General features: G+C 39.8%; 49 protein-coding genes and 1 tRNA gene (1 of these 50 running past the window's edge). 28 read left to right on the forward strand and 22 right to left on the reverse strand.

The window, feature by feature from the left end; all coding sequences use genetic code 11:
- The first annotated feature begins 5 nt into the window (after positions 1 to 5).
- The 4 genes from Q4D72_RS05525 to Q4D72_RS05540 all read left to right on the forward strand — a co-directional run bounded on the left by Q4D72_RS05525 (position 6) and on the right by Q4D72_RS05540 (position 2,694).
- Complete coding sequence (locus Q4D72_RS05525) at positions 6 to 152, forward strand: hypothetical protein (protein WP_303076683.1); 147 nt, start codon at positions 6 to 8, stop codon at positions 150 to 152.
- Between the two features lie 374 nt (positions 153 to 526).
- Positions 527 to 1,204 carry a hypothetical protein gene (locus Q4D72_RS05530; protein WP_303076604.1) on the forward strand — a complete coding sequence of 226 codons (678 nt, stop codon included), beginning with the start codon at positions 527 to 529 and terminating at the stop codon, positions 1,202 to 1,204.
- Positions 1,205 to 1,249: 45 nt separating this feature from the next.
- A complete protein-coding gene (locus Q4D72_RS05535; RefSeq protein ID WP_303076605.1) occupies positions 1,250 to 2,524 on the forward strand; it encodes an acetyl-CoA hydrolase/transferase family protein in 1,275 nt (424 codons plus the stop codon).
- Between the two features lie 38 nt (positions 2,525 to 2,562).
- A complete protein-coding gene (locus Q4D72_RS05540) occupies positions 2,563 to 2,694 on the forward strand; it encodes a FeoB-associated Cys-rich membrane protein (RefSeq protein ID WP_303076607.1) in 132 nt (43 codons plus the stop codon).
- A 60-nt stretch (positions 2,695 to 2,754) separates the two neighbouring features.
- Here the strand turns inward: Q4D72_RS05540 and metG are convergent, their stop codons facing one another.
- Positions 2,755 to 4,830, reverse strand: a complete 2,076-nt coding sequence (gene metG, locus Q4D72_RS05545; protein ID WP_303076608.1) for a methionine--tRNA ligase — start codon at positions 4,828 to 4,830, stop codon at positions 2,755 to 2,757.
- Positions 4,831 to 4,960: 130 nt separating this feature from the next.
- Between metG and Q4D72_RS05550 the strand changes: the two genes are divergently transcribed.
- The 9 genes from Q4D72_RS05550 (at position 4,961) to Q4D72_RS05590 (ending at position 13,866) form a co-directional block, all read left to right on the forward strand.
- Entirely contained in the window at positions 4,961 to 5,371 is a 411-nt protein-coding gene (locus tag Q4D72_RS05550) for a BrxA/BrxB family bacilliredoxin (RefSeq protein WP_303076609.1), read from the forward strand.
- Between the two features lie 144 nt (positions 5,372 to 5,515).
- Entirely contained in the window at positions 5,516 to 6,265 is a 750-nt protein-coding gene (locus Q4D72_RS05555) for a 1-acyl-sn-glycerol-3-phosphate acyltransferase (protein ID WP_303076611.1), read from the forward strand.
- Between the two features lie 160 nt (positions 6,266 to 6,425).
- The gene (gene nth, locus Q4D72_RS05560; protein ID WP_303076612.1) at positions 6,426 to 7,073 is read left to right on the forward strand and encodes an endonuclease III; all 648 of its coding nucleotides are present in this window, start codon (positions 6,426 to 6,428) and stop codon (positions 7,071 to 7,073) included.
- Positions 7,074 to 7,494: 421 nt separating this feature from the next.
- Complete coding sequence (gene bioA, locus Q4D72_RS05565) at positions 7,495 to 8,775, forward strand: adenosylmethionine--8-amino-7-oxononanoate transaminase (protein ID WP_303076613.1); 1,281 nt, start codon at positions 7,495 to 7,497, stop codon at positions 8,773 to 8,775.
- Between the two features lie 112 nt (positions 8,776 to 8,887).
- Positions 8,888 to 10,102 carry a Gfo/Idh/MocA family protein gene (locus tag Q4D72_RS05570; RefSeq protein WP_303076615.1) on the forward strand — a complete coding sequence of 405 codons (1,215 nt, stop codon included), beginning with the start codon at positions 8,888 to 8,890 and terminating at the stop codon, positions 10,100 to 10,102.
- 73 nt (positions 10,103 to 10,175) lie between these two features.
- Entirely contained in the window at positions 10,176 to 11,297 is a 1,122-nt protein-coding gene (gene ribB, locus Q4D72_RS05575) for a 3,4-dihydroxy-2-butanone-4-phosphate synthase (RefSeq protein WP_303076616.1), read from the forward strand.
- 183 nt (positions 11,298 to 11,480) lie between these two features.
- Positions 11,481 to 12,425 (forward strand): transcription antitermination factor NusB, encoded by a 945-nt coding sequence (nusB, locus tag Q4D72_RS05580; RefSeq protein ID WP_303076618.1) that lies wholly within the window; start codon positions 11,481 to 11,483, stop codon positions 12,423 to 12,425.
- Positions 12,426 to 12,460: 35 nt separating this feature from the next.
- Positions 12,461 to 12,748: a preprotein translocase subunit YajC gene (yajC, locus tag Q4D72_RS05585; protein ID WP_303076620.1), complete on the forward strand. Its 288-nt coding sequence runs from the start codon at positions 12,461 to 12,463 to the stop codon at positions 12,746 to 12,748.
- Between the two features lie 80 nt (positions 12,749 to 12,828).
- Positions 12,829 to 13,866 carry an o-succinylbenzoate synthase gene (locus Q4D72_RS05590; RefSeq protein ID WP_303076621.1) on the forward strand — a complete coding sequence of 346 codons (1,038 nt, stop codon included), beginning with the start codon at positions 12,829 to 12,831 and terminating at the stop codon, positions 13,864 to 13,866.
- A 40-nt stretch (positions 13,867 to 13,906) separates the two neighbouring features.
- Here the strand turns inward: Q4D72_RS05590 and Q4D72_RS05595 are convergent, their stop codons facing one another.
- The 3 genes from Q4D72_RS05595 to pheT form a co-directional block, all read right to left on the reverse strand.
- Positions 13,907 to 16,096, reverse strand: a complete 2,190-nt coding sequence (locus tag Q4D72_RS05595; RefSeq protein ID WP_303076623.1) for a polyribonucleotide nucleotidyltransferase — start codon at positions 16,094 to 16,096, stop codon at positions 13,907 to 13,909.
- A gap of 154 nt (positions 16,097 to 16,250) precedes the next feature.
- Positions 16,251 to 16,520: a 30S ribosomal protein S15 gene (gene rpsO / locus Q4D72_RS05600; RefSeq protein ID WP_303076624.1), complete on the reverse strand. Its 270-nt coding sequence runs from the start codon at positions 16,518 to 16,520 to the stop codon at positions 16,251 to 16,253.
- Between the two features lie 96 nt (positions 16,521 to 16,616).
- Positions 16,617 to 19,049 carry a phenylalanine--tRNA ligase subunit beta gene (pheT, locus tag Q4D72_RS05605; protein WP_303076625.1) on the reverse strand — a complete coding sequence of 811 codons (2,433 nt, stop codon included), beginning with the start codon at positions 19,047 to 19,049 and terminating at the stop codon, positions 16,617 to 16,619.
- 625 nt (positions 19,050 to 19,674) lie between these two features.
- On the opposite strand from pheT, the gene Q4D72_RS05610 reads away from it, so the two are divergent.
- The 3 genes from Q4D72_RS05610 to Q4D72_RS05620 all read left to right on the forward strand — a co-directional run bounded on the left by Q4D72_RS05610 (position 19,675) and on the right by Q4D72_RS05620 (position 23,581).
- Positions 19,675 to 20,571 (forward strand): mechanosensitive ion channel family protein, encoded by an 897-nt coding sequence (locus Q4D72_RS05610; protein ID WP_303076626.1) that lies wholly within the window; start codon positions 19,675 to 19,677, stop codon positions 20,569 to 20,571.
- 519 nt (positions 20,572 to 21,090) lie between these two features.
- Positions 21,091 to 22,497: a DUF389 domain-containing protein gene (locus Q4D72_RS05615; protein ID WP_303076628.1), complete on the forward strand. Its 1,407-nt coding sequence runs from the start codon at positions 21,091 to 21,093 to the stop codon at positions 22,495 to 22,497.
- 289 nt (positions 22,498 to 22,786) lie between these two features.
- On the forward strand, positions 22,787 to 23,581 hold the full coding sequence (locus Q4D72_RS05620) for a DUF6261 family protein (RefSeq protein ID WP_303076629.1): 795 nt from the start codon (positions 22,787 to 22,789) through the stop codon (positions 23,579 to 23,581).
- Between the two features lie 50 nt (positions 23,582 to 23,631).
- On the opposite strand, the gene murI is transcribed toward Q4D72_RS05620, so the two are convergent.
- The 10 genes from murI to Q4D72_RS05670 all read right to left on the reverse strand — a co-directional run bounded on the left by murI (position 23,632) and on the right by Q4D72_RS05670 (position 35,524).
- Positions 23,632 to 24,420, reverse strand: a complete 789-nt coding sequence (gene murI / locus Q4D72_RS05625) for a glutamate racemase (RefSeq protein WP_303076631.1) — start codon at positions 24,418 to 24,420, stop codon at positions 23,632 to 23,634.
- Positions 24,421 to 24,487: 67 nt separating this feature from the next.
- Positions 24,488 to 25,021 (reverse strand): OmpH family outer membrane protein, encoded by a 534-nt coding sequence (locus tag Q4D72_RS05630; protein WP_303076632.1) that lies wholly within the window; start codon positions 25,019 to 25,021, stop codon positions 24,488 to 24,490.
- Between the two features lie 36 nt (positions 25,022 to 25,057).
- Positions 25,058 to 25,939, reverse strand: a complete 882-nt coding sequence (locus Q4D72_RS05635) for an OmpH family outer membrane protein (protein ID WP_303076633.1) — start codon at positions 25,937 to 25,939, stop codon at positions 25,058 to 25,060.
- A gap of 60 nt (positions 25,940 to 25,999) precedes the next feature.
- Positions 26,000 to 28,534, reverse strand: a complete 2,535-nt coding sequence (locus Q4D72_RS05640; RefSeq protein ID WP_303076634.1) for an outer membrane protein assembly factor — start codon at positions 28,532 to 28,534, stop codon at positions 26,000 to 26,002.
- A gap of 4 nt (positions 28,535 to 28,538) precedes the next feature.
- A complete protein-coding gene (locus tag Q4D72_RS05645) occupies positions 28,539 to 29,264 on the reverse strand; it encodes an isoprenyl transferase (protein WP_303076635.1) in 726 nt (241 codons plus the stop codon).
- Positions 29,265 to 29,274: 10 nt separating this feature from the next.
- Positions 29,275 to 29,967: a DUF6089 family protein gene (locus Q4D72_RS05650; RefSeq protein WP_303076637.1), complete on the reverse strand. Its 693-nt coding sequence runs from the start codon at positions 29,965 to 29,967 to the stop codon at positions 29,275 to 29,277.
- Between the two features lie 316 nt (positions 29,968 to 30,283).
- Complete coding sequence (gene sucC / locus Q4D72_RS05655; protein WP_303076639.1) at positions 30,284 to 31,477, reverse strand: ADP-forming succinate--CoA ligase subunit beta; 1,194 nt, start codon at positions 31,475 to 31,477, stop codon at positions 30,284 to 30,286.
- Positions 31,478 to 31,652: 175 nt separating this feature from the next.
- Positions 31,653 to 32,762 carry a DNA polymerase IV gene (gene dinB / locus Q4D72_RS05660; RefSeq protein WP_303076640.1) on the reverse strand — a complete coding sequence of 370 codons (1,110 nt, stop codon included), beginning with the start codon at positions 32,760 to 32,762 and terminating at the stop codon, positions 31,653 to 31,655.
- 77 nt (positions 32,763 to 32,839) lie between these two features.
- Complete coding sequence (locus Q4D72_RS05665) at positions 32,840 to 34,186, reverse strand: pitrilysin family protein (RefSeq protein ID WP_303076642.1); 1,347 nt, start codon at positions 34,184 to 34,186, stop codon at positions 32,840 to 32,842.
- Between the two features lie 63 nt (positions 34,187 to 34,249).
- On the reverse strand, positions 34,250 to 35,524 hold the full coding sequence (locus tag Q4D72_RS05670) for a pitrilysin family protein (protein ID WP_303076644.1): 1,275 nt from the start codon (positions 35,522 to 35,524) through the stop codon (positions 34,250 to 34,252).
- Between the two features lie 199 nt (positions 35,525 to 35,723).
- Here Q4D72_RS05670 and Q4D72_RS05675 point away from each other — a divergent pair, with 199 nt between their 5' ends.
- The 9 genes from Q4D72_RS05675 to gldA all read left to right on the forward strand — a co-directional run bounded on the left by Q4D72_RS05675 (position 35,724) and on the right by gldA (position 46,832).
- Complete coding sequence (locus Q4D72_RS05675) at positions 35,724 to 36,329, forward strand: TetR/AcrR family transcriptional regulator (protein ID WP_303076646.1); 606 nt, start codon at positions 35,724 to 35,726, stop codon at positions 36,327 to 36,329.
- A complete protein-coding gene (locus Q4D72_RS05680) occupies positions 36,326 to 37,660 on the forward strand; it encodes a TolC family protein (RefSeq protein ID WP_303076647.1) in 1,335 nt (444 codons plus the stop codon). The genes Q4D72_RS05675 and Q4D72_RS05680 overlap by 4 nt, the downstream gene beginning before the upstream one ends.
- A 127-nt stretch (positions 37,661 to 37,787) precedes the next feature.
- Positions 37,788 to 38,846 carry an efflux RND transporter periplasmic adaptor subunit gene (locus tag Q4D72_RS05685; RefSeq protein ID WP_303076648.1) on the forward strand — a complete coding sequence of 353 codons (1,059 nt, stop codon included), beginning with the start codon at positions 37,788 to 37,790 and terminating at the stop codon, positions 38,844 to 38,846.
- Between the two features lie 65 nt (positions 38,847 to 38,911).
- A complete protein-coding gene (locus Q4D72_RS05690; protein WP_303076649.1) occupies positions 38,912 to 39,883 on the forward strand; it encodes a phospholipase A in 972 nt (323 codons plus the stop codon).
- Between the two features lie 7 nt (positions 39,884 to 39,890).
- Positions 39,891 to 40,217: a multidrug efflux SMR transporter gene (locus Q4D72_RS05695; RefSeq protein WP_303076650.1), complete on the forward strand. Its 327-nt coding sequence runs from the start codon at positions 39,891 to 39,893 to the stop codon at positions 40,215 to 40,217.
- 287 nt (positions 40,218 to 40,504) lie between these two features.
- Positions 40,505 to 41,200, forward strand: coding sequence for a metal-dependent hydrolase (locus Q4D72_RS05700; protein WP_303076652.1), 696 nt, complete (start codon positions 40,505 to 40,507; stop codon positions 41,198 to 41,200).
- A 453-nt stretch (positions 41,201 to 41,653) separates the two neighbouring features.
- Positions 41,654 to 42,334, forward strand: a complete 681-nt coding sequence (locus Q4D72_RS05705) for a hypothetical protein (protein ID WP_303076654.1) — start codon at positions 41,654 to 41,656, stop codon at positions 42,332 to 42,334.
- A 191-nt stretch (positions 42,335 to 42,525) separates the two neighbouring features.
- Positions 42,526 to 45,681, forward strand: a complete 3,156-nt coding sequence (locus Q4D72_RS05710) for an efflux RND transporter permease subunit (protein WP_303076655.1) — start codon at positions 42,526 to 42,528, stop codon at positions 45,679 to 45,681.
- Between the two features lie 254 nt (positions 45,682 to 45,935).
- Positions 45,936 to 46,832, forward strand: coding sequence for a gliding motility-associated ABC transporter ATP-binding subunit GldA (gldA, locus tag Q4D72_RS05715; protein WP_303076656.1), 897 nt, complete (start codon positions 45,936 to 45,938; stop codon positions 46,830 to 46,832).
- Between the two features lie 4 nt (positions 46,833 to 46,836).
- Here gldA and Q4D72_RS05720 read toward each other — a convergent pair whose 3' ends face one another.
- Positions 46,837 to 47,355, reverse strand: a complete 519-nt coding sequence (locus tag Q4D72_RS05720; RefSeq protein WP_303076657.1) for a hypothetical protein — start codon at positions 47,353 to 47,355, stop codon at positions 46,837 to 46,839.
- A gap of 262 nt (positions 47,356 to 47,617) precedes the next feature.
- On the opposite strand from Q4D72_RS05720, the gene Q4D72_RS05725 reads away from it, so the two are divergent.
- Positions 47,618 to 47,702, forward strand: a tRNA-Ser gene (locus Q4D72_RS05725).
- A gap of 186 nt (positions 47,703 to 47,888) precedes the next feature.
- On the opposite strand, the gene Q4D72_RS05730 is transcribed toward Q4D72_RS05725, so the two are convergent.
- The 3 genes from Q4D72_RS05730 to Q4D72_RS05740 form a co-directional block, all read right to left on the reverse strand.
- Entirely contained in the window at positions 47,889 to 50,666 is a 2,778-nt protein-coding gene (locus Q4D72_RS05730; protein WP_303076658.1) for a sodium-translocating pyrophosphatase, read from the reverse strand.
- A gap of 138 nt (positions 50,667 to 50,804) precedes the next feature.
- Entirely contained in the window at positions 50,805 to 51,437 is a 633-nt protein-coding gene (locus tag Q4D72_RS05735) for a 7-carboxy-7-deazaguanine synthase QueE (RefSeq protein ID WP_303076659.1), read from the reverse strand.
- Positions 51,438 to 51,478: 41 nt separating this feature from the next.
- Positions 51,479 to 52,882 carry an SPOR domain-containing protein gene (locus Q4D72_RS05740; RefSeq protein ID WP_303076660.1) on the reverse strand — a complete coding sequence of 468 codons (1,404 nt, stop codon included), beginning with the start codon at positions 52,880 to 52,882 and terminating at the stop codon, positions 51,479 to 51,481.
- A 233-nt stretch (positions 52,883 to 53,115) separates the two neighbouring features.
- Here Q4D72_RS05740 and Q4D72_RS05745 point away from each other — a divergent pair, with 233 nt between their 5' ends.
- Positions 53,116 to 53,847: a DUF4369 domain-containing protein gene (locus tag Q4D72_RS05745; RefSeq protein WP_303076661.1), complete on the forward strand. Its 732-nt coding sequence runs from the start codon at positions 53,116 to 53,118 to the stop codon at positions 53,845 to 53,847.
- Complete coding sequence (locus tag Q4D72_RS05750) at positions 53,844 to 54,530, forward strand: NAD-dependent deacylase (protein ID WP_303076663.1); 687 nt, start codon at positions 53,844 to 53,846, stop codon at positions 54,528 to 54,530. Before Q4D72_RS05745 ends, Q4D72_RS05750 begins: the two co-directional genes overlap by 4 nt.
- Here the strand turns inward: Q4D72_RS05750 and rlmH are convergent.
- The 4 genes from rlmH to Q4D72_RS05770 all read right to left on the reverse strand — a co-directional run.
- Positions 54,521 to 54,994, reverse strand: coding sequence for a 23S rRNA (pseudouridine(1915)-N(3))-methyltransferase RlmH (gene rlmH, locus Q4D72_RS05755; RefSeq protein WP_303076665.1), 474 nt, complete (start codon positions 54,992 to 54,994; stop codon positions 54,521 to 54,523). The genes Q4D72_RS05750 and rlmH overlap by 10 nt on opposite strands.
- Positions 54,995 to 55,070: 76 nt before the next feature.
- Positions 55,071 to 56,489, reverse strand: a complete 1,419-nt coding sequence (locus Q4D72_RS05760) for a S1C family serine protease (RefSeq protein WP_303076684.1) — start codon at positions 56,487 to 56,489, stop codon at positions 55,071 to 55,073.
- A 105-nt stretch (positions 56,490 to 56,594) separates the two neighbouring features.
- Positions 56,595 to 57,311 carry an AAA family ATPase gene (locus tag Q4D72_RS05765; RefSeq protein WP_303076666.1) on the reverse strand — a complete coding sequence of 239 codons (717 nt, stop codon included), beginning with the start codon at positions 57,309 to 57,311 and terminating at the stop codon, positions 56,595 to 56,597.
- A gap of 32 nt (positions 57,312 to 57,343) precedes the next feature.
- Positions 57,344 to 57,671, reverse strand: the 3' portion of a protein-coding gene (locus Q4D72_RS05770; protein ID WP_303076668.1) for a ZIP family metal transporter. The gene runs 491 nt beyond the window's last position; the window shows 328 of its 819 coding nt (coding positions 492-819); its start codon lies off the right edge, out of view — the gene reads right to left on this strand; it ends in the stop codon at positions 57,344 to 57,346.

Raw genomic sequence — 57,671 nt, forward strand, 5'->3', positions numbered from 1 at the left:
AAAAGTTGTATAAAAATCGCTTTAAAATAGAGCGGAGTTTTGCTTGGCTCGACGGTTTTAAAGGGTTGATAATGAGATATGAAACCCTAAATACAACTTGGAATACAATGCTGTATTTAGGGATTATAATGAAGTTTATTACAAAAGTTTAAACAAATTCAACAAGTAAAATAGACTTCCTAATAAGTAAAATAAGTAATCTAAATAATAAAATACTCAAAAAAAGTGCTATAATAGACCTTTGTCAAAGTTTCGAACTTTGCCAAAGGTAAAAAACACTCAAAAAACACACTGTAATAAAACTTCATCAAAGTTTTGAACTTTGCCAAAGGTAAAAAACACTCAAAAAACATACTGTCATAAATCTTTGTCAAAGTTTTGAACTTTGACAAAGATAGCAAACACAAAAAAATCAAAAAAAAATATACAAAAAATTTTGCAAATCAAAATTATTATTGTACCTTTCGCACAAATTTCGTAATAAAAGAAAAACAATAGTCGTTTAATCATTTAAATTTATAGTGTTATGCCGTTACATCCATCCGTAAAAAAAGAAAATTACATTACACTTGCCAATTTTATCATAGCAAGTTTTGAACGTGACATTGCTGATTTCACAAAACATTTTAAAACAATGGACAGTGAGTATTTAGCAAAGTTTAAAGAAGCCATTGAGGCAGCCAAAAATATTGAATCAACCGTAAAGTTAAAGTTAGAACAAAAAGAAACAACCAAATTGCTTTACGACAAAGCCGATGAATTGCGTCTTATTTTCGTATTCCTGAAAAAATATGCCCGAAACTCAGACTTTGAAACCGAAATGCTTTCAAAAATCATTCATTTATTACGCTCCCGAAACATTGAAGGCTCCGTAACTTCCATCAGAAAATCCCTTTCCTATTATCAAGAACACAAAGAAAGAATGATGGATATGCCCGATAGTTTTTTAGATGAAATTCAGCCAAAAACTGATGAACTTGAAAAGCTGAATATCCAGCAAAATGTTGTGATGAACCAAATTAAAGAGGTTATCAATAATGAAAATACTAAATATGAAACCCTTTATGGATATATCAGCCATATTGCCAATTTAGGGAAACTTATTTATCAGGGTAGTTACAAAAAAGATGAATATAACATCTCTAAAATCATTAAGAGGATGAAAGCAAGCGATAAGAAAAAGGAAAATACCAATGAAGCATAATCCTTATTCCATTTTATATACAAACTAAAAATAAAAATAGATTTTATGGAGAAATACACAACCGCTCAAGAGGCTTTAAAGGTCATCAAGAGCAATGATTTTATATATCTGCAAGGCGGTTCGGCTGTTCCTACTCATTTAATTGAAGTTCTTACCCAACGAGCTGATGAACTCAGAAATGTAACCATCGGTCATATTCACTTAGAGGGCAATGCGCCTTATGCCGATATAAAATATAAGGACAGTTTCTTTACCAATTCGTTCTTTTTATCCGGAAATGTGCGCCACGTGATTGCATCCGGCATCGGGAGTTACACGCCTGTTTTTTTGAGCGACCTCCCTCTGTTATTCGACAGACAACATATAAAAGTAGATGTAGCTCTCATTCAGGTTTCACCGCCCGATAAAAACGGAAATTGCTCACTGGGAGTTTCAGTTGAAGCCTGCAAGGCTGCACTGCGCAATGCAACGTATGTAATTGCCCAAGTGAACAAACATATGCCCCGCATTTTTGGCGATGCAATGATTCACGTGAGCGATATTGATTTTCTTGTTCCGTATGATAAACCCCTGTTTACCTTAAACGCCGTACAAACCAATGAAACAGAAAACCAAATCGGTAAACACATTGCTTCTTTGATTGAAGACGGCAGTTGCATTCAGTTAGGAATCGGAAGTATCCCCGATGCCACACTTTCACAAATGTATCATCTGAAAAATTTAGGTGTACATACCGAACTTTTAACTGATGGCGTGCTTGAACTTATTAAAAGAGGCATCATTGACGGTTCACAAAAGAAAATTGATAAAGGAAAAATCGTAGCATCATTTATGATGGGCTCTCAATCATTTTATGATTTTGTTGATGACAATCCAATGGTAGAATTGCGTGAAGCAACTTACACCAATGAAGTGGCTGTGATTCGGCAAAACCCTAAAATGGTGTCTATCAACTCTGCCATAGAGGTTGATATTACCGGACAGGTCTGCGCCGACTCTATCGGAACGAGAATTTACTCGGGAGTAGGCGGGCAAATTGATTTTGTGCGCGGTGCATCACTCAGTGAAGGCGGCAAGTCGATTATAGCGCTGCCTTCGGTTACTAAAAGAGGCGAGAGCAAAATCGTACCCTTCTTAAAAACAGGTGCAGGTGTGGTTACAACCCGCTCACACGTGCAGTATGTCGTTACGGAATACGGAATTGCTGAATTATACGGAAAAAATATTCATCAACGCATCAAATCAATGATTAATATCGCTCACCCTGACCATCGGGAGGCTTTGGAAAGGCAGTATTTTGAAGTTTTTAATAAGAAATAAAGTGCAAATTTTAAAAAGATAACAGAAAAACCAATAAAATGGACATACAAAAGATAATTGCTTACGTGCTGGTAGTGATAGCAGTGCTTTTCTTGGTGCGTAACTTTATTCCTTCCAAAAAGAAGAAGCATTCCTGCGGAAGTAATGACAAAAATTGTAAGTGCAATTAAAAAAATTGAGCGTGATAGGCAACTGCCTACACGCTCAACTTAGTATAAAAGTAATGGAATTTACTTAACTACGGTTCCATTGCCGATTCCATCTTCATCAGGATTCACAAAAGCCAGTTTACCATCGAGCTTTTCAACCATCAGAATCATTCCTTGGCTTTCAACGCCCCGTAATTTTCGCGGAGCAAGGTTGGCAAGTACGGTAACTTTTTTCCCGATGATGGCTTCGGGCGAAAAACTCTCGGCAATGCCCGACACTACGGTACGAACGTCAATGCCCGTATCGATTTTTAACACCAAAAGTTTGTCGGCTTTCGGCATTTTTTCAGCTTCTAAAATTGTACCGACACGAATGTCCATCTTGGCGAAATCATCATACGATATTAATTCTTTTTGAGGCTCCACCGAAGTGTTTTGAGCCGATTTTTCTTGTGCGATATTATCCATTTTTGTTTTTTCTAATCGAAGGAGTTGTTTTTCAATGGCTTCATCTTCTATTTTTTCAAACAGAAGTTGTGCTTCACCCACCGTATGCCCCTGCGGAATGAGTATAGGCTGTGTTTCGATGCTGTCCCACGTTGGAACGGCTGCTAATTGGTCAAAATTTAAAATCCGTTTTAGTTTTTCAGCCGTAAAAGGCAAAAAAGGTTCCGATAAAACCGTTAAAGCGGCGGCTATTTGCAGTGCAACGTACATTTGGGTTTGTACACGCTCAGGATTTTCTTTGATAACTTTCCAAGGTTCTTCATCAGCAAGGTATTTATTGCCCAAACGAGCCAAGTTCATCACCTCTTGAAGCGCCTCACGGAAGCGATACTTCTCTATGGAAGCCGCAACACTGCCCGGAAAAGCCTTAACCGACTCTAAAACCTCAAAATCACCCGGCGTAAAAGCCCCAACAACCGGAACTTTTCCGTTATAATACTTGTGTATCAGCACCATAACCCGATTCACAAAATTACCGAAAATCGCAACGAGTTCATTGTTGTTTCGGGCTTGAAAATCTTTCCACGTAAAGTCATTATCTTTGGTTTCGGGGGCATTAGCCGTCAGCACATAACGTAAAACATCTTGCTTGTTCGGAAAATCTTGCAAATATTCGTGTAACCAAACCGCCCAATTCTTGGAAGTGGAAAGTTTATTACCTTCCAAGTTCAAAAACTCATTGGCAGGAACATTATCAGGCAAGATATAACTGCCCTCGGCTTTTAACATCGCCGGAAATATAATGCAATGAAACACAATATTGTCTTTACCTATAAAGTGTACCAATTTAGTGTCTTCATCTTTCCAGTAAGGCTGCCAATCTTTGCCTTCACGAACTGCCCATTCAATGGTTGATGAAATATATCCGATGGGAGCATCAAACCAAACGTAAAGAACCTTCCCCTCGGCACCTTCCACCGGCACGGGAATTCCCCAATCCAAATCACGCGTTACGGCACGGGGCTTCAATTGGTCGTCAAGCCACGATTTTACTTGTCCGTACACGTTTGGTTTCCAATCATTTTTGTGTCCTTCCAAAATCCATTTTTCAATAAAATCTTGATAGCGGTTCAAAGGTAAAAACCAGTGCTTAGTTTGTTTTAAAACAGGCTTCGTACCTGTAATTGCCGACTTAGGGTTTATCAAATCGGTGGCGTTTAATGAACTTCCGCACTTTTCACATTGGTCACCGTAAGCCTCCGGATTTTCACATTTGGGGCAAGTGCCTATAACAAAACGGTCAGCCAAAAATTGCTCGGCTTCCGGGTCATAAAGCTGCTCGGAAACCTCTTCAACAAAATCACCTTGCGCATAGAGTTTTTTAAAAAAATCCGAAGCCGTTTTATGATGAACCGGAAGTGAGGTTCGTGAATAATTGTCAAACGAAATACCAAAATCTTCAAACGATTTTTTTATAATTGCGTGGTATTTATCGATAATTTCTTGCGGACTAACGCCTTCTTTACGTGCTTTGATTGAAATGGCAACGCCGTGCTCGTCACTTCCGCAGATGAAAGCTACATCATTGTTTTTCAAGCGTTGATAACGCGCATAAATATCAGAAGGAACATAAACTCCTGCCAAATGCCCGATATGAACAGGACCGTTGGTGTACGGCAAAGCAGCCGTGATGGTGAATCTTTTTGACATTTTTTTTCGGTTAGAATAAAATCAAGCGCAAAAATACAGATTTTATCTAAAAACGAAGAACAGAGCAACAAGTTTTTTCGCCGTATCAATTATTTTTACTACCTTTGCGCCCTAACTAAATTAAAATACTATGTATCCACCGGAATTGGTAAAACCAATGATAGACGAACTAACAGCTGTTGGTTTTCAGGAATTAAAGAATGTTCAAGCCGTTCAAGAGGCACTAAAAAAAGAAGGCACTACGCTGGTTGTGGTAAATTCGGTTTGCGGTTGCGCCGCCCGTAATGCCCGACCCGCTGCCATTATGAGTCTGCAAAACGCCAAGAAACCCAATCATTTAACCACTGTTTTTGCAGGCGTTGATCGTGAGGCTACCGAAGAGGCGCGTCAGTTTATGTTGCCCTTCCCGCCGTCATCACCAAGCATTGCGCTGTTTAAAGACGGAGAGCTTGTGCATATGCTTGAACGTCACCATATTGAAGGAAGAAACGCAGACATCATCGCTGAAAATCTGCAACAGGCTTACGACGAATTTTGCTAATTTCCTTCACAAAAATCAATATCGGTAAGAGGATTTTCTTTAAAAATAAACGAATTACAGGGCTGTTTTAAACCCAAAACAGCCTCAAACATTCAAAAGAAAACACCAAACACTGCCGATTACGGCTTTTGACCCCGTGCGATTATGACCAAAATACTTGCTTACCCGCTCAGCATAGTTCATTACGTGGTTTTCAGCTCATTGCTATTGATTTTCCATCCGTTGCAGTGGATTTGTATTCATTATTTGGGCAAAAAAGCCCATAAAAATCTGGTCGATTTCCTGAATTTACTGCTCATCAAATCATTGTTAATCACAGCAAACCGAGTGAAGTTCACTTTTGAAGCTCCGCTACCGGACAATGCACCGCTTATTTTCGCTTCCAATCATCAGAGCATTTACGATGTGCCTCCGCTGATTTGGTTTCTGCGCAAGCACAGCATTCGATTCGTGGGAAAGAAGGAGTTGGGCAACGGCACGCCGAGCATCACCATAAACTTGCGCCACAACGGCTCAGTTTTGATTGACCGAAGCAAACCACAGAGCGCAATCCCTCAGTTGGAAGCATTTGGCAAATCGCTACAAGCAAACAAACAAGCGGGACTTATTTTCCCCGAAGGAACGCGAAGCCGAGGCGACAAACCGCGTCCGTTTAAAACCAAGGGGCTTGAAGTTATTATGAAGCAACTACCTGACGGCTATGTAGTGCCCATTACCATCAATAATTCGTGGAAAATACTCAAATATGGGGCATTTCCCATCGGGTTGGGCAACAAAATCACCTTCAAGGTGCATAAAGCCGTTAAAATTGACATCAATAACGTTCAAAATCAAATCGTAGCGGTTAAAAATACTATCGTAGCCGACATTCATAACGCAAAAGCGGAACAATAATCCGCAGTAAATAACGACACGCAACCCGTATGTATCGGATAGTTTTCGACATTATATATAAAGTAAGGTAATTACAAGCTGAATTGCCTTACTTTTTTTGTATAGCAACCCGAAGCAACACAGCATCAGACCCATTTCACTAAAAAAACACACAAAAACAATGAAAAAATCAGAAAAAGCAACCTTTGTCATCGACACATTAGAGGAAATCTACCCGAAGGTGGACGTTCCCCTTGACCATAAAGACCCGTACACTCTATTAATAGCCGTCCTCCTCTCGGCGCAAAGCACCGACGCGCGCGTGAATCAAATAACACCCTTACTTTTCGCAAAAGCAGACAATCCGTACGATATGATAAAGCTATCCGTTGAAGAGATACGTGAAATCATCAAACCGGTGGGGCTTTCGCCTGCCAAGTCAAAAGGAATTTATGAATTATCACACATTTTAATCGACAAGCATAACGGAGAAGTACCTCAAAGTTTCGAAGCCTTGGAAGAACTCCCCGCCGTAGGACATAAAACAGCCAGCGTGGTAATGTCGCAAGCCTTCGGAGTGCCTGCGTTTCCGGTAGACACACATATTCATCGGCTAATGTACCGCTGGGGGCTTTCAAACGGCAAAAGTGTTACGCAAACCGAGAAAGATGCCAAGCGTTTATTCCCCGAGGATAAGTGGAACAAGCTCCACATTCAAATAATTCTCTACGGAAGGGAATATAGCCCCGCCAGAGGGTGGAATATTGACAAAGACATCATCACAAAAACTATCGGACGAAAATCAATACTCAATTCCTTTGAGAAGTAAAAAAATTCCTTTATGAATACTTATAAAAGCATTGACAAAAAATCAATAAAATGATTAAAGCAATAGAAGGTCAGTCAGTAGAAACACAAATTCTTAACAATAATGCAATAATCTGTCAGAAGTACTAAAAAATCCGTTAGTAGTAACACAAAAGTAATAAGTAGGAATTGAAAAGATGTACGTAGCAATAGAAAAACAATTAGTAGCAGTATAATAATTGTACGTAGCAAACTAAAAAATGTATGTAGCAAACCAAAAAACAGCAGTAGCAACCTTACTCCCTTTTAAATAATAAGAAAATAATTTAGCATTGTAAAACCAGCCTTTATTATTTCAATAAAAACCTTAAAAAGAATAAGCCCAAAAGTATATAAAAGTTCAATATCCTGTTAAATAATAAGACGATAAATACCAAAATAAGATGAATCTGCAAGAAAGAGACCAAAAACACCTGTGGCACCCTTACACGCAACACCAAACAGCTGCCAAACCTATCGGAATCGTTAAAGCGAAAGATGCTTTACTATGGGGGGAGGACGGAAAAGAGTACATTGACGGCATTTCAAGCTGGTGGGTGAACTCTTTTGGACATAGTAACCCACATTTGGCACAAGCGGCGTACAAACAATTAAGCCGGCTTGAACATATTTTGTTCGGAGGCTTCACGCACGAGCCTGCGGTGCAGTTAGCAGAAGAATTACTTGCCATTTTGCCCGACAAACAGAAGATTTTCTACTCCGACAATGGCTCAACAGCCGTAGAAGTCGCCCTAAAAATGGCAATCCAGTACTTTTTTAATAAAGGGCAACGGAAGCACACCATCATCGCCTTTGAAAATGCCTTCCACGGCGATACTTTTGGAGCTATGGCTGCGTCGGGAATCTCTTTCTTTACCGAATCATTCAAAGAACAGCTCTTGGAGGTCGTTCGCATTCCCATTCCCGAGAAGGGCAAGGAACATTTATCGGAAGAGAAGCTTCTTGAAGCCATCAGCAAGCATCAGGTAGCCGCTTTCATCTTTGAGCCGTTGGTACAAGGTGCGGCGGGAATGAAAATCTATGATGAAAAAGCCCTCGACCGATTTATTTCCATCGCAAAAAGCCATCAAATTATTACCATTGCCGATGAGGTGATGACTGGATTTGGCAGAACGGGTAAAAACTTTGCCTGTGAGTATCTCAGCAATCAACCTGACATCATTTGTCTATCGAAGGCGCTCACCGGAGGCACAATTCCGCTGGCTGTAACTGCCACAACACAGGATATATTCGATGCTTTTTATGACAGTGATGTAAATAAAGCACTCTTTCACGGGCATACGTATATGGCAAACCCCACGGCGTGCGCCATCGCCCTTGAAGCAATCCGATTGCTGCAATCTGATGAAACTCGTCAGAACATAAAACGCATCGAGCAACATCATAAAGCCTTTGCACAACAACTAAACAAGCACCCGAAAGCCAAAAACATACGCACGCTGGGCATTATTTTAGCTTTTGAGGTGGAAGTAGCCGGAAATACGTCTTATTATGGCAATATTCGCAACGAATTATATAACTTTTTTATCGAAAACGGCATAATTCTGCGTCCGATTGGCAACACGATTTATGTTTTACCGCCTTATATCATCACAAACGCACAATTACAACGTATTTACGAGGTAATTCTTAAAGCAATTGACCATATAACTGATAAAAAATAGCACAAAACAAGGTAAGCAGACCAACATTCGACTTATTTTAAGCTAAAAAAGCAATATTTTATACCATAAAAGGTAGTAGTCATCAAATTGCAATACAAAAAATAACAACAAAATGGCAAAAGTATTCGATTTACGGGTTCCGCCTATTGAAAACCTCTGTATTGGGTTCATCGGCGTAGGTATTCGGGGCATTGAAGCTTTGAAGCGGTATATGCACTTGGATGTTCACATAGCGGCAGTGGCAGATTTGCACGAGCCGTACGTAGCAAAAGCCCGCGACATCACGGCAACACAAAAAATACCTCCAATTTTCTTTTCGCAAGCAGAAGATTGGAAAAAAATATGCCAAATGGACGAAATTCATTTGGTGTACATCTCCACTCCTTGGGAGTTGCACACCGAAATGGCAATTTACGCAATGCAACACGGTAAGCACGTGGCAATCGAAGTGCCTTTGGCGATGAGCGTTGCCGATTGCCGGAAAATCATTAAGACGGCAGAGCAAACCCAACGGCATTGTATGATGCTCGAAAACGCTTGCTACGACAGTTTTGAACTAATGACCATCGAAATGGCGAAGCGGGGCGATTTCGGTGAGATTGTGCACGGCGAAGGGGCATATATACACGATTTACGCCGACTAAATTTCAAGCAAAACGAGCGGGACACCCTCAGGGGCGAGTGGCGAATGAAATACAGCCAGACGCACAACGGCAACCCCTACCCTACACACGGCATCGCCCCTATTTGTCAGGCGATGAACATCTTGCGGGGCGACAACTTGGTGAAGTTGGTCTCGATGTCATCACTTTCTATCGGAATGCGGCGGTATGCAGCGGCTACCTTTGGAAAGGAATCACCACAAGCCAAGGCACAATACACAGGCGACATTAATCTGACCCTTATCCAAACAGAGTTGGGTAAAACCATTCTGTTACAGCACGATGACACCAGTCCGCGCCCCTATTCCCGCATCTTTTTGCTCAGCGGAACCGATGGTTTTATTCAGAAATATCCTACGCCGCAACTTTACTTCGATAAGCGGAACACGCCACAGTTATCGCCCGACGAAGTAACCCGATTTTTGGAGAAAAACCAGCATCCGTACATAAAAGAAACTGCTTTTTTGAGGGAAAAATTGCCGGAGCAAAAGCCGATGGACATCATTATGGACTATCGCTTGGTGTATTGCCTGAAAAACGGACTGACATTAGACCAAAACGTGTACGACGGAGCGTTGTGGTCGTCCATTGCCGAACTTTCACAGCTTTCCGTTGAAAAGGGAAGCATTCCGATAGCCATTCCGGACTTTTTAAACGGAGCGTAAGCCGTAGAAAAACAAGATTTCATTTTTTTGATATCATATTAATGGTTATATTTGCCTCGAATTACAGAATCAGATGAAAAACATACAATTAAATACCATAGAAGAAGCCATTGAAGACATCAGAAACGGGAAGGTCATCATCGTTGTTGATGATGAAGACCGCGAAAACGAAGGGGACTTCATCGCCGCGGCTGAAAAGGTAACACCCGAGATGATTAACTTTATGGTTACGCACGGTCGCGGACTGGTTTGCGCCCCGCTCACCGAAACACGTTGCGCAGAGCTTGATTTGCCTATGATGGTACAAAATAACACCGTTTTGCACGAAACGCAGTTCACCGTTTCAGTTGATTTGAAGGGAGAAGGCTGCACGACGGGCATTTCAACCCACGATCGGGCAAAAACCATCAGTGCGCTGGTAAATCCGGATACCAAACCTTTTGATTTGGGGCGTCCGGGACATATTTTTCCGCTTCGGGCGAAGGAAGGAGGCGTACTTCGGCGTACGGGACATACCGAGGCTGCCGTAGATTTAGCCCGCCTTGCCGGATTGCAGCCCGCCGGCATTCTGGTGGAAATCCTCAACGAAGATGGCACGATGGCACGGCTTCCGCAGCTGGCAGAAGTGGCAAAACGCTTTGAGTTGAAGCTCATTTCCATAGAAGATTTAGTAGCTTACCGAATGCGCAAGGATACGTTAATCACGAAGAAGGAAGATTTTAATCTACAAACACCTTATGGGGAATTTCGCCTAAGAGCATACGAGCAAACGACCAACAAACAGATACATCTAGCATTTACCAAAGGAAGTTGGCACCCCGATGAACCCGTACTGACGCGCGTACACGCATCGTTTATCAGTAATGACATTTTGGAGGTGGTAGCCAATGACAAGGACAATCCGTTGGAACGTATCTTTAAGAAAATCAATCAAGAAGGCAAGGGAGCCGTTGTGGTTATTAACAAAGAAGGCTATTCACAAAACCTTTTGAAGCGCATTACGGAAATAAAAGAGAAACAGAGCGGTCATTACGTGCCTCAGCCGTCGGCAGATACCAAAGATATTGGAATGGGAGCTCAAATTCTGCACGATTTAAACCTTAGGAAGCTGCGTTTACTGACTAATTCGCGTCAATCGCACTATGTGGGTATGTCAGGTTACGGACTTGAAATCGTAGAAGAGATTGGGTATTAAGAAGTTTTACAAAAGAAACAGGAAGCTAAGTAAAGTAAGATGATGTAATTGTGAAAAACATCAGTAGAAAGCCTTAATTATTAAACACATACAAAAAAACATTTGGTATTTCAGTTTCTTTTTTTATCTTTGTACCGCAAAAAACATAAAGCATCAAATCATATTTTTAAAAGTTCTTAAACTATGCTGACACGAAGACACATCAGGGTGAAGGTAATGCAGTCCATCTATGCAATGGAGCAAAATCAACATCAAAATTTGGACAGAGAATTAAAATTTTTACAGAAAAGTGCCAACGACACTTACAACCTCTATCTGCTAACCTTTTCACTGCTGAAAGAGCTTCATAATATGGCAATTACACAAATTGAAATTGCACAAAAAAAATATTTGGCAACAGCAAAAGACAAAGACCCATCACGAAAATTTGTTGAAAATCAGGTTTTAGTATCCATTTCAAATAATGAACTATTGCAAGATGCCATCAACAACGCCAAGATGAATCTTTGGGATTTGGACAGTGAATACGTTAAAATCATCTACAAGAAGATTATTGACAGTCCGTTGTATCAAAAATATATGAGCAATAAAACTACTGATTTTCATAAAGATAGAGATTTTATTGTAGCCATTTTTAAAGATTTCATTGCTCCTGACGATAAAATATACGAATACATTGAGGATTTTAACCTCACGTGGGTTGATGATTTTTCAATTGTAAATACGTTTATATTGAAATTGCTAAAAGGCGTTACGCCACAAAGTAACGACAAATATTTTGTGCCTAAACTCTTTAAAAATGAAGATGATAAGGATTTTGCTTTCAATTTGCTAAAAAAAGTAGTTCTTAATGATGAAAAATTACAAGCAAGCATTGACGGAAAAACCCCAAATTGGGATAAGGAACGCATCGCACTCTTGGATAACATCATCATCAAAATGGCAATTTGTGAATTTTTGAATTTCCCTACCATTCCGGTGAAAGTCACTTTAAATGAGTATCTTGAAATTGCAAAAGAATATTCAACTGACAAGAGTAGTATTTTTATCAACGGAATTTTAGACAAACTCTCGAAGGAATTTCAAGAAAAAAATGAACTAAAAAAAATAGGACGCGGACTGCTTTAACAATTTTAGATTACTAATTACCAAATAGATTATAAATGAACACAATCAATCAATTAGCACCATTTATATTAATGTTTGCGGTGCTTTATTTTTTAATGATTCGCCCGCAAATGCGACGTCAAAAACAAGAAAAAAACTTTATCCAAGAGATGAAAAAAGGAGATAACGTGGTAACAAAGAGTGGTATGCACGGTCGTATCGTGGAACTTACCGATGACAGTTGCGTAATTGAAACCCTTGCCGGAAAAATCAAGTTTGAGCGTTCGGCAATTTCAATGGAAATGTCAAAAAAAGTAAATGCTCCGAAAGAAATAAAAAAATAACTAATTATTCGTTATTTAAAAACACAAATCCGTCAAGTTCAACTATTTAACTTGCGGATTTTTTTATTTTAAAACACAAAATGAAAGCTTTTTACAAAAAATACACACTGAATTTTAAACGTCCGTCGGGAACCTCGCGAGGCATTCTCACACAAAAAGAAACCTATTTTTTATTCATTACAAACGGAAAAAAAACAGGCATTGGCGAATGTGGTTTGTTGCGGACGCTGAGTTGTGATGACCGTCCTGATTATGAGCAAAAACTGCAATGGGTGTGCGATAACATTCATTTGGGAGACGTTTTTCTGCGGGAAAACCTTGCTGACTTTCCGTCTATTGAGTTCGGTTTGGAACAGGCTTTTTTATCATTACAAACTGAAAATCAACACATTTTACTTCCTTCTGATTTTACCTCGGGCAAGGCTTCCATTCCCATCAACGGACTCATTTGGATGGGAACACCTGATTTTATGAAATCACAAATTCAGAAAAAACTTGCCCAAGGTTTTCATTGCATTAAAATGAAAATCGGGGCGATTGCTTTTGAAGAGGAATATCAAATTCTGAAACGTTTACGCCGTGAATTTTCTTCGCAAGATATTGAAATTCGGGTAGATGCCAATGGTGCGTTCTCTACCTTCGAGGCTCTTGAAAAGCTAAAACGCCTGTCAGATTTGCAACTTCATTCCATTGAACAACCTATCCGACAAGGGCAATGGAAAAAAATGGCAGAACTTTGTGAAAAAACACCTCTGCCCATCGCACTTGATGAGGAACTTATCGGAGTTGCTTCCTCTGAAAATAAAGCCAAACTTTTGCAGGAAATTCGCCCGCAATACATTATTTTAAAACCCTCTTTATTAGGAGGTTACAAAAAATCAAACGAATGGATTACCTTAGCCGAAAAACAAAACATCGGTTGGTGGATAACCAGTGCTTTGGAGAGTAACATCGGGCTGAACGCCATCGCTCAATGGACTTTTACGCTAAATAGTCCAATGCCACAAGGTTTAGGAACAGGAGCTTTGTACACTAACAACATTGCCGCTCCCCTACTCGTAAAAAACGGAAAATTAGAGTACAATCCCAACATAGAATGGGGAAAAATTAATCAATAAAAAAGAGGCTTGAAGCCTCTTTTAATTTTATAACGTTTTGTTATTTACCATCTTTTTTATCCGATTTTTGATATCGGGGTTTGTCGTTTCGCGGTCTGTCGCCTTTGGGTTTGTCTTCACGCGGAGGTCTGGGCAACAATGCTTTTCTTGACACTTTTTGTTTGCGTGTTTTCGGGTCGATACCGATATATTTCACTTCGATAATATCACCTTCTTTAACCAAATCTGATGGTTTTTCGGTTCGTTCCCAAGCCATTTCCGAAATGTGAAGCAACGAATCTTTCCCCGGAACAAACTCAACCACAACACCAAACTCCAATAACTTAGTTACTTTCACGCTGTACGTTTCGCCTTCAACCGGCTCAAAAATACACGCTTTGATGGCTTCAACGGCACGTTGCATTCCATCCGGATCTGTACCCAAAATTTCGATAATGCCCAAATCGCCTTCTTCTTCAATAACGATGGTTGTTGCCGTATCTTGCTGAATACCTTGAATATTTTTACCTCCCGAACCAATAACCGCACCGATGTAATCTTTCGGAATTTCCATCGTGATGATTTTCGGAGCGTGCGGTTTCACTTCAGCTTTCGGCTCGGCAATCGTATCGGTGATTTTTTCCAAAATATGCAAACGACCTTCACGAGCTTGCTCCAAGGCTTTTTCCAAAATCTCGTAAGTTAATCCTTTGATTTTGATGTCCATTTGGCAGGCAGTAATTCCGTCTTTGGTTCCGGTTACTTTAAAATCCATATCGCCTAAATGGTCTTCATCGCCCAAAATATCAGAAAGTACCGCATACTTTTCGCCATCAGTAATCAATCCCATTGCAATTCCGGAAACGGGTTTGGTCATCTGCACACCGGCATCCATAAGTGCCAGCGTACCGGCACATACCGTTGCCATTGATGACGAACCGTTTGATTCCAAAATTTCAGAAACCACTCGAACCGTGTAAGGACATTCCGTTGGAATCATACGTTTTAAGGCACGTTGTGCCAAATTTCCGTGACCGATTTCACGACGAGACGTGCCTCGAAGCGGACGAGCCTCACCGGTTGAAAACGGCGGGAAGTTGTAATGCAAATAGAAACGCTCCTCACCTTGTTCCGTTGGTAAATCAATTACGTTTGCCTCGCGTGAAGTTCCCAAAGTTACGGTTGTAAGTGATTGAGTTTCACCGCGTGTAAAGATTGACGAACCGTGAGCAGACGGTAAATAATCAATCTCGCACCAAATCGGACGAATTTGTGTTGTATTTCTTCCGTCTAAACGGATATTTTCATCTAAAATTAAATTTCTAACTGCCTCTTTTTGAGCTTTTCCGAAATATCTATCGATAAGCATCGCCAACTCTTCCTGCTCTTCTTCGGTGAACAACGCCAAACATTCTTCTTTTACGGCAGCAAATTTTTCGCCACGCTCTTGTTTTGCGGTATTTTCTTTGGCAATGGCGTAACATTTCGGATATGCCAAACCGTAAACTTTTTGCTCAACTTCCTCATTTTCAAGCTCCGGCTCGTAAGTACGTTTTTCGGTAATCCCGACTTTTTCCGCCAAACGAATTTGTGCATCAATCTGAACCTTAATGGCTTCGTGAGCGAATTTAATAGCTTCTGCCATATCTTTTTCCGAAACTTCGTCCATTTCGCCTTCTACCATCGCCACGAAATCTTTGGAAGCCCCAACCATTATATCCATATCGGACTGTGCAAGTTGCTCTTTATTAGGATTTATGACGAATTTTCCGTCGATTCGGGCTACGCGTACCTCTGAGATAGGTCCGTCAAACGGAATATCGGAAACAGCAATACACGCCGAAGCCGCCAAACCTGCCAAAGCGTCGGGCATTACGTTTTCGTCGTGTGACATTAACTGAATCATCACCTGAGTTTCAGCGTGATAGTCTTTCGGGAATAGCGGTCGCAACACACGATCCACCAAACGCATCGTTAAAACTTCTTGGTCGCTGGGGCGAGCTTCACGTTTGAAAAAACCACCAGGGAAACGCCCCGCAGCAGCAAATTTTTCGCGATAATCTACCGTTAATGGTAAAAAATCAGTTTCCGGATTGATTTCACGGGCTGAAACAACGGTTGCCAACAACATCGCATTCCCCATACGCACCACTACCGAGCCGTCGGCTTGTTTTGCCAACTTTCCGGTTTCGATGGAAATGGTTCGTCCGTCGCCTAAGTCAATAATTTCTTTTTTAACTTCTGGAATCATTTTTTTAAATTAAAATTAAACTTTAGACGTTGTGCTGTGGTTATAAGTCAGCCAATGGTCGGTCGGCACCGACAGGCTTATTTTTAATTCTAAAATATTAAACTTAAAAATTTTATTGCTAAGATGTAAAAAAGAGGCATAAAGCCCCTCTTTTTTATTTTCGAATGCCTAATTCTTTGATGATGGCACGATATCTTTCGATGTCGTTTTTCTTCAAATAATCAAGCAAACTTCTGCGTTTACCTACCAATTTCACCAATGAACGCTCTGTGTTGAAATCTTTACGATTCACTTTCAAGTGCTGCGTTAAGTGGTTAATTCTGTGAGTAAAAAGAGCGATTTGCCCTTCTGCTGAACCTGTGTTGGTCTCTGAACCTGCGTACTTTTTGAAAATTTCCGCTTTTACTTCTTTTGTTAAATACATTCCAATATTATTTAAATGATTATTATGTACTGATTTTGAAAGCGCAAAGGTATGCAAAAAAAATTTATTTCCAAATTTATGCGTATTTTTTATTTCTTAATCTCGCAAAACAGCACCTAATTTTTCTTCAAATTTCCGTAATAAATGCTGCATTGATTTATCTATCTGATTATCCGTCAAAGTTTTAGATTCATCTTGAAGCGTAAAACTTACCGCATAACTTTTTTTGCCTTCGGGGAGATTTTTCCCTTGATAAACATCAAACAAACCTACATTTTTCAAGATTTTCTTCTCCGTTTCAAAGGCCAATTTATAAATAGCATCAAAAGTTACTTTCTCATCAAGCAAAAGAGCCAAATCACGACGAACTTCGGGGAATTTTGAAATTTCTTTATAGGTAATTTTGTGATTTTTCACATTTTCAAGCACCGTATCCCAACAAATATCAGCGAATAAAACCTCTTGTTTAATGCCAAAATCTTTCAACACCTTACCTTTAACAACACCAAGCGTTCCTAAGAACGTATCATTCAAAAACCACTGAAACCCTTCTTGAATAAATGAAAACCCATCACTTAAAGATTTGATTGTTATATCATTAAGTCCCAAACGTTCAAAAATGACTTCTAGATATCCTTTCAGCAAAAAGAAATCGGTTTTTTGAGAAGACACATTCCAATTTTCAGCAAACTGATTTCCGGTTAAGTACACCATTAAATGCTTATTTTCAATACGTTCGCCATTTCTGAAATGATAACTTTTTCCGAACTCAAATAGCTTTAAATCAGTGCGTTTTCGATTGATATTGTATTCAATAACTTCCAAGCCTGAAAACAATAAATTTGTACGCATATGGCTCAAATCACTACTAAGCGGATTGAGAATTTGTACCGCCTCGCCTACTTCTTTTTCATAACTTGTAATAATTTTTTCAGAAACAAGACTGTTGGTCATTACCTCATAAAAACCTTGTCCAATAAGCTGATTAGCAACTACATTTTGCACATTATGGTCGTCGTATTTTGACGAGTGAAACATCGAAGCGTTGATTTTTTCAGAAAAACCGATGTTATTATAGCCATAAATACGTAAAATTTCCTCAATCACGTCTGCTTCTCTCTGAACATCAACACGATAAGACGGAATCAAAAGCCCCAAGCCTCTTTCTGTTACCGAAGTTACTTTTATGTCCAAAGAATGCAATATGTTTTTAATTGCCTCGCTGGAAATCACTTGTCCCACCACTTTGTTTACTTTGTCAAAAGTTAGGAAAACTTGAAAATCCTCCTGTTTTTTCGGATATAAATCCACAATATCGGAAGAAATCACCCCTCCGGCTATGTTTTCTATCAAAATTGCGGCATACATCAAGGCATATTTCACATCATTGATATTAATCCCTCGCTCAAAACGAAATGAAGCATCAGTACTGATTCCGTGTCGTTTAGCTGTTTTTCGAATGGCAACGGGATTAAAATAAGCACTTTCCAGAAAAATAGTTCGGGTACTTGTTGTTACGCCCGAATTTATTCCGCCAAGAACCCCCGCAATGCAAAGCGGTTTTTCAGCATCACAAATCACCAAATCTTCGGCGTCAAGGGTGCGTTCAACCCCGTCAAGCGTAGTAATTTTAGTACCTGCCTCGGCGGTTTTCACGATAATTTTCTTTTCCACAATGTGATTAATATCAAAAGCGTGAAGCGGTTGCCCGAGCCCGTGCAACACATAATTCGTAATATCAACCACGTTATTTTTAGGTGTTAAACCAATGGATTTCAGCTTATTTTGCAACCACTTTGGCGATTCGGCAATGTGAACGTTACTAATAGTTACTCCGGCATAGCGCGGCACAAGTTCTTTATTTTTAACCTCTACATCAATTTTTGACAATCGGTTATCAACGTGGAATTTTGTTACGGACGGACTTATCAACTCCAAATTCATTCCCCGTTGCATCAATCCCGCGCGCAAATCACGAGCCACACCGTAATGGCTCATTGCATCAGCACGATTAGGCGTCAAACCTATTTCGAAAATTTCATCGTTTTCCACCTCAAAAATTTCACTACACGGCGTTCCGGGTTCATATTTGGCATCTAATACCATAATGCCGTCGTGCCCCTGCCCTAAGCCTAACTCATCTTCAGCGCAAATCATTCCGTGACTTTCCTCGCCTCTGATTTTTCCTTTTTTAATTTCAAACGGATTTCCCTCTTTATCAAAGAGTTTCGTACCAATAGTAGCCACGGGAACTTTCTGCCCTTTGGCAACATTGGGAGCGCCACAAACAATTTGCAATACGTTTCCGTTGCCGACATCTACCTTGGTGATTTTGAGTCGGTCAGCGTTGGGGTGTTGTTCACATTCCAAAACGTGCCCCACCACGACGCCTTTGAGTCCGCCTTTGATACTTTCAAAACGCTCAACACCTTCAACTTCAAGTCCTAAATCGGTGAGTAATTCGGCTATTTGGTCTGACGGTAAATCAACTTTGATAAATTTTTTAATCCAATTGTATGAAATTTTCATAGTAATTCAAAATCGTTTTTTTGAAGGCACAAAATTACGACTTTCTGCCAAAAGAAAAATAGTTTTAGCACCAAAAATCAAAAAATTAATCAAAAGAAAAGTTCCTTGCACGCAAAAATCACACAACTTACTAAAAATCAAGCAAATCAATTGTATCATTTCGGGTTAATCAAATTAAATGCAATAACAATCTTAGGCGATTTCGCTTCTGTTAAAAAAATCAATAGGCTTCTTTCAAAAATTCGGATTAATTTCGGAGTAATTTCTTTGAAGAATGAATGCAAAAAACCAATTCCATTCTGTCAAAATTATAAAAAAGCACTTTATCACAATAAAACCAAATCCGTGATATACCAAATTGCATTCCTTCTTCCTTATATATAACTCAAAAAATTGTATATTTACTGAAATACAGCTATTTTTCAGTCCCGTTAATTGGTTAATCATTTGCTATCCTGCTTTTATCGAAAAATAAAGTTGTAAGAATACCTGCACGCACCTACTATTCTGCTATTAGAAATATATTTATTGATTAAAAAGCATTATTTTTATCTTTTTATATACATAAATTGCTAAAACTATTGACTTTATCATTTTTTTTTATATCTTTGTCAAAAAATTCTATATGGAAAATGAAATTATAACAGACTTTTTCACCAAAGTCAAGGATATTATGAATTTTGTAGTGTTCGACGTGCAGGGAAGCAACTTTACGCTGCTTACGCTAATCTACTTGATTGTAGCAAGTGTGGCACTTGTTTATATCTCGAAACGCTTTACACGCTTCTTAGAACATAAGTTTTTACTCAACAAAATTACCGAACACGGCACACGCTCGGCAATCGTAACTATCATACGATATCTCATCTTGCTGTTCGGGTTTTTATTTATTTTCAAATCTGCCGGATTTGACCTCGGCGCATTCAGCTGGCTTCTGGGAGCACTGGGCGTGGGTCTGGGTTTTGGTTTGCAGAATATCACAAGTAACTTTATTTCGGGCATTATCATACTTTTTGAACGCCCGATTAAGATTGGCGACCGCATTCAGGTAGGTGATATTTCAGGAGATGTCGTGGCAATATCAATGCGCTCAACTACCATTGTTACCAATGACAATATTTCGGTGATTGTACCTAATTCCCAATTCATAAACGGCAATGTCACCAACTGGTCACATAATGACCGACGCGTAAGGTTCCATTATCCCGTAGCAGTTGCCTATAAAGAAGACCCCGAAAAGGTAAAAAGCATCGTGTTGGAGATTGCCAAAAACCATAATGGAGTGTTACCCGAGCCGGCTCCGGCTTTTTGGTTCGTGGAATACGGAGACAACTCGCTAAACTTCGAGTTAGTAGTGTGGACATCTACCTACATTCAGAAACCCGTGGTACTTAAAAGTGAATTATATTACATAATTTTCAAAGAATTTGCCAAACACGACATCGAGATACCTTTCCCGCAGCGCGACTTGCATATCCGTTCCGGACTACCTACTCTCGAGCGGTTAAAACAGGAAGTTTAGACATTCCAACTTTGTCAAAGTTGCAAACTTTGACAAAGTTACAAAACCAAAAGTTACAAGAATGCAGGAATTCTAACTATTCTAAAAAATAAAAGTTATAAGAGTGTAGTAATTCTGACAATTTAAAACTTAAAACCTTGTCAAAGTTTGCAACTTTGACAAAGTTACAAAACCAAAAGTTACAAGAATGCACGCATTCTGATTATTCTAAAAAATAAAAGTTACAAGAATGCAGGAATTCTTATTATTCTAAAAAATAAAAGTTACAAGATTGTAGGCATTCTTATTATTACAAAAACAAAACTTTGTCAAAGTTTGCAACTTTGATAAAGTTACAAAACCAAAAGTCACAAGAATGCACGCATTCTGATTATTATAAAAAATAAAAGTTACAAGAATGTAGGCATTCTTATTATTACAAAAATAAAACATTGTTAAAGTTTGTAACTTTGACAATGTTCGGAAACAAAAAAGAGTAAAAAATTAGCAATAAACTATATTAATTAAATTTTTAAGTGTATGAATGAAAAAGAGAAACCAATTATTGATGAAAATCCAACTAATCTCTTCACTGAGATAAAAGGCTTTTTTTCTGAACTGATGAATATCCGACACGATACGGATACTTCGGCAACTATTGAAAGTATAAAAGCAGACATTCCGGTTCGCGGACACACTTCGTGGATATTGATGTGTGCCATTTTCATAGCTTCGCTGGGGCTGAATGCCAATTCAACAGCCGTTATCATTGGTGCGATGTTAATTTCGCCCTTGATGGGACCCATTCTTGGTATGGCGCTGTCTTTGGCAATCAATGATGTGGACTTGCTGCGTCGTGCCTTAAAAAATTTCGGTGTGATGGTAGCGCTTAGTGTAACTTCAGCTTTTGTTTTCTTCTGGCTTTTCCCGCTTCGGGATACTTCGTCAGAACTTTTAGCCCGAACTACACCCGATATACGTGATGTGCTTATTGCTTTCTTCGGAGGATTAGCGCTAGTTATTGCGCGCGCAAAACGAGGTACCATCGCTAGCGTGATTTTTGGGGTTGCCATCGCCACGGCATTAATGCCTCCACTCTGTACCGTGGGCTTTTTCCTGGCCGTAGGTAATTGGAAGCTGGCATTCGGGGCACTTTACTTATTCCTTATTAATACGTTCTTCATCGGTCTGGCAACTTTTATTGTTCTGAGAGTCATAAAAGTTCCGATGGTTGTCTATGCCAACTCTTCGAGACGTAAAAAATTCTCACGTCTTGCCTACTTTTTCGCTGCATTAGTTACTGTACCCGCCGGATATACCTTTTATCAGGTGTGGAAAAAGTCGCAATTCACCAATAGCGCCAATACTTTTATTGAGAAAAGTATCCAAACGTATGAATTTAAGGAAGGTAAATTTTTAAAAGATTTATCGAAAGTGGAATATAATGAAGGTAAATCATACATTGAATTGGTATTTTTTGGCGATACTCCCATTTCCGAAGAGATTCAAACACTTTGGAACAACCAAAAAAATGAATATCCGTATTTGAAAAATACCGAATTGCGTATACTCAACGACAGTCGCGAAAAAGACCAGAACCTGTACGTGCAAGAATTGTATAATACCCATAAAGAACAATTGCTATCGAGCCAAAGCCGCATTAAGTTTTTACAAAAAGAATTAGCAACTTTGGGAAGATATAGCAAAAATGCAGATAAATTCCAGAAGATTAGCAAAGAAATTGCCATTAATTACAACAATGTAGTTGCTGTTTCGTTTGCTAATGAGCTACAAAGTAATTTCAAAACGATTGACACCGTGCCAATCTTCCGACTTCAATGGAAAAAAGATACCAAGCCTGAACAGAAGAAAGAGGATTCTGAAAAAATAACCAAGTGGCTTCGTGAACGTTTAGATACTAAAAAAGTTATTGTCAAAGAAGAATAATAATTTTTAGTATTTTTGAGAATAAAACTTTGTCAAAGCTTAGAGCTTTGACAAAGTTATAAAACAAAAAGTTACAAGAATGCATAAGTTCTGATTATTACAAAAATAAAAAGTTACAAGAATACATAAGTTCTGATTATTACAAAAATAAAAAGTTACAAGAATGCAAACACTCTGGAAACTTTACATTCAAAACTTTATCAAAGTTTACAACTTTGACAAAGTTACAAAAAATAAATCTATCAAACGGATTTCATTAAAATAGTATTAATAATAAAATTGTAAGATTATGAGTACAATATTAGACATTTCAATTCCCAATTTTGCCAAATTGAACAATGACGAGTACACTCAATTTTTAAAAGGTGTCGTAAAGTTAGTAAGCACGGCTTCTACAGAAAAATTAGCTGTGAAAGAGGAGTTATTCAAAGGGATTCAGGCACAAATAGAGTTGCTTACCGAGGCGTCGCGACAAAGCCGAGCAAGCCAAGAAACCGAATCGCTCAGCAAGATTGATAAAGAACGAAGTCAGGCATTATCATATTTGATTTCGTCTTTTAAACTTGAAAGAAAAAATCCCATAGCATCGAAGCAAGAAGCCGCTTTGGCACTCCACAAAGAGTTTAAAAGCTATACAGGCACTCACAATTTGCCTATGCGACAAAAGTCGCAAGCCATCGATGCGCTTCTTAAAGATTTGGATAAGCCCGAATTCTCAAAGCATATCCGTACTTTGGGGCTTGCGCAAGTGGTAGCTTCGCTCAATGAAACCAATCTTAAATATGAAGAAGTTGCCGAAATGCGCGCCGACAATCAATCATCGGCACCCATCATTAAGGTAAAAGAGGTCAGGAAAGAAGCTCAAGAAAATTTTAAAGAGTTGCTTCGGTTCGCTTTTTCAAATAATGTTATCAATCCATCGGAAGAGAGCACCACATTTATGCGTTTGTTAAACAAATTAGTGCTTGACACGATGAAGGCTTACAAACAACGAAGAGCGCATCTGTCAGCCACGAAAACGGAAAAGAATTCCGAAACTGAAAAAGACTCTGTTAGCGAGCAAAACAGTACTTCCGGTATGTAATAAAATAGCTTCCTGCTTGCATTACACCTATTAAAAAAAGGTGGAAAGCCTCAAATGCTTTCCACCTTTATATTTTCACATTCCGGAGCAAACTGCCTCAGCACGGCAGGGTTACCATTGGCATACCAAATATGCCGTGGCGACTGCTGATTAGTATTCTCCAAATTATTTTGTTGCAAGATATTGCGCGTTTGCCTTGCTACGGCGTAGCCCGAATCAATGACTTTAATCGTTCGGGGTATTATTTTTTGTATTTGTGGCAATAAATACGGATAGTGGGTACATCCCAGCACCAGATGGTCAATGTTAGCCTCCACCATTGGTATTAAATATTTTTGCAATAGGCGGAACATTTGCTCGCTGTGTATCTTTCCGTCTTCGATAAGCTCGACTAAGCCCTCTCCTATTTGCTCCACTAGTTCGATTCCATTGCTTTTAGCCACGCTACCACTTGTTTTAAGGAATAACTCACTCGAAAGCGTGCCTTTCGTTGCCAACACGCCCACTTTTTTGGTAACGCTTTGCAATGCTGCGGGCTTTATGGCAGGCTCAATACCTATAAAGGGTACGTTATACTTACTTCGCAAATGCGAAATGGCATTGGTTGTGCCTGTGTTACAAGCTACCACAATAATTTTAACGCCTTTTTCAAGCAAGAAATCCGTATTTTTTTCGCAAAGCTCAATGATTTGCTGCTTGCTCTTCCCTCCGTACGGTGCGTTTTTGTTATCTGCCAAAAATACGGTATTTTCGTGAGGCATTAACGCCACGATTTCCTTCCAGATGGTTGTTCCGCCAACACCGGAATCGAATAATCCTATGGGTTTATCATTTATCATAGTGCAAAAATAAAAAAGTGTTCGCAAAAACGAACACTTTCTCAATTAAAAAAATGAATTATTATGATTAAAATCCTAATTCTTTTTTCACGGCGCTGTATAAATCAGTACCTTTGGCAACAATCACACCCGAACCATTGCTTGAATCAAGCACGTATTGAATTCCTTGTGCGTTGGCAACCTTTTCAACGGCAGCTCTTACTTTTTTAAGGATTGGCTCAATCAATTCTTGTTGTTTTTTTTGAATGTTTTGAAAAGCTGTTTCTCTGGCTTGACGGATATTGTTTTCCATTGTTTGGATTTCTTCCGACTTTTTCATAAACTCAGCTTCGCGGGCTTTCAATTGGGCTTCTGTTAGTGATGCAGCTTCATTTTGATACGTACGCGCTTTGGTTTCAAGTTCTTTTAATGACGCCTGAATATCAGCAGTGTAACTTTGTTCCAATTTTTTCAATTGAGCTTCAGCCGATTTTCTTTCGGGCATTTCTTCCAAAAGTTTTTGAGTATCAATGTGTGCTATTTTACTTTGCGCAGTAGCCATTGATGTAGCTCCAAAAATAAGAGCTAATGCAACCATAATTGTTCTAATGTTTCTCATCATCTGTTTGTTTATAAATATTAATGTTAGTACTCTAAATTATTTGTTTTTCTCTTGTTTTTCTTCTTGTTGTTTTTGCAAACGTTCAGCTCTTTCTTTTTCACGCTTGGCTTGCAATTCAACTCTTTCCTTTTCTCGCTTGGCTTGCAACTCGGCTCTTTCTTTTTCACGTTTGGCTTGCAATTCAGCCTTTTCTTTTTCGCGTAATGCTTTTAATTCGGCTTGTTTGCGTTGGTTTTCTTCCAATCGTTTTTGGCGTTCCTCCTCATATTGGGCTTTTCGGGTAGCTCTTTCTTTTTCAGCCTCTTGACGTTGTTTAACGCGTTCTTCAACAAACTCAAAATCATAACTTTCTTTGAGAAGCTCGCTTATTTCCTTATTTCGGTCGGTTGCATTATCCTTCCGTTTTAGGATACGAAGCACCACATTGCTCAAATTATGCTGATTGTTTGAAAAGAGCATTGAAACTTCACTTTTTTCAAAAATCATATCGTATTTGCGGAGCTTCCCGATTTCCTGAACGATGTTAAACACCTGGTCTTGAATAGGTTTTGCCAACATAAACTTCTGAACGATGTACTCCCCGTTTTCAGCACCAAACTTTTGCTCTTTGTAAGCATTCAGATTATGTTCAAGCAAATCGATTTCTTGCTGTTTATCCTTTATAAGTTCGGGTGTGAGCAAGGGTTTCTCGGCTTCGAGCTTATCTTTTTCGGTTTGGATTTGATTTTGGCGTTTTTCAATTTCGGTTTGCCAAGTAGCGACTTGTAATGCAAATTGCTGATTCGCTACGTTATACTCTTCCAAATTGGCAAGGATAAAATCCATATCAACATAACCAATTTTTGTACCTTTTTGGGCAAAAGAAACACTTGTTACCAAAAGTAACAATACAATTACGATGTGTTTTTGTTTTTCCATAACCAAAAATAATTTAGTTTATCTCACCCGATATTTACCATAGAAAATATCGTGCCAAAGTTAGAATTGCTGACCAAAAATAAAGTGTGTCTGCCAACCACTTTTAACATTTGAGTTTAAAGGCTTGTCAAATCCATAACCGAAATCAATACCCAACATACCGAATTGCGGCATAAACAAACGCAGACCTAAACCTGCTGAACGTTTGAGTTGGAAGGGATTAAAGTTTGAAAATCCGTTATATGTATTTCCGGCTTCGGCAAAAGCCAACCCGTAAATTGAAGCCATCGGTTTGAGCGTGATGGGATAACGCAACTCCAACGAAAATTTGTTGAATATATTTTCACCATCATTGGTTGAGAGCGAATAATTGGCATATCCGCGCATTTGAATATTGTCACGCCCATCCATTGAATAATAGCCTAAACCGTCGCCTCCCATAAAGAATCGCTCAAAAGGAACGATGCCTCTGTCTGCGTTATAAGCCCCCAAATATCCGAAATCTGTTCCGAACTTCAATACCAATTTGTCATACACGTTGGTAAACCAAGTTCCTGAAAATTTAATCTTATAGAATTCCAACCAGTGAAAACGTTGTCTGTCAATTTCGGCCACTCGTGCGGCATCATTATCAGCTACTGCTTTCTCTCTTTCTACTGTTAATGAAGCGTAATCAATATTGTTAAGCAACGAATAAGGCGGTGTTAATTTGGCACTGATTGAGAAATTGCTCCCCGACATTGGGAAAATCGGATTCGGACCACTTGAATTTCTTGACAATGTCAAATTATAAGCCAATGAATTGGAACTTCCTTCACTAAATGTAAACAACCCTAACGAATAATTTCGCAAATCATAGTGTTGGTAGCTAACCGCGTGCGAAATTTGGAAATAATCATCCGGAACGCGCAAACGTTTTGCCAAACCTACTGTTGCCCCCGTGATATACACTCGTTTGTTTTTATCAACATCGTAGCTTCGGTAGTCATAACCGAACTGTTCCGTGCGGTTAAACGAAATGGAAAACTGCACAGGCTGTTTGCCTCCCATCCAAGGTTCAACGAATGAAAATCCGTATGTTCTATAATATCTACTTGCTTGCAAATTAAGCGATAATGTTTGTCCGTCACCCATAGGAAGCGGCGTATAGGCTTTTCGGTTGAATATATTTCTGATTGAAAAGTTATTAAACATCAGTGCCAAAGTCCCGATGAACGAACCACCACCGTACCCTCCTTGTAACTGCACTTGGCTGGCTCCTGTTTCGGTTATGTTGTACTCAATATCAACGGTTCCGGCATTGGGGTCGGCATTTTTGAATTGCGGGTCAATATTCTGTGCATCAAATAATTGCAACTGACCCAATTCACGAACGGTACGCACCACGGCATCTTTGTTGTACAAATAACCGGGACGAGTACGTAACTCCCTATAAATCACGTGGTCATTAGTTCGCTCGTTTCCAACCACCGAAATTTGGTTAAAATAAGCCGGTTTTCCTTCAATTACACGAATCTCAAAATTAATCGTATCATTTACTACCGAAGTTTCAACCGGATGCAGTTGAGAGAACAAATAACCACTATTTTGATACAAACTCGAAATATCCTCAGCATCAGGCTTTTGGTCTTGAATTCGTTTCTTTAAAAGAACCCCGTTATAAACATCACCTTTTTTGATACCTAAGACTTGATGCAAAACGCGGTCATTATACACCGAATTCCCTAAAAAGCGGATATCACCAAAGTAATAACGGTCGCCCTCTTCCAAAGCGATGTTCAAACTCACATTTCCGTTGGGCTCATACACAAGCGTATCTTTTACAACACGCGCATCACGATATCCGTTTTCTTTATAAAAATCAATAAGCGACACCAAATCTTCATTATAATCTTTCGCTACATATTTTGAACGTTTCCAAAAGCGACCGAATGTTTTTTGTTTGGTGTTTTTGAGTTTGCCACGAAGCTTGGAGTCAGGATATTTTTGGTTTCCTTCAAAAGTAATCTGATCAACTTTTACCTTGCTGCCTTTATCAATATGCACAAGCATCTGCACGCCATTGGCATCGGTGGTATCTACCTTAGTATCAATAGTTACTTTTGTATTTAAGTATCCTTCTTTACGATACTTATTAATTATGTAATTTTTTGTATTGGCAATAAAACTTTCATTAACTTTGGTACCTTTTTTAATTTCGGCATCTTTGGCTATTGCCTCTGCTTTTTTCTCGCGTATACCGGTTATTTTCCACTCAACCAGCGAAGGAATTTCTTTGATGGCAAGCTCTAAAAATGCTTTATCTCCCTCGGTTCGTTGGATATAAATATTTATGTCACTGAACAATTTGTAGCCCCAAAGTTTGTGAATAATCCCGCTGAATTTTTCACCCGGTATGATGATTTCATCTCCTACTTTCAAGCCCGAAGTTGTTAAAATGGTTTGTGCATTATAGCGTTTTGCTCCGGTTACTTCAATGCCACCGATAACATATTTTTTTCCGTTTTCAAGCTGTAATCTTTCTTCTTGTTCTTGTGCGTTTACAATTCCCGTCACAGCAGCCAATGCTATGAGTATATATTTTTTTAATGACATACGCTTATTTAAGTTGTTCACTTGTTTTTCCAAATCTTCTTTCTCTTTTTTGATAACTTAATATCGCTTCATTCAAATGATTTTTTGTAAAATCAGGCCAAAGCACTTCGGCAAAATAAAGTTCCGCATAGGCAATTTGCCATAGTAAAAAATTACTGATGCGATACTCGCCACTGGTTCGGATAAGCAAATCCACATCGGGCAAATCGTGTGTGTAAAGATACGTATTTATAACTGATTCATCAATATTTTCCAACGAAACAAGGTTATTTTTCACATCAGAAGCGATATTTTTCACCGCCGTAAGTAACTCTTCACGAGCGCCATACCCCAAAGCAAGGGTAAGTGTTGTGCCTGTGTTATTTTTTAATTTTTCAATTGTTGCTAAAAGTGTTTCTTTGGTTTTTTTAGGAAAATGATCCAAACGCCCGATGGTGTTTAAACGTATGTTGTTTTGGTTTAACGAATCGGTTTCTTTCTTTAAGAACTTGACCAAAAGCTCCATCAAAGCGCTGACTTCCACTTTGGGGCGATTCCAATTTTCAGTTGAAAAGGCATAAAGTGTCAGATAATCAATTTGATGTTCCACACAATATTCCACGGTTTGCCTAACGGCATTCATAGCATTTTCGTGTCCGAAAATGCGCATCATTCCCTGTTTTTTTGCCCAACGCCCATTACCGTCCATAATAACAGCAAGGTGCTTGGGGTAATTTATCATCGTTTCCATTGTTTTAATCCTAATCGCAATAACACGGTTTTCGCCCGAACGTGTAGGTCAAGGTAAGCCCCGAAAAGGTGTAAAAATCATTGGTGTTTATGTTACCGAATGACGGCGCTCCACCCGAAGGATTGCTTCCGTCCAAATTATTAGAAAAGGTAAAACGCGTACCAATTTCGGCAGCCACCACAAAATAAACACTTATCTTGGCTTTGATGCCCAACACCACCGGAATTGCCCAAATACCGTTACGGCGAAACGTTTTTTGAGCTTCTTGCGGATGCGTTGTTAAATTTTCAAAATACAAATCATCGTGCTCAATGTATGAAATTCCCGTGAATAAATAAGGTGTTATAGGACGATCAAGCGGGCGGTGCATATTGAATTTAAAGAAGTTATACTCCGCTCCCAAACTTGCTTCCACAAGCCTGTTTGTGAAAGAAAAACCTCTGTCTACTTTCCCTTGAACATCTGATTGTGAGTCTCTTCCACTCAAATCAGTTCCCGTAACTTGCAAACGCATCGAAGCCCTATCGTGGAAATTCCATTTGTATATTCCGCCGATAGCCAATTTGTTAGGAAAAACGTAAAACGTTCTGCCTACATCACTTATAGGGTTACTCCCGCCCAAAAAAACGCCAATTTCGTGCGCTTGGGCAGCCACCATCTGCATCCCGAAAAGGGTTACTATGAAATATAAAAATCTACACATTACAATAACGACAAAGTGCAAATATATAAGTTTTATGCAAAACAGCCTTTATTTTTTTGACAATAATTTTTTATTTAACGATTTTATACCAATTAAGAAATGGAAACCAAACAACAAATCGCTTTAAAACACAATGATTATCAACCAAATATAAAAAACAATCGCATTTTTAAGTAATTTTACTTTTTATTATTTTTAACAGTCAATTTAATCTGATTTTTTAGCGACTAACCATTTTCTTTGTCCGAAATAACATACAAAAGGACGAGGTTTCCCTCATCCTTCTGTTCATTAATCCCTTAAAACTATATAAAGCCTAGCTCAGAACTTCCTTTACTTTATCGGCTGCTTCTTGGAATAAAATCGCTGAATGAACCGCCAATCCTGAATTATCGATGATTTCTTTGGCAATTTCAGCATTAGTTCCTTGCAAACGCACGATGATTGGCACGTTAATTTCGCCTCCCATATTTTTGTAAGCATCAACAATACCTTGTGCCACACGGTCACAACGCACAATTCCACCAAAAATGTTCACCAAAATGGCTTTCACTTTGGGGTCTTTTAAAATGATGCGGAAAGCCGTTTCTACACGTTTGGCATCAGCCGTTCCACCCACGTCCAAGAAGTTTGCCGGCGAACCGCCTGCTTGTTTAATCAAGTCCATCGTAGCCATTGCAAGTCCAGCTCCGTTTACCATACAGCCTACGTTTCCGTCCAACGCTACATAATTGAGTCCCACCGCTTTGGCTTCTACCTCAATGGGATTTTCTTCACGCAAATCGCGTAGTTCCATATAATCTTTATGACGATACAATGCGTTGTCGTCGAGCATTACCTTGGCGTCAACGGCTAAAATTTTATTATCAGAGGTTTTCAACACCGGATTGATTTCAAACAAACTTGAATCAGAAGACACGTAAGCGTTGTAAAGTGCCGTTACGAACTTCACCATTTCTTTATGAGCATCGCCCGAAAGCCCTAAATTAAAGGCAATTTGACGCGCTTGAAAAGGCAACAGTCCCACCGCAGGGTCAATTTCTTCCGTAAAAATCAAATGTGGCGTTTCTTCGGCAACGGTTTCGATATCCATTCCGCCTTCGGTTGAATACATAATCATATTTTTCCCTTTGGAACGGTCTAACAAAACGGACATATAAAACTCCTCAGGTTTGCTCTCCCCCGGATAGTAAACATCTTCTGCGATAAGCACTTGATGTACCTTTTTGCCTTCGGGTGGCGTTTGCGGGGTAACCAAATTCATTCCGATGATTTGCGCTGCCAACGGCTCAACCTCTTGCAAACCTTTGGCTAATTTTACGCCTCCGCCTTTTCCGCGACCACCGGCGTGAATTTGAGCCTTAACAACATACCACTGCGTACCTGTTTCGGCAGTGAGTTGTTGAGCGGCTTCAACCGCTTCTTTTGGAGTTTGGGCTACGATTCCGCGTTGCACACGCACGCCAAAACTTGAAAGTATTTCTTTTCCCTGGTATTCGTGTAAATTCATTTCTTAAAAATTATAATCCTGATTGACAAATGTAAGAAAGTATTTTGACATTCTAAAATTATTTGAAATAAAAATTATCTTTTTTTTATCAATAACCTAACTTACAAGCAATTAAAACAAAAAATTTAACATTTCAAAATTCTAAAAAACGATTGATTTAGAGCTAATTTCCATTTTAAGGAAACGGAATTTCCAGCTGAATATACTGAGGTTGGGCATTTTTGGTTTGGGTTGTTTGATTATTGAAATTAGAAAGCGTAATGCCCAACAAACGAACGGAATTCTGCAAAGGCTGTTGATACAATAAGATTCTGACATTTTCAATAATCGTCTCAAAATCATCAATATAACTCATCAGGGTTTTACTGCGTGTATGCACCGAAAAATCACTGTACTTTATTTTTAGGGTTACGGTTTTGCCCGCCACTTTTTGTTTTTGCATTCGTTGGCTCAATTCGTGAGCAATGCGGATAAGTTTTTCTTCAACCTGAATTTCACCGACGATATTTTTTAAAAACGTATGCTCCGTACCAAGCGATTTCGGGATACGAATCGGATTTACCTCACTTAAATGAATACCGCGTGCCAACCGATAAAAATACAATCCACTATTACCAAAGTTAGTTTGCAGAAAATCAAGCGTTTTATTGCGTAAATCTTTTCCGGTAAAAATGCCTTTTTGGTACATTTTTTGGGCGGTAACTTTACCGATTCCGTAAAATTTTTTAACATCTAATGCATCTAAAAACGGCTGAACTTCATCAATAGTAACGGTTTTTTGTCCGTTGGGTTTATTGTAATCGCTGGCAATTTTGGCAATAAATTTGTTGATGGAAATCCCGGCGGAAGCGGTCAGTCCCAGTTCATTAAAAATTCGGGAACGAATTTCCTGCGCAATTAAAGTTGCCGACTGCGCATTTTTTTTGTTGTTCGTTACGTCCAAATAGGCTTCATCTAATGAAAGAGGCTCTACCAAATCGGTGTACTGATAAAATATTGCCCGAATTTGCTTTGAAATTTCTCTATATCGCTCAAAACGAGGCTTTATGAATATCAATTCGGGACACAATTGCTTGGCACGAAACCCGCTCATCGCGCTTCTAACACCAAATTTTCGAGCCTGATAACTTGCCGCACACACCACACCACGCTGCTCACCACCACCCACAGCAATTGCTTTTCCTTGATACTGAGGAAAATCCAATTGTTCAACCGATGCAAAAAAAGCATCCATATCCAAATGTATTATCTTCCGAATGGGAAAATCATAAACCGAAACCTCCATAAGACACACATTTTCAGCATATTAAAACAATTCACAAAATTAAGAAAACAACCTATAAAGCACTAAAATTCAACAACTTAAATCAGGTTGGCGAATTTATCAAAACAAACAACAGGAATGTTTTTCCCTTGAAAAGTTAAAGCGGTTAGCGTTGGCAAAATTTCGCTTCCTTTACCGACAACAACAAATCGTAACTTATTTATTTTAAAATATTTATGCGCCACACGGAGAATATCTTCTTTTGTTACCGCATTGATATTGGCAATATATGTTTTGTAAAAATCATCGGGTAAGTTTCTGGTTTTGATGTTAATAGCATAACGCGCCGTTGTTTGCGGATTTTCGGCTGCCCGTATGAAACTGCCTAAATAATTCGCTTTGGCTTGTGCGATGTGCGCATCGGAAACGGCTTCGGTGCGGATTCGATGTATTTCACTTAAAATCTGTGTAATAGCCTCACCAACAACACTACTTCTGACCTTGGTGGAAATTCCAAAAGTGCCTTTTGTCCATTTATTCGGATTAAAAAACGAATTCGCCCCGTAAGTAAATCCGTTTTTTTCACGCAAATTCATATTAATATAGCTACCAAAACCACCCCCCAAAATGTAATTGGCAACCAACATCGGGAAATAATCCGGATTTGCCATTGTAAGTTCAATCAAATTATCAACCCGGATTTCAGCCTGTGAAGCATTGGGCAAATCAACAAAATTGATTTGCGTAAAAGCAACATCATCGGGTTCAATCCATTTTTTCTCAAAAGACGGCGCCGGCTTCCAAGCAGAAAAATAATTGTTTATCAACAATTTAACCTCATCTACTTGAACATCACCCGAAACCACCATATAGGCATTGGTTGGTGAAAAATAACGGCTGTAAAACGATTGCACATCGGTCAGGGTAATCCTATTAATGGTATGTTCGGTCGGATACTCTCCGTAAGGATGTTTTTTGCCATAAATCAATGTGTTACGCACACGAGACGAAATCGTAGCTGCGCTGTTTTCACCTGATTTAATGCTTTGTAATAATTTGGCTTTTTCCTTATCTAATTCATTTTGAGTAAAATTGGGGTGCAACACGGCATCAGCGAGCAACTCCAAAACACGCGGAAAATAGTTAGACAGGCAAGTCGCAAAACCTCCGTCAATCGAAAAGGAAATCCGTGCCGCCAAAAAATCAATTTCTTCGTTAAAATCATCTTTTGAAATGGTTGCCGTTCCGCTTCCCAACAAAGCAGAAATAAGGTCAGAAACGCCTGTTTTATCGGTTTCCATAAAAGGCGGTTCATCAATATAAAGGCTTACCGACACTCTCGGAAACTTCTGATTTTCAACAACAAGCACCGTCATTCCATTAGAAAGTTTGTACTGAACGGGCGTTTTTAAATCAATCACGGGCATTTTGCCTGAACGTGGCATTTCAGAACGATTTAGCTGATTTTCTATCATAAAACACTACTAATAAACAAGTTACATTAATTTCTACAATTTTGAATCTTCGGGCAAATAATCAAGTTCCAAACGTTTGTTTTTGTCCAAATACTGCCTCGCCACACGCTGAATATCCTGACGAGTAACCGCTCGGTATATATCTATTTTCCTATTAATCAAACTTGTATCTTTATAAAACGTATAATAATTGGCTAACGAAAGGGCAATGCCTTCCATATTTGAATTGGCACTTACAAAACGGCTTTCAATCTGATTTTTAAGTTTTTCAAATTCGCGTTCTGAAATCAAATCATTTTGGAGTTTTTCAATTTCGGTATCCATCGCATTTCCAATGGTTTGTATTGAAATTCCTTCCATCGGAAGCGCCCCCATAATGTAAGTTCCGTAATCTTCCTGTGAATCGGAAAAAGCCAAAACTTGAAGAGCCAGTTTTTCTTCATCAACCATTTTTTTGTACAAACGTGAACTTTTCCCGGTTGTTAATAGACTGGAAATCAAATCCAACACATAGGCATCTTTATCGGTCATTGCCGGCGTTCGATAGGCGTATATCTTCACGGGAATCTGAATATTAGCATCATATTCAGTTACTTGAATGGCTTGAACGATGGGGTCTTCAACGATTGGGGTTCGGGTAATTTTCGCACCCGTGTTGGGAATGGTTGCAAAATAAGCATCAATCCATTTTTTTGCCTGCTCGTTCTCAAAATCACCGGCAACGACCAACACAGCGTTATTCGGATTGTAAAATTTCTTTTTAAAGGCGATAAATTCCTCCAATTTTGCGGAATCCAAATGCTCAATTTGCCCGATAACCGCCTCAGCATACGGGTGTTTTTTAAATAAATGCGGATTAATCCCTGTTCGATATATAATTTTTCCGTACGGGGCATTGTCAATTCGCTGATTTTTTTCTTCCTTCACAACAGCATTTTGCGTTTGCACACCAATTTCATTTATCACAGGATGCAGCAATCGCTCCGACTCCATCCAAAGTGCTAATTCTAAATTATTTGACGGAAAAACTTCATAATAATAGGTTTTGTCTTGCGTTGTGAAGGCATTGTTGATTCCGCCATTTGACGAAACGATATCGAACCACTTACCGCGCTCAATGTGCTTGGTTCCTTCAAAAAGCAAATGCTCAAAAAAATGGGCAAATCCGGTGCGGTTACGAGCTTCGTCTTTCGCCCCAACGTGATACATAACCCCCACAGCCACAACAGGTACCGACCTGTCTTGATGCAAAATAACGTGAAGCCCGTTGGCTAAATCATATTCCTGAAAAATAATATCTCGTGCCATAATTAAAATTCTGATACTTAAAAAATTGCAGAAAATATTTTCAATTTTCCGTTAAAAAAACAGACAAAAATACTTTTTTATTTCAGAAAAACAAGTAACTATTTTTTAAAAGCTGAAAAAAATAATCGAAAAAACTTAGGAAACTTTTTTTTTTTTTTGAGTTTCCTTTTATATCTTTGCCCCGAAAAAATTTAAAAAGATGAAGCAACAAATCATTGAAAAAGCTACGGAAGACTTCTTACAATATGGTTTTAAATCTTTTACGATGGACGACCTTGCTCAAAAAATGGGAATGTCAAAAAAAACACTTTATGAATATTACGCCTCAAAAAACGATTTGGTTGAAGCCTGTGTGGAGTATGTCTTGGTTGATTTTGAACAAAAATGTTATTTAAAAGGCAAAGGAAATGTTATTGAAAATTTATTTGAAATGCAAAAAAATTTCATTGAAGCCTATAAAATCACCAGTAACCGACCGCTTTGGGAGCTAAAAAAATACTACCCGAAACTATATGAAAAAGTAGAAAATCGTTTTCGGGTTATTGACGACAAACACATCGAAGAATTGGTAAGCAAAGGATTGGAAGAGAAGCTCTTTCGTGAAAATATTGATTTAAAATTCGTTAAACATTTCTTCCACGCAATGATGAAAATGAAAGAAGATCCTAAATTTTATCCCGAAACCGAATTTTCATTCTGGCAAGTAGTAGAAAAACAAGCCGAATATCTTATTCGAATTTTAGCCAATGAAAATGGAATCAAACAATTAGAAACAATTTTATCAAAAAAAACAAACAACAAATGAAACGAATAATTTTAAGTATTTTTGGACTTATCGCAATGGCTTCAAATGCGCAACAAGCTCAGCGTCTGCCCCTTAAAGAAGCCATAAATTACGCCTTACAACACAAAGCCGAAGCCGAAAAAGCCCGATTAAACGTTGAAAAAAGCAACTATCAAATTCAGGAAGTGCGCGCCAATGCCCTGCCCAATGTTGCCGTTACCGGCGGACTGATTTACAACCCGAAATTGCAAGCCACCTATGTGGACGGTAGTACCTTCGGAGCTCCGGGCGTACTGAAATTGGAGTTGGGACAAAAATGGACATCACAAGCCAACGCCCAACTAACGCAATTGCTTTTTAATCAGACTGTTTTCATTGGTTTGAAAGCGGCTCGCACCACGCGTGAGTTTTATCAATTAAACCAAGAGCTTACTGAAAATCAAATCATTGAAAAAGTAGCTTCAAGCTATTATCAAGTGTATCAGGCACAAAAAACACTTGAAAATATTGAAAATAACTTGGTTTTAACACAAAAAACGGTAAAAATTATTGAGGAATTGTACAAATCCGGATTGGCAAAAAAAATTGATCTGGACAGAGCCTTAGTTTCCGTAAATAATTTAAAATCAGCGCAACAACAAGGAAAAAATGGCTTACAACTTGCCAAAAATGCCCTGAAATTTATGATTGGAATGCCCATTGAGCAAGAAATTTCATTACCCGACGAAGCCTTCGAACCGAATTACAACTTGGCGTTTGAAAAAGAAAACGCCACACAGCGCATTGAAATTCAAACACTTGAAAAACAAAGAAGTTTGCTTGAAATCAATGTGAAAACCAAACGCTCGGCTTACTATCCGTCGCTGGTTTTGGTGGGAAATTACGGCTGGTTGGGAATGGGACCCAAAAACCCGCTCTTTTTCGGAGAAAAAGACAAAGTTTACTGGTCTGACTTTTCATCTATCGGACTGAATGTCAGCATCCCCGTGTTCTCAGGATTCGGAACGCGTGCCAAAGTAAAGCAAGCCCAAATTGAACTCCAACAATTGGAAGCCGACCTGAAAGATACCCGATTAGCAATGGATTTGGCATACGAAAACGCGCGTAATCAAATCACAAATAGCCTCTTAACCATTGAAACACAAAAAGAAAACGCTAAACTTGCCGAAGAAGTACTCACTAACACGCAAAACAACTACGCACAAGGGCTGGCAACGCTCACCGATTTGCTTGATGCCGAACGTTCTCTTGCCGATGCCAAAAACAACTATACAAATGCCGTTTTACAATACAAATTAGCTGAAATTGAAATGCTTAAAGCCCAAGGAAAATTAAAAACCATCGGTGATTAGGCAGTGAAAACCGTCGTTTTTGGCGTGCTTTCCGTTACCATATTGAAAAAGACAGAAATCATTTAAAGAAAAACAACAATCATTTACAAATAAAACAATTAGAATACAATTTAACAATTAAAGAAAGATGAAAAAGATAATAACAAGCATCATTGTCATAGCAACTATCGGGTTTGTAGCCTATAAACTCTATTCCAACAAAGAAAAAAACGCCCAAGAAGTAGCCATCGTTGCCCAAAAGAACGCACAAGTGGTTGTACGGGTGCAATCCGTTAGTAAAGAAAGCGTAGCCAACCTATTTACCGCCAACGGAATGTTTGCTGCCCAGCAAGATTTGAATGTCGCTGCCGAAATGGGCGGACAGATAGTAAAAATTTACGTCAAAGAAGGTGATTTTGTCAAAGCCGGACAGGCACTCGCTCATATTAAAGCCGATCGCGTGAATGTGGGGCTCGAACAAGCCAAAGCCGTTCTTGACAATGCCCAAAACGAAGTAAAACGTTTTGAAAATGCCTACCAAACCGGCGGTGTTACCCAACAACAATTGGAGCAAGTGCGCCTACAACTAAAAAATGCACAAGCCAATTACAATTCGGCGCAAATTAGTTCGGGGGATACTTCGGTGCGGTCAAAAATCAGTGGTATCATAAGCAGCAAATTCGTTGAGGAAGGCAGTTTTGTTGGGGCGGGAACAACCCTTTTCAATGTGGTGAACATCGAAACCTTAAAGTTACAAGTAACCGTTGATGAGAATCAAGTATCGTACATCAAGGTAGGCGAAACAGCCCAAGTGATGCCAAGCGTGGGCGGCAATTCGGTTGAGGGGAAGGTAACTTTCGTAGCCCCGAAGTCCAACGGAGCGTTAAAGTTCCCTGTGGAAATCACCGTACCGAATAAAGACAAAGCATTAAAAGCCGGAATGTACGCCCGAGCGCAATTTTCTTCACAAAACGAAGCAAGTTCGGCACAAACACTGATTGTTCCGCGTACGGCTTTCGTGGGAAGCGTTAGTCAAAATAAAATTTTTAAATTCGTAAACGGCAGAGCACAACTTATCGCCGTTAAAAGCGGACGAAACTTCGGAGAAAAAGTAGAAATTCTGGAAGGTCTTGCACAAGGCGACCAAGTAATCGTCAGCGGACAAATAAACCTTGAAGACGGAACCCCCGTAAAGGTCTTAAACTAAAAAGAATTCCGTAATAGTAAAATATATTCGGTAAAAAACACGACTTATAAAAACAATAAACACGGATGTATAGCCATATGCACAATCGAAAATACATCACCGCCTTTTTATGGCTTTTCGGGCTGCTTATTTTTCTTCCGAAGGCAAATGCACAAGAAGAAAAACCCGAAACATTACAGGAATTGGCAATAATAGACAGCCTCCCGCCCGTTACAAAACAGGGGCGGCTGGGCAAAACCCTTTCCGAAATGTTTGAAATTGGCGAAAGCGACCAACTAGGCATCTTCCGACCGACATCTTACAAGCCAATGTATGTAATTCCGTTGCGATGGACGGATAACTTTAACCGACAACCGGACAATTTTAATCCCGAACGCGGCGATCCGCCTTACAGAGCGTATCAAAACATTGAATCCAAGTTTCAAGTGAGTTTGAAGACCAAAGTTTGGCAAGATGTGCTCTGGGGAAAGGGCGACCTCTGGGTAGGTTTCACCCAACAGGCTTATTGGCAGGTGTATAACCAAGAACTTTCGCGTCCGTTTCGTGAGATTAACTACGAACCCGAAGTGATGTACATTATGCCCCTGAATTTATCGATTAAGAACTTCAAGTGGCGAATGGTGGGGCTCTCGCTCAACCATCAGTCCAACGGGAAAGAGCAATTGTACTCTCGGAGTTGGAATCGTATCATCTTGATGACAGCCTATGAGTGGAAGAACTTCATTATGATTGCCAATTTTTGGAAGCGTTTCTCCGAGAAAAGCCAAGATGACGACAATCCGTACATTCAGGACTATGTGGGGCGATGTGAAATCACCACGTATTACAGTTCGGAGCGACATATTTTCAGTTTGCTCCTTCGCAACAACCTCAACTTTGCCAAGAACAGAGGTTTTGCCGAATTTACCTACACCTATCCGTTAAAGGGAGGGCTTCGCGCCTTTGCGCAGCTCTCGTACGGCTACGGGGATTCGCTCATCGAGTACAATCACAAGCAAATGAGCATCGGTATGGGAGTTTCACTATTTGATTTTTAAATAAAGTATGAATTGGATTCTATTAATCACGGCAGGATTGTTTGAAGTAGCCTTTACTTTTTGCTTAGGAAAGGCAAAACATGCCATCGGAACAACAATGTATCTGTGGTATGCGGGGTTTGCCCTTTGCACCTTTATCAGTATGGCACTTTTAATGAAAGCAACGCAGCATTTACCGCTGGGAACTGCCTACGGAGTATGGACAGGCATCGGAGCGGTGGGTACAGCCCTTGTCGGAATCTTTATATTTAACGAACCGGCTACTTTTTGGCGTATTTTCTTTATAACAACACTTATCGGCTCGGTTATAGGACTTAAAATGGTGTCAAACTAAGATAACATACCTGCAACCTTTGTCAAAGTTTCGAACTTTTGCAGAGGGAAACCCAAAACATTCCCCCTACAACCATTCAAAGAGAGAATTTAGACAGAAAGAAACCGAACACCGCAGGGGTGAATTGCTATTCGCCCGACAAGAAACAACAAAATATTCACTACCTTTGTCAAAGTTTGCAACTTTGACAAAGGTAAACCGAAAACAAATAAACTTGCGTAGGGGCGAATTGCTATTCGACCGACAAGAAATAAAAAAAACAATAACAGAATTAAAATTAGATTGCTATGAAAGTAACGTATTTAGGACACGCCTGTGTCAGTATCGAAATGGAAGGGAAACATTTCTTAGTGGACCCGTTTATCTCCGCCAATCCGTTGGCAAAAGGGATCAATATTAAAAACATTAAGGCAGATTATATCCTGCTTACCCACGCGCATCAAGACCATATCCTTGATGCCGAAGCCATTGCCCGCAATACGGGAGCCAAGTTCATCACGAATCCGGAAATAATGGCACATTACCGCGCTTTGGGCTTTGACGGACACGAAATGAACATCGGGGGCTCGCATCGGTTTGAAAATGGGAAAGTAAAGGTCAAAATGATTAAAGCCGAGCATTCATCGTCATTCCCCGACGGCAAATATGGAGGCAATCCTGCCGGTTTTTTAATCGATAATAACGACCTGACCCTCTACATTGCCGGCGATACGGCACTGCATACCGATATGACCATCATTCCGCACCAATATAAAGTGAATCTGGCCATTTTGCCGATAGGAAATAACTACACGATGGGCGTTCGTGACGCACTGACGGCAGCCAAGTTCGTCGATTCATACCATACCTTGGGCGTGCATTACGATACGTTCGATGTGATTCGAATCGACCACGAAGCGGCAAAGCGTAAGTTCGCCGATGCACACCGAAAGCTCCATTTGTTGCCAATCGGGGACAGCATTGACGTAGCTTCGCTCCGTTAGAATAGATATATCATAGGGGCGAATTGCAATTCGCCCAACAAGAAACAACAAAACGGCCGCAACCTTTGTCAAAGTTTTGAACTTTGACAAAGGTAAACCGAAAATAAATTAATTATGACCAAAAATAAATCAGCCATAACCAACAAGATATCAATTATGACCGATAAGAAATAAATCATAACCGATAAGAATTGGATAATAACCAACAAGACACAAGTTTTCACAGCCAATAAATTGCTTATCGGCAGCAGGAAAACAACAAAAGGCATCAATAAATGGTTTATGACAACAAATAAATGGTTTACGACCACAAATAAATGGAATATGACCGTAAAGAAATGGATAATGACCGGTCAAATATCATTTCTTGGCGGTCAAATGACAAATATCAGTGCCCTTGAAAGACAAATTTAGTACTCAATAAACAAAAATAACATTAAAAACTTTTATAAAATGGAAGAAAATGTAAAAAAAACCGAGAAAAACACAACAAGTAGAGGGAAATATCAATATATTTCCGTCGGGGAATGGATTTCGCGTATGCGACTTGCTTTTTCTAATGCCAAATTGCCAAATATTTTGCCCCGATTGCAAACTATTGGCTATACCGAAGAAAGACTAAACGGCTATTTGGAAAAAGTTGCTGCCTTGGAAGAACTTCATCAGGCGCAGAAGCTCGAATATGCGGTAAAAACTGCCGAAACAGAGAAGGTGGATAAAAAACGCAAGGAGATTAATGAAATCTATATGCGTCATTTGGCTTTCTGTCGCATCTTGTTTAAAAACGATACGTTTGCCGCCAAAACATTGGAGTTTGCAGGCGAAAGAAAAACGGCTTTCAGTGCGTGGTACCAGCAGGTAAGCAATTTCTATGCGCAATTGCTTGCTTCCGAAGTGTTTTTGACGCAGATAAAAACGATTAACATTCAAGAAAATGACCTCAAATCCGTGCAATCACAGCTCGAAACGCTTGTCCTCTTGAAAGAAACCCAAAAAAAGGAAGTAGCCGGAGCCCAAAAAGCGACCGAAATGCGTGACCAAGCCTTCGATGAGCTTCACCCGCTGTACTCGGAGCTTATCGCTTACGCCAAGATTCTTTTCCAAGAAGACAAAGCCTTGAAGCATTGGGCGTGAAAGTGAAACGGTAAGTGTAGGGGCAAATAATTGTAGTCGTAAAACCTTTGTCAAAGTTCGGAACTTTGACAAAGGTAAGGAACAACGGCAACCATAGCCCCAAATCCCTATTCACTATGCACCGGATACCATTCACTATTCGCTGATTGCTTTTAGAAATGAATTTTTATTAATTATTAATACGTATATAAATGAACATCATTAAAACGTCTATTAACCGACCGAGTTTGATTATCGTGATTCTGTCACTATTGCTCATCGGTGGGATTTACAGCTACAAATCATTGAATTATGAGCTTATCCCGAACGTCGAGGTAAACGTAATTACCATCAGTACGATTTACGGCGGGGCATCGCCTTCCGAAATTGAGAGTACGGTTACCAAAAAGATTGAAGATGCCGTTTCATCACTGGAAAACATCAAAAAGATACAGGCTTTTTCGTACGAAAGTTTGTCCACCGTTGTCATCCAGCTTAACGCGGGCGCTGACCGAGACTTCCTGCTCAATGAAGCACAGCGAAAGATTAACGCCATTCGCTCCGAACTTCCTGACGATGCGAAAGAACCTTCGCTCAGTAAGTTCTCGCTTTCGGATATGCCGATTGTATCGCTCGGCATTACGGCAAACTTGTCGTCCAAAGAGCTTTTTGATTTGGTCGACAAGAAGTTACAGCCCGAATTGTCGCGCGTAAGCGGCGTAGCGCAGGTACTGACCATTGGCGGACAGGAACGGGAGATTCGCGTGAGCCTCGACCCCAATAAATTGGAGGGCTACGGACTGAACATTGTGCAGGTGCAACAACTCATTGCCGCCTCTAACCTTGATTTCCCTACCGGAAAGCTAAAAACTCGTGATAATAATACAACTATCCGCTTGGCGGGGAAGTTTAAATCGGTTGAGGAGCTTCGAAACTTAACGCTTGCCTCGCGTGGAGGCATTGATATACGTCTTTCGGACGTGGCTGACGTGCAAGATACCGAGAAAGACGCCGAAAAGATTGCCCGTATCAATCAAGAAAGCACCCTTTTGCTGCAAATCACCAAGCAAACCGATGCAAATGCCGTTGCCGTAAGTGAACTTGTACGTAAAAAAATTAGTGAGATTGAGGAAACTTACAAAAGTAACAACCTGAAAATAGATATTGCCAACGATACCAGTGAGTTTACGCTGAAAGCAGCCAATTCAGTAGTGTTTGACTTGGTTCTTGCCGTGGTTTTAGTGGCTGTTGTGATGCTTTTGTTCCTTCACAGCTTCCGAAATGCAGTTATTGTGATGGTTTCAATCCCTACTTCGCTCATTGCAACGTTTATTGGAATGCTTATGCTTGGTTTTACGCTGAATTTAATGAGTCTGATAGCCCTTTCACTGGTTGTCGGTATCTTGGTTGATGATGCCATCGTGGTTTTGGAAAATATTCACCGTCATATGGAAATGGGCAAGAATAAAGTACGTGCTGCTTATGACGGGGCAATTGAAATCGGCTTTACGGTAACGGCTATCACGCTGGTTATTGTGGTTGTTTTCCTTCCGATAGCCATTAGTACGGGTTTGGTATCGGATATTATCCGTCAGTTTTGTGTTACGGTGATTATTGCCACGCTTCTTTCGCTCTTTATGTCGTTTACTACGGTTCCTTGGCTGTATTCCCGCTACGGAAAGCTGGAACATATGAGTCAGACTTCCTTCTTCGGGCGGTTTATTCATACATTTGAGGCGATGCTCAAAAAATTTACGCACTTGATTACCGACATATTGAAATGGTCGTTTGCCCATAAGGTAACCACCTTCTTCATTGTAATGTTATTGTTTGTAGGGTCGGTAGCATTGCTTCCGTTGGGGTTCATCGGTGGGGAATTCTTCCCGAAAACGGATAAAGGGGAGTTCGTGGTTCAAATCGAGATGCCCAAAGACGCATCTATCGAGCAAACTAACTTTATGACCCAACGGGCAGAGAATTACATCCGTACATTGCCCGAAGTTGATAAGATGATTACCACAGTTGGGCAAACCAGCAGCGGAATGGCGGGCGCACAAGCCACAACCTACAAGTCGGAAATACAAGTTATCCTGATTGATAAAAAACTTCGTGCCGATAACACCACTATTTATGCCGCTAAGCTAAAACGCCAGCTTGATGAGGTGCTTGTGGGTGCGAAAGTAACAACTGCTCCCGTTGGTTTAATGGGTGTTGAAGACGCTCCGATAAAACTCACCATTACAGCCGAAAGTGTTGAAACCGCTCAGCAGTATGCCGTGCAGGTTGCCGAGCTTCTTAAAGGTATTGACGGGGCTTCGGAAGTGGATATTTCATCAGAAGACGGCAATCCGGAGGTTACCGTTCAGGTGGACAGAGATAAAATGACCTCATTGGGGCTTACGGTTGCCACGGTGGGAATGACAATGCAAACTGCCTTTAATGGGAATGACGATAGTAAATTTCGTATGGGTGATTCGGAATATGACATCAAAATTCAGTTTGATGAAGCCAACCGTTCGTCAATTGACAACATTCAAAACTTGGTTTTTACCACCCCGACGGGGCAACAAGTGAGGCTGGCTCAATTTGCTGACGTGTTTTATTCTTCCGGTCCTACGAAATTAGACCGGTATGACAAAACTCCTTCCGTTACGGTGTCGGCTCAAGCCGTTGGTCGCCCTTCGGGAACGATTGCTTCGGAGTGGGAAGCGAAGTTTTCACAGATTCAAAAGCCTGCCAACGTTCGTTTCGTGTGGGAAGGCGATATGGAAATGCAAAGTGAAGGTTTTGGCACGCTTGGAGTGTCACTTTTAGCTGCTATTTTGCTGGTTTATATGGTTATGGTGGTTCTGTATGATAGTTTTTCGCGTCCGTTTGTGGTGTTGTTTTCCATTCCGCTTTCCTTCATCGGAGCGTTATGGGCATTGGCGCTCACCAACATTTCCTTGAACGTATTTACCATTTTAGGGGTGATAATGCTCATCGGTTTGGTAGCTAAAAACGCGATAATGCTGGTGGACTTTGCCAACCACCGCAAGGAACACGGCGAAGACACGGTAACGGCACTCATCCAAGCCAACCACGCGCGTTTGCGACCCATTTTGATGACTACCATTGCGATGGTTTTCGGTATGATTCCGATTGCCATTGCCAGCGGAGCGGCAGCCGAGATGTTCAACGGGCTGGCGATTGTCATCATCGGGGGGCTTATTTCGTCATTGTTCCTCACGCTGATTATCGTTCCGCTTGTGTATTTGATAATGGACGATTTGATGCAAAAATTCCGCAAAGGCGAAAAAGTAGATTACGACAAACTTATGATTGCCGACTACGAAGCCCGCGAAGTGAAGGAAGAGTTTGATTTATAATTGATTACTCTTCATTAAAATACAATATTTGATAAAAAAGTGAGAAAGGTTATCCAAAAACGGATAGCCTTTCTTTCTATCTTAGGAAAACATTCCTGTCTCACACCCTTTCATAAGCAAAAATCATTGCGTTTGATGCGTTTCCGAGCAGGCAGGCTGAAAAGATAAATCGCTAAAAAAATAACATTCTTGGACGGGAAAAATTTGTCAGTTTACATAAAAGGCGTATTTTTGAACCAATTTTTGAAAGAACGATGTCAGTACAAGTAAAAGAACTAACAAAACGATATGGCGAGCAAATCGCTGTTAATCAAATCAGTTTTGAATTAAAAAAAGGCGAAATTACGGGCTTTTTAGGTCCGAATGGAGCAGGAAAATCCACCACAATGAAGATGATTACCGGCTCGCTGTTGCCTACTTCGGGTGAAATTAAAATTAACGGCATTAATTTGTTGAAACAGCCCATTTTAGCAAAAAAAACAATCGGTTATTTACCGGAACACAATCCGCTTTATTTGGAAATGTACGTTCGTGAATATTTGCGTTTTGTGGCTGATTTACACGGAAACGTCTTGCCAAGTAGAATTGATGAAATTATTGACATTACGGGACTTACGCCCGAAAGTAATAAAAAAATAGGACAACTTTCAAAAGGGTATCGCCAGCGTGTGGGGCTTGCTTCGGCATTAATTCACGAACCCGAGGTTTTAATTCTGGACGAACCCACCACCGGACTTGACCCCAACCAACTCATTGAGATACGCAACATTATCAAAGCCTTAGGAAAAAATAAAGTGGTGTTACTCTCTTCACACATTATGCAGGAAATTCAAGCCATTTGTGACCGCGTGATTGTACTGCACAAAGGAAACATCGTTTTGGACAGAAAAATGGCTGAATTGCAAAACAAAGAGCAAATCATTGAAGTTGCCTTTGATTTCAGAGTGGAAGAACGTCTGTTGGCGCAAATACCGAACGTAAAAACGGTGAACAATGTGTTTGAATTTCTGTACCACATCACCTTTGACACGCAAGAAGATATGCGCTCGGCTGTTTTTGACTTTGCCAACAACAACGGACTTAAAATACTACAAATCAACCACAAACATAAAGACTTGGAACAACTCTTTACCGAACTTACTCGGCAATGATGGGTTATTCCCTTTTAGTTTTGTAAGTTCCGAAGATAAAATCAGAGTCCACGATTTTGTTCCCGTCGGCATTTAGAATCACCAGATCGGTAATGGTTATCAGATGGTCGTAACGCAATAATTCTTGCGTGGTTTCATTGTAAATCGGTTTGGTTACGATGGAAATATTTCCGCCGGTAGCCTGAAACTGAGACACCACCGATGGCATTGTGGGCGGATAATCCGCACAGAAGTACGATGTGTTTACGGCTTCACTGAACGTTCTGTAATACATTTTGTAATCGCTTGCTATTTTGCCTGTTACGGATTTTTCTTTATTCTCTAACACATCTTTGGGAAGTTCAAGAATCAAAGCCTGCTGTGCGTTGTATTTGAATAAAAACGTGGCTGTTGTATCGCTTTTGCAAGACAACACATCGGAATTATCAAAACGTATTGTTTCAACTCCTAAATTGCCGTCATTACAAGCAACTATCAAAAGTGCAAAAATAAGTGTTATAAAGGTATTACTGCGTTTTGTCATCTTAAAAAATATTTCTGCAAAAGTAAAATAAATTCGTTGATTGCCAAAAAAACGCTCATAAAAACTAAAAAAAGCAACACTTGCGAATTAAACGCTTAAAAAAGTTAAAAAATTTCTTCCACATCAACCAACAAACTATATTGATTACCAATAATTTAAAAAAAAATTAAACAAAAAGAATATTTTTTCACTAAATAAATTTGCAAATTAAAAAAAATATAGTACCTTTGCACCCGCATAAGTGAGATAACAAATGCAGATTGGAGAGATGGCAGAGCGGTCGAATGCGGCGGTCTTGAAAACCGTTGAGGGTCACACCTCCGGGGGTTCGAATCCCTCTCTCTCCGCTAAATGAATTAAACAATTATAATTAAAAGGCTAAAATAGGGAGAATCCTTGTTTTAGTCTTTATTTTTTGTAATATAAATTTACCAATTTCAATATTTAATTTTTGAGTAATATCTATTTTGCTGAACGATAAAAAAAAGCAGATGTAATGACTTACATCTGCTTTTTTTATAGTTTAATCACTTTTATTTGGCAAACAACCGAACATCTACGCGTCGGTTTTTGGCTCGGCACTCGGGAGTGTCGTTTTCCGGACAAACAGGATGCTTGTCGCCATACCCTTCCGAATTTAATTGCGAAGCACTTGCTCCTAATTTAATCAACTGATTTTTAACCGATTCAGCTCGTTTTTTTGAAAGCTCTAAATTTTGTCCAGCATTTCCCGTATTATCGGTATAACCTCCCACGCGAAGCCCAGCATTAGGGAAAGCCTTCAAAATTGTTACGATATTCATCAATTGCACTTGTGAATCAGGCATAAGCTCCTCACTTCCTGACTTGAAAAAAGTTCTGTCAAGCGTAATCCAATTTTGTTTGGCATCACGTTCAACATCAAAATTTTCATCTAATAACAAATTCACGATTTTTCGTTCAGAAGAATTTAATCCTACTTGTAATCCATTGTTATCAGGCAAGTTAAGCATTGAAACCTCGCCTACATCATATTTGTAATTTCCGTAAGCATCTAACAAATCTTTATCCAAACTATTTGCCACGCTATCAACGGTTTGACCTTTTGGCATTTTGGCTTCCTTAAACATTTCTAACATTTCAACCGATTCATTTTCAGTTGATTTAGCTGATGATGTATGTCCACCCAAAATCGGAGCGATAACCAAGCCCACCAAGCAGGTAAGTTTAATCAAAATGTTCATCGATGGTCCCGAAGTATCTTTGAAGGGGTCGCCCACCGTGTCGCCCGTAACGGCTGCTTTGTGTGCGTCCGAACCTTTGTAAGTCATCTCGCCGTTGATTTCAACACCTGCTTCGAACGATTTTTTAGCGTTATCCCACGCTCCACCGGCATTATTTTGGAAAATCGCCCACAAAACGCCTGAAACTGCAACGCCCGCCATATACGCTCCCAGTGCCTCAGCTCCCATCACAAAACCAATAATAATAGGTGTGATGATGGTAATCGCCCCCGGTAACATCATTTCGCGAAGTGCCGCTTTGGTTGAAATATCCACGCACTTTCCGTATTCAGGAGTGCCTTTTCCTTCCATAATTCCCGGAATTTCACGGAATTGACGACGCACCTCTTGAACCATATCCATAGCCGCTTTCCCAACGGATTGCATCGCCAAGGCTGAGAAGACCACCGGAATCATTCCCCCGATGAAAAGTGCCGCCAAAACATCGGCTTTGAAAATATTAATCCCGTCAATACCCGTAAAGGTTACGTAAGCAGCAAACAACGCCAAAGCCGTAAGAGCTGCCGAAGCAATGGCAAATCCTTTTCCAACGGCAGCGGTGGTATTTCCTACTGAATCCAAAATATCGGTACGCTGACGCACTTCTTTCGGAAGTTCACTCATTTCGGCAATTCCGCCCGCATTATCGGCAATCGGACCAAAAGCATCAATTGCCAATTGCATTGCCGTAGTTGCCATCATTGCCGAAGCCGCAATTGCAACTCCGTAGAAACCAGCTAGTTCATACGAACCCCAAATCGCTACGGCAAACAATAAAACCGATGAAAAAGTAGATTTCATTCCGGTTGCCAAACCAGCGATGATGTTCGTTGCCGCTCCGGTTGATGAATTTTGAACAATGTTAAGCACCGGTTTTTTGCCCAAGGCGGTAAAATGCTCCGTAAAGGCAGAAATCAACAAGCCCACTGCCAAGCCTACTACCGTGGCAAAGAACACGTTACTGCTCGGAATATTTTTTACGCCTTCGCCAAAAAATTTCATCTGAATGGTTTCAGGAAGCATCATATCTATTAAAAACCAGCAGGAAATCAGCGTTAAAGCCAACGCCACGTAATTCCCCATATTGAGCGATTGTTGCACTTGTTTTTCTTTGGCTTCGTTATTTTTGATGCTCACAAAAAACGTTCCGATGATGGAAGCGATAATCCCCACACCGGCAATCACGAGTGGCAACAAAATAGGTCCTAATCCGTTGAAACTATCGGAGTACGCCATTCCGGTAGCTTCGGTAATATCTTTAATAATGTAATTTCCTAACACCATCGAAGCCAGCACGGTAGCTACATACGAACCGAAAAGGTCAGCTCCCATTCCGGCTACATCGCCCACGTTATCGCCCACGTTATCAGCAATGGTTGCGGGGTTACGCGGGTCATCTTCGGGGATTCCGGCTTCTACTTTTCCAACCAAGTCAGCCCCCACATCGGCAGCTTTGGTGTAAATTCCGCCACCTACACGAGCAAACAACGCAATAGACTCAGCCCCAAGCGAGAAGCCCGCCAAAGCCTCCAAAACGATGGTCATTTCGTTATAGAAATTTCCGCTTCCTGTGATGAAAAAGTTAATAAAAATAATGAAAAACAAACTAAGCCCCAATACAGCCAAACCGGCAACGCCCAAGCCCATTACCGTTCCGCCACCGAAAGAAACTTTTAAGGCTTTCGGAAGGCTGGTACGAGCCGCCTCAGTGGTACGAACGTTTGATTTTGTGGCAATTCGCATACCGATGTTTCCTGCCAAAGCCGAAAACAAAGCTCCGAAAACGAACGCCACCACGATGAGCCAGTGCGAAGTTTCAACCATTTGCGAAACCACGAACAAGGCAACGGAAGCAATAACCACAAAAATCGCCAAAATGCGATATTCGGCATTCAAAAACGCCATTGCTCCTTCTTGGATTTTCTCGGAAATGCTTTTCATACGCTCATTTCCGGTAGTTTGTTTGTTAATCCATAAAGATTTGGAAATCATAAACAAAAGTCCTAAAATCGCAAGGACTAACGGTAAATACAACATAAATTTATCCATAAAATTATACGTAAGATGATTTAAAGGCGTAAAGATACCATTAATAATGGTGATTTCAAAAAAAAACCTTAAAATTTAACACTTTCAACGTATGTTTTTTCAAAAAGAAAAATCAACAAATTAAAAGTGTAACTAATTTTAAGGAATATTTAAATATTTATGCGTTTGTAATGAAACTTTCCATTGTGGGTTTTTCATCACAAAATCAACTATTTCGGGAATGACTTTATCCCGACGACTCCATTCGGGTTGCAGATACAATATACAGTTTTCCGATACTTTTGATGCCATTTCTTGAGCGAAAAGCAAATCGTGATTGTTGTAAACGATTATTTTGAGTTCGTGAGCAAGTTTAAAAATGGAAGGCGTGGGCAATTTCATTTTTTTGGGAGAAAGGCAAATCCAGTCCCAAACGCCCGTCAGCGGATGCGAACCCGAGGTTTCAATATGGGTTTTCATTCCGTTTTGTTTTAATTTTTCCGTCAGCGGATACATATTCCACATCAGTGGTTCTCCTCCCGTAATAACAATGGTTTTGGAATGCGCCACTGCCTGGCTTACAATTTTGTCAATGTGCGTCGGGGGATGTTTTTCAGCGTCCCAACTTTCTTTAACGTCACACCAATGGCACCCCACATCACAGCCGCCAATGCGAATAAAATAAGCGGCGGTTCCTTTGTAAAATCCTTCTCCTTGAATGGTGTAAAAAGCCTCCATTAGGGGCAACATCTCGCCTCTATCAACCGCTTTTTGAGTTTCTTTATCTAACATTTTTTTTAAGTTTTGAAATGCAAAAGTACAACAATATTTTTTTACGGCGTAGCTTCTTTCACGTTAAGTATCCAAGCATCGTAAATATCGGTATCTTTTCGAATAAATTCGGCTTGTTCCACAGCTTGTTTATACGTATCAAAATGCTGTGTATAAATATAATGCAAATTTTTCTCGGCACGGAAGAAAACCTTTGTGTCATAACCCATCGCTTCGAGATGTTTTTGCTGTTTTTTCACGTTATTAATATTGGTGAAAACCCCTACCACAACGTAATAACCTTTGTCAAGCTCGGCAGAAGACAAAGTTAAAAGCGGGATTGACTTTTTTTTCTGCAAAACGCTTTCAATTTGCAATGCCGTTAAAAAGAGATAATACTGATCGGCACTGCGGGTGAAGGTCAAATCAAGTTCGGTTGCAGCGTTGGGAATGAGTTCTTTATAGGCTTCAGTTAAATCAATTCGGAAAATATCGAAGCCCAATGTGTTTAAACCGGCGGGATTTCGCCCACTAACAATCGTTCCGTTTTCGGTTATGGCACTGTTAAAGAAATTCTTCTTACGGCGGGTTGCGTTTTCCAAATCCAATGCCTTTTCGGTTGTCGGCACTGAAATTTGCACCTCATCGCCGGCCATTTGCAAATCGCCTTCCAAAACAGCTCCCATTATGCTGGTTTGAAATTCGCCCTGAGCAGGCGTTTCAAAACCTTTGAAAGCAATTTTTTGTGCCTGCTGATGAATGGTTGAAAATCCGTCGTACGTAATGAGTTTTTTTTCTGACAGTTGTGAATTTTCATAAACCAACACCAAAGCCCAACCGGCTGCCACGCCACCGGCAATTTGCCCGTTGGCTGCCCTTACATTGGCAATGGTATATTCGCCTTCGGCACTGTAATTGGCTACCAAATGCGTAATGTCGGCATAACACAAATAGGGCGCCACGCCGCTGAGAGCCGGCACGTCAATTCCGTCAAAAACCACTTCCCCGCTCACCGAAACGTACTGTTGCTGAACAGGTGTTTTGACCAAAACGGAATGAAAGGCTTCACGACTCGGGTTCTTTACCTTATATTGTTGTTTTTTGAACACACCGGAAGCATACGGATAAGTTCCCGCCCAGTACAATCCGGCATATACAACTTTCGTTCCCGCCTTTTGTAGCGGTTCAAAAGAAGCACTGCTTGATGAAAATGTAGCGTCATCATCATCAATATCAATATATTGCATATCAAACTGGTCATTCACTTTGGATGCTGCCGTACGGTCGTCAAACGTCACATTGGCTTTTTGGCGTTTTTCGCTTCGGTTTACAATATTGTTGCCGATTATCTTCATTTCGCCTTTAAGATGCGCTTCGTAACGAATTTTGAAATCAACCGACGGTTTTTGTCCGTACAATTCAAAAACAAGGCATAAAAGTGATAAACTCAGTAGTAGCTTTTTCATTTTCCGACAGATTTTTTCAATATTTTCTGCAAAAGTAAGACATTCGTAAAAAATATCAAAAAAAGCGATGTGTTTCTCTTTTTTACAAGCTGAAAAGCAAGGGCAAAATTGAAAATCGCATAAAAGTTACGCACCAAAAATTTGCGAACAGCAAAAAATATCTTATCTTCGCACGGAAATAAAAATTACACCAAAAAAACAATAAAATCACTTTTTACGATAAAATTACAAATATGAAAAAAATAATGTATTTGGCTTCTGCCCTACTGCTTTTAAATTGCTCAGAGACAACTGATAAAAACACAATGATTATTGAAGGAAATATTGAGGGCTTAAAAAAAGGCACCATCTTTTTGCAACAATACAACGGTGAAAAACTCATAAATTTAGACTCGGTGCAAGCCAAAGGCAACGGAAAATTCACCTTTAAACGTCATTTGGAATCGCCCGAGATATTTTTTATTTACTTGGATTTAGACAAAAAAGAAGGCGCTGATTTTGGTGACCGTTTGCTGTTTTTCGGTGAACCTAAAAAGATTACCATCACCAGCAAACACAATATGTTTGACATTCACGCCAAAATTGAAGGCTCGGAATCACAAAAATTATTGGAAGAATACAACCGCAACATACGCAAATTCAGCAATCGAAACCTCGAACTATTTGAACAACAAATCAATGCCATAAAAGCGCAACAACAGGCAAAAGTTGATTCGATTAATTCTCTGTCCGAAAAAAATACGATTCGGCGTTATCTCTATGCACTGAATTTTGCCATCACACACCCCGATTCGTACGTTTCTCCTTATATTGCCGTTACCGATACACCCGATGCTAACATTAAATACTTAGATTCCATTTATAAGGTATTGACCCCCGATGTTGCCGGCTCAAAATACGGTAATCAATTGAAAAAACACATTGAAACCATTAAAACGGAAATGCAAAAACAGCAAAATCAATGAAAAAAAGAATCGTTGCACTTACTGGAGCGGGCATCAGTGCCGAAAGCGGTATTAAAACGTTTCGTGACAGTAACGGGTTGTGGGAAGGGCACGACGTGATGCAAGTGGCTTCACCTGAGGGCTTTGCACAAAATCCGGCTTTGGTGCTTGATTTTTACAACCAACGCCGACGACAATTAAAAGAAGTAGCTCCCAACAAAGCTCACCAACTTTTAGCCGAATTGGAATCAGATTTCAACGTAACGATTATCACCCAAAACGTTGATGACCTGCACGAACGCGCCAGAAGTTCCAATATTATTCACCTGCACGGCGAACTCTTAAAATCACGAAGCGTAGCAAACGAACACGAAATTTTCGACTGCCAAACCGATATTCATTTGGGCGACCTTGCCCCCGACGGACAACAACTGCGCCCCCACATTGTTTGGTTTGGCGAAGCCGTTCCGATGTTTCCAACAGCCGTAACACAAATGGAACGCGCTGATATCGTGCTTATTATAGGAACCTCACTGCAAGTATATCCGGCTGCCGGTTTGGTTGATTATGCCCCGCACGGCACACCTATATATTATATTGATTTACATCCTTCCTTAAAAAGCAATGCCAACTTAACCGTCTTTGCCGAAAAAGCCTCCGTTGGAATGGAAAAAGTTGTTTCACTGCTTAAAAATCAACGGTGATGATAGGGTTCGTTTTTCAAAATGGTGAAAGCACGATAGGTTTGTTCCACAAAAAACAAACGTATCATCTGATGTGAAAAAGTCAGTTTTGAAAGCGACATTTTTGCATTGGCACGCGCGTAAACTTCTTGCGAAAAACCGTACGGGCCACCTATTACAAAAACCAATTGCTTCACCCCCGCATTCATCTGTTTTTGCAAAAAATCAGAAAAACCAACCGAAGTGTACTCCTTGCCCCGCTCATCAAGCAACGTTAAATAATGCGTATTTTCAATATTTTTCAAAATCAGCTCTCCTTCTTTGGTTTTTTGCTGTTCTTCACTGAGTGATTTGCTGTTTTTCACATCAGGAATAACCTGAAACTGAAAATTCACATAATGCGAAAGCCTTTTTTCGTAATCCGCTACGAGCTGTTGCAGTGCCGCATTATCGGTTTTTCCGACAGCTATAAGTTTGATATTCATCGCTTAAAATATAAAAACGAAAGATTGGAATTCTGCCGAAACAAAATCCCAACCTTCCCAAAAATTAGTTATTCATTTAAAAGAAAAATCGTTCTTTTTCGCCTTCTTCATTCAACAATTCCAATGAATTACGGCTGTTTGATGACAATGACGACATCGTGTTTTTCAGCTCATCAATGTCTTTTACGGTTTTTCCGTTTACCGAAAGCAACACTTTACCCACAACACTGATGTTGTTGTACTCATAAAACTGAGATGCTCCGGTAATTTTCACGCCCGATTTTGTATTAAATTTCTTTTGGTCACTTTCTGATAGATTTTTAACCTCCAAGCCAAGCGCATTGACAATATAAGTTGTGTTCTTTTTTAGCGTAATGTTGGTGTTTTTTGATTTTCCGTCACGCACAAAAGTTACCTTTAAAACATCACCCGGGCGTTTTGACGCAATGTATCCGCTCAAATCAGAATATTTATGAATGCGCACATTGTCAATTTGTTTGATAATATCGCCTTTTTTAATTCCGGCAGAAGCAGCACCTGACTCGTCATCAACCGAATCCACATAAAATCCGTCGGTTTCTTTAATTTTTAATTTTTCGGCAGTGGTTGAATTAAGTTCCGTGCCTCGAACACCCAAAATCCCTTTCTGTACGTTACCAAATTCGATTAAATCTTCCACAACTTTTTTGGCAATATTGCTCGGAACAGCAAATGAATAGCCTACATAAGTACCCGTCGTTGAAGTAATTGCCGTATTAATTCCGATTAAATCACCTCTTAAATTCACCAAAGCTCCCCCGCTGTTTCCTCTGTTTACGGCGGCATCTGTTTGAATGAACGACTCCACCTTATCACCGGCGCGCTCGCTGATGTTACGAGCTTTGGCGCTGATAATTCCGGCTGTTACGGTTGAATTCAAATTAAACGGATTACCCACGGCAAGCACCCACTCGCCTATCTGTGTATTGTCAGAATCGGCAAACGTTAAAAAAGGCAATGCCTCACCGGCTTCAATTTTAAGCAACGCAATGTCTGACGAAACGTCAGTCCCCACCAACTTGGCAGGATACGTTTTATTGTCATTAAGGGTTACTTCCAAAGTTGTGGCACTGGCAATCACGTGGTTATTCGTTACGATATACCCATCGGGCGAGATAATTACCCCTGAGCCTGTGCCGATTTGGGTTTGGCTGCCACCACCGTTTCCGTATAGTAAATCAAAAATGGAAGTTGGACCGCCCTCCACTTTGGCTACGTTTTTAATGTGAACCACACTGTTTACGGTTTTGTTAGCCGCATCAATAAAGCTATTTTCGTTTAAATCAAACTTTGCCGAAGTGGCGGTATAGTTTGTCTGTACAAAACTCGGTTTTGAAATTTCATTACTAACCGACTGATTTACTTGATTTTTATCAAAAAACAATTTATACCCCCCTAACGATAAAACTCCGCCTAAAAAAGCCGCGGATACTGCACTTACATAATTCTTCATAATTTGTTTTTTTCTTAAAATTATTACACTTTATTTAATTTCACAAAACACAAACAAGCAATAATTATGCCAAATACGTATCAAAAAGTAACAAAAATTTGAATGGGTTTAAGTTACGTTTTTTTGTTTTTCTAAATCGTGAATAATAGCTTTTTTCATTTGTGTTTGAATATAATCTTTGGCTTCGGCATATGAAATGGCGTATTTTCGTTCAATATTTCGGAATTTTTCAGGAAAAACAGCCAGTTTTTCGTCATAATAGGCATCTAAATCTTTTTTTGAAGGCATTTCAAAAGATAATTTGAGTTGAAATCGCCGAAGCAAGGCAAAATCAATAAAATCAATATGATTTGTAGCACAAATAAGCACGCCGTCTTTCGGAAAATAATCAAAAAGTTGAATAATTGTGTTTACCAAACGACGCATTTCACCCACATCGCGTTCATCATCGGTTCGGCTTTTGCCAATTTGATCAAATTCGTCCAGAAATAAAACAGCTTTTTCGCGTTGTGCCTTATCAAAAACGGCTTTCATATTTTTGGAAGTTTCGCCAATACGTGAATTTACCAAATTACTCAAATTCAGCACAAAAGCAGGTTTGTTTAACGTTTTGGCGATGGCTTTGGCTGTGAGGGTTTTGCCACAACCCGAAGCCCCGTGAAACAAAATTTTATTATCGGGGCACAAACCGTATTTTGATAGCTCCGAAAAATAAATATGTTCTTTAAGTACTTGATTTAGTGCTTTTTTATTTTCTTCCGACAGAAAAATCTCGTCAAACGAAACGGCTTCGGTATCCTGAATTACAAAATCGGTTGTAAGCATTTTTTGTTTTATTTTTTTTGATTATCAATTATTTATCCCAACACCACGTCCAAAGACATCATCAGCACAAAGCCTCCTAAAAAGCCCAATGTTGAAACATCAGTATTTTTATTTTGCTGCGCCTCAGGGATTACTTCTTCAATCACGACATAAATCATCGCCCCCGCCGCAAAGGCAAGTGCATAGGGCAAAACGGGTGTAAAAAAAAGCACTGCAAAAGCGCCCAAAACACCCGCAATAGGCTCAACCACAGCTGATAATTGTCCGTAAAAAAAACTCTTTCGGCGACTGAGCCCCATTCGGCGTAATGGCATAGCAACGGCAATTCCTTCCGGAAAATTTTGCAATCCGATACCGATT

The sequence above is a fragment of the Capnocytophaga sp. genome (genome assembly GCF_030532915.1).
Lineage (GTDB): Bacteria > Bacteroidota > Bacteroidia > Flavobacteriales > Flavobacteriaceae > Capnocytophaga.

What these genes read in the sequence shown, in the direction of transcription:
- Q4D72_RS05530 (WP_303076604.1), top strand. Translation starts at nt 527, where the DNA reads ATGCCGTTACATCCATCCGTAAAAAAAGAAAATTACATTACACTTGCC.
- Q4D72_RS05535 (WP_303076605.1), top strand. Translation starts at nt 1,250, where the DNA reads ATGGAGAAATACACAACCGCTCAAGAGGCTTTAAAGGTCATCAAGAGC.
- Q4D72_RS05540 (WP_303076607.1), top strand. Translation starts at nt 2,563, where the DNA reads ATGGACATACAAAAGATAATTGCTTACGTGCTGGTAGTGATAGCAGTG.
- metG (WP_303076608.1), bottom strand. Translation starts at nt 4,830, where the DNA reads ATGTCAAAAAGATTCACCATCACGGCTGCTTTGCCGTACACCAACGGT.
- Q4D72_RS05550 (WP_303076609.1), top strand. Translation starts at nt 4,961, where the DNA reads ATGTATCCACCGGAATTGGTAAAACCAATGATAGACGAACTAACAGCT.
- Q4D72_RS05555 (WP_303076611.1), top strand. Translation starts at nt 5,516, where the DNA reads ATGACCAAAATACTTGCTTACCCGCTCAGCATAGTTCATTACGTGGTT.
- nth (WP_303076612.1), top strand. Translation starts at nt 6,426, where the DNA reads ATGAAAAAATCAGAAAAAGCAACCTTTGTCATCGACACATTAGAGGAA.
- bioA (WP_303076613.1), top strand. Translation starts at nt 7,495, where the DNA reads ATGAATCTGCAAGAAAGAGACCAAAAACACCTGTGGCACCCTTACACG.
- Q4D72_RS05570 (WP_303076615.1), top strand. Translation starts at nt 8,888, where the DNA reads ATGGCAAAAGTATTCGATTTACGGGTTCCGCCTATTGAAAACCTCTGT.
- ribB (WP_303076616.1), top strand. Translation starts at nt 10,176, where the DNA reads ATGAAAAACATACAATTAAATACCATAGAAGAAGCCATTGAAGACATC.
- nusB (WP_303076618.1), top strand. Translation starts at nt 11,481, where the DNA reads ATGCTGACACGAAGACACATCAGGGTGAAGGTAATGCAGTCCATCTAT.
- yajC (WP_303076620.1), top strand. Translation starts at nt 12,461, where the DNA reads ATGAACACAATCAATCAATTAGCACCATTTATATTAATGTTTGCGGTG.
- Q4D72_RS05590 (WP_303076621.1), top strand. Translation starts at nt 12,829, where the DNA reads ATGAAAGCTTTTTACAAAAAATACACACTGAATTTTAAACGTCCGTCG.
- Q4D72_RS05595 (WP_303076623.1), bottom strand. Translation starts at nt 16,096, where the DNA reads ATGATTCCAGAAGTTAAAAAAGAAATTATTGACTTAGGCGACGGACGA.
- rpsO (WP_303076624.1), bottom strand. Translation starts at nt 16,520, where the DNA reads ATGTATTTAACAAAAGAAGTAAAAGCGGAAATTTTCAAAAAGTACGCA.
- pheT (WP_303076625.1), bottom strand. Translation starts at nt 19,049, where the DNA reads ATGAAAATTTCATACAATTGGATTAAAAAATTTATCAAAGTTGATTTA.
- Q4D72_RS05610 (WP_303076626.1), top strand. Translation starts at nt 19,675, where the DNA reads ATGGAAAATGAAATTATAACAGACTTTTTCACCAAAGTCAAGGATATT.
- Q4D72_RS05615 (WP_303076628.1), top strand. Translation starts at nt 21,091, where the DNA reads ATGAATGAAAAAGAGAAACCAATTATTGATGAAAATCCAACTAATCTC.
- Q4D72_RS05620 (WP_303076629.1), top strand. Translation starts at nt 22,787, where the DNA reads ATGAGTACAATATTAGACATTTCAATTCCCAATTTTGCCAAATTGAAC.
- murI (WP_303076631.1), bottom strand. Translation starts at nt 24,420, where the DNA reads ATGATAAATGATAAACCCATAGGATTATTCGATTCCGGTGTTGGCGGA.
- Q4D72_RS05630 (WP_303076632.1), bottom strand. Translation starts at nt 25,021, where the DNA reads ATGATGAGAAACATTAGAACAATTATGGTTGCATTAGCTCTTATTTTT.
- Q4D72_RS05635 (WP_303076633.1), bottom strand. Translation starts at nt 25,939, where the DNA reads ATGGAAAAACAAAAACACATCGTAATTGTATTGTTACTTTTGGTAACA.
- Q4D72_RS05640 (WP_303076634.1), bottom strand. Translation starts at nt 28,534, where the DNA reads ATGTCATTAAAAAAATATATACTCATAGCATTGGCTGCTGTGACGGGA.
- Q4D72_RS05645 (WP_303076635.1), bottom strand. Translation starts at nt 29,264, where the DNA reads ATGGAAACGATGATAAATTACCCCAAGCACCTTGCTGTTATTATGGAC.
- Q4D72_RS05650 (WP_303076637.1), bottom strand. Translation starts at nt 29,967, where the DNA reads ATGTGTAGATTTTTATATTTCATAGTAACCCTTTTCGGGATGCAGATG.
- sucC (WP_303076639.1), bottom strand. Translation starts at nt 31,477, where the DNA reads ATGAATTTACACGAATACCAGGGAAAAGAAATACTTTCAAGTTTTGGC.
- dinB (WP_303076640.1), bottom strand. Translation starts at nt 32,762, where the DNA reads ATGGAGGTTTCGGTTTATGATTTTCCCATTCGGAAGATAATACATTTG.
- Q4D72_RS05665 (WP_303076642.1), bottom strand. Translation starts at nt 34,186, where the DNA reads ATGCCACGTTCAGGCAAAATGCCCGTGATTGATTTAAAAACGCCCGTT.
- Q4D72_RS05670 (WP_303076644.1), bottom strand. Translation starts at nt 35,524, where the DNA reads ATGGCACGAGATATTATTTTTCAGGAATATGATTTAGCCAACGGGCTT.
- Q4D72_RS05675 (WP_303076646.1), top strand. Translation starts at nt 35,724, where the DNA reads ATGAAGCAACAAATCATTGAAAAAGCTACGGAAGACTTCTTACAATAT.
- Q4D72_RS05680 (WP_303076647.1), top strand. Translation starts at nt 36,326, where the DNA reads ATGAAACGAATAATTTTAAGTATTTTTGGACTTATCGCAATGGCTTCA.
- Q4D72_RS05685 (WP_303076648.1), top strand. Translation starts at nt 37,788, where the DNA reads ATGAAAAAGATAATAACAAGCATCATTGTCATAGCAACTATCGGGTTT.
- Q4D72_RS05690 (WP_303076649.1), top strand. Translation starts at nt 38,912, where the DNA reads ATGTATAGCCATATGCACAATCGAAAATACATCACCGCCTTTTTATGG.
- Q4D72_RS05695 (WP_303076650.1), top strand. Translation starts at nt 39,891, where the DNA reads ATGAATTGGATTCTATTAATCACGGCAGGATTGTTTGAAGTAGCCTTT.
- Q4D72_RS05700 (WP_303076652.1), top strand. Translation starts at nt 40,505, where the DNA reads ATGAAAGTAACGTATTTAGGACACGCCTGTGTCAGTATCGAAATGGAA.
- Q4D72_RS05705 (WP_303076654.1), top strand. Translation starts at nt 41,654, where the DNA reads ATGGAAGAAAATGTAAAAAAAACCGAGAAAAACACAACAAGTAGAGGG.
- Q4D72_RS05710 (WP_303076655.1), top strand. Translation starts at nt 42,526, where the DNA reads ATGAACATCATTAAAACGTCTATTAACCGACCGAGTTTGATTATCGTG.
- gldA (WP_303076656.1), top strand. Translation starts at nt 45,936, where the DNA reads ATGTCAGTACAAGTAAAAGAACTAACAAAACGATATGGCGAGCAAATC.
- Q4D72_RS05720 (WP_303076657.1), bottom strand. Translation starts at nt 47,355, where the DNA reads ATGACAAAACGCAGTAATACCTTTATAACACTTATTTTTGCACTTTTG.
- Q4D72_RS05730 (WP_303076658.1), bottom strand. Translation starts at nt 50,666, where the DNA reads ATGGATAAATTTATGTTGTATTTACCGTTAGTCCTTGCGATTTTAGGA.
- Q4D72_RS05735 (WP_303076659.1), bottom strand. Translation starts at nt 51,437, where the DNA reads ATGTTAGATAAAGAAACTCAAAAAGCGGTTGATAGAGGCGAGATGTTG.
- Q4D72_RS05740 (WP_303076660.1), bottom strand. Translation starts at nt 52,882, where the DNA reads ATGAAAAAGCTACTACTGAGTTTATCACTTTTATGCCTTGTTTTTGAA.
- Q4D72_RS05745 (WP_303076661.1), top strand. Translation starts at nt 53,116, where the DNA reads ATGAAAAAAATAATGTATTTGGCTTCTGCCCTACTGCTTTTAAATTGC.
- Q4D72_RS05750 (WP_303076663.1), top strand. Translation starts at nt 53,844, where the DNA reads ATGAAAAAAAGAATCGTTGCACTTACTGGAGCGGGCATCAGTGCCGAA.
- rlmH (WP_303076665.1), bottom strand. Translation starts at nt 54,994, where the DNA reads ATGAATATCAAACTTATAGCTGTCGGAAAAACCGATAATGCGGCACTG.
- Q4D72_RS05765 (WP_303076666.1), bottom strand. Translation starts at nt 57,311, where the DNA reads ATGCTTACAACCGATTTTGTAATTCAGGATACCGAAGCCGTTTCGTTT.